The following is a 57,671-nucleotide window of genomic DNA, read 5'->3' on the forward strand; positions in this document are numbered from 1 at the left end:
ATCTTTGATCTGGTTCAGGTAACATATCAGTTACAAAAATATCGGCTTTGCCATCATTATTAATATCCGCCATGTCTGCGCCCATTGCAGATTGACTTATGTGTGAAGTCCAATTTTGAATTTGTTCAGAAAAAGTTCCATTTTTATTGTTGATGTACAGATAATCACGTTCGTAGAAATCATTCGAAATATAAATGTCTGGATATAAATCTCCGTTTACATCACCAACAGTTACACCTAAACCAAAACCAATGAGACTTCCATAAATTCCTGATTTTTCACTTACATCAATGAATTTACCATTGTCATTTCGCAACAACTTATCGCCACCACCTTTTAGAATTGGGTTGACATCCCAATCTTTATCGCGTAACTCTCTTTTGTTCGAGTAGTTTAAACTACTCACTGGAATGAAACTGTTGTTAAGAATATAACAATCTAAATCACCATCTTTATCATAATCAAAAAAAGCGGCGTGTGTTGTAATTCCAGTATCTGCTAAATTATATTCTTCTGCTTTTTCAGAAAATGTTAGATTACCATTATTAATAAACAGTTCACTTTTTCTTCTTTCATCTGTTGAATTTCCAGCATTACAAACGTAAATATCTAATAATCCATCTCCATTTATGTCAACCATTACCACGCCAGTTGACCAAGATTTAGTTCCTTGAACACCAGCTTTAACTGAAATATCTTCAAATTTAAAGTTTCCTTTATTTAAATACAATTTGTTTTTACCTTGATTTGAAGTAAAATATACGTCAGACAAACCATCGTTGTTAATGTCACCGATAGCAACACCACCACCGTTATAAAAATTACGGTATTTGAAGATGTTCATATCTTCTTCGTTTTTCACTTCATTTATAAAATCGATTCCAGTTTCGGATGATTCTAATTTTGCAAATAAGCTATTTTTATTAGAAGTATTTTCATCAGAACAACCTGTAAATAGTAGATAAAGGAATGATAACGTAAGTATTCGATAAAGCATAATTAGTTATAAGAAGTAGATTAATAAAACAGCACAATTTAGAATAAAAATAGTAATTATTCTAGAAATTTGGACAAAAATAAAGAGGGTTTTTACACCCTCTTTTAAAAAAAACTCAAACTAAATTTAAACAAAATATTTTAGTAACCAGGGTTTTGTTTTAGGTTAGCATTGAACAAAGCATCCGCAGGAATTGGATACAAAGCATACTTGCTATTTGAATCATAAGGTTTTAATTCTCTTGAATTTAAGAAAGTTCCAAAACGAATCATGTCGTTTCTTCTCCAACCTTCCCACCATAATTCTCTTCCTCTTTCAGCGTAAACGCCATCTAAAGTATTAGGTGCTGCGGCTACACCAGCTCTTGCTGCAATATCGGCAAGAATTGTTCCAGCACTTCCAGAACCACCTCTTAAGATTGCTTCAACTTTCATCAATAAAGCATCAGAATATCTCATTAATACATAGTCATTTCCTGGCGCATCAATGTTTGCAGCATCTGGAATGTATTTCAATGCACGGATACCTGCAGTTTCTAAAGTTGCACCGCTAGTGATTAAGGTTAATTGTGGTGTAAAAACTAGAGGAGCTCCATTTCTATCTTGCAATGGTGTTGTTCCTCCTGGAGCAAAGACTTGACCTACTTGGAAACCAACTGGGTTACCAATTGTGTTTATGATTCCAGGTGTAGAATATTTAGCTCTTGCGTCATTAGCATTAAAACGGTTGTAGTATTCTGCTACAGTAGCAAATCCATTCCATCCACTTGGCGTTTGGTTGTAATGCGCACCCATTCTCCAACGAGATTGCATGTTACCACCTGTACCAACTACGTTTTTAGATGTAAAAACCATTTCAGTAGTATTATTAGCTGGAGAGAAATTTTCCCAGTAATTAGCTGTTAATGAATTGGTCATGGCATCAACGTGTTGTACCACTTTTGTCATGTCAGCAGCATCAAATGTAAATGGACCAGCAGGATTGTCTGATTTGTATACTGCTTTATTCAAATAAAGTTTAGCTAACAAAAAGTGTGCTGCATCTTGGTTTGCAACTTCTGGTTGCGAAAGTGTTCTAACAGGTAATGAACTTAGAACTGCTTCCAATTCTGAAACTACTAAATCAAACGCTTCACTTCTTGTATACACTAATGGATCATCTGTTAATTTAGAACCAGCTGGTCTGTAAGGAACTTGACCGTAAAGATCCATAACATTAAACTGATAAAAAGCTCTTAAAAAACGTGCTTGTAGAATCTCTGATGCATCAGAACTATTCTCTATTACTAGTTTACATTTGTACGAATTTGATAAAAGAGAATTCCATGAATTTAAAACCTCAATATGATCTGGTGACCAAGTATGTGTGTGTAATTGTCTCCATGAACCATTATCATCCCAGTCACCACCTCTTGTAGGTCCAACTAAGGCATCAGTAGACATTTCACCCATGGCAAACATAGTACCTTGGTTTTGAAAGTCTCTAAGACCTTCGTAAGCAGATTGTAATTGTGCTGCGGTATTTACTTCACCGCCTGAGCCTGTATCTTGATTGTATCCGTCAAGAATTTCTTCATCAAGATTAGTACAGCTAACACTTAAAAGTAATGCGCTAGCAAAGAACATACTTCTAAATAAAATTTTTCTTTTCATTTTCTTTTTTTTTAAAACGTTAAATTAAGTCCAATAGAATACGCTTTAGATCTTGGGTATGATAAATAATCGATACCTGCAGAAGGCACTCCATTTAGAGTTTTATCAGTATTTACTTCAGGATCGAATCCAGAGTATTTAGTGAATAATAATAAGTTTTGACCATTTACATATATTCTTGCTGATTTTATTTTAGCTTTTTCTAAAAATGCAGCTTTAAAGTTATATCCAAATGTGATGTTACCCATTCTTAAGAAATCACCTTTCTCTAAATATTTAGTTGATGGTGAGTTAGGGTCTGCTTGAGATTGTGTAGAAGTTGCTACACTAGCAGGAACGTTTCTACCTCCAGCAAAAGCACCTTTAAAGAAATAAGCATTGGCCGTATTATTATATAAGTAGTGTCCAAAAGCACCATAAAATGATACAGCCGCATCAAAGTTTTTATAAGTTGCTGATGTTGTAAAACCTACGTTTGTTTTTGGTAATGCTTGTTTCCCAACTAATTTTTTTGAAGCTAAACCAAGTCCAGAATCATTACCTGCTGCATCAGCATAGATTGATGCTCCATCTGCGTCATAACCTCTCCACTCATATAAATAATAGCTGTAAATTGGTTGATTATTTGTAACAACTTGGGCATAAGCGTTAGTTAAACCTTGTCCATTCAATGCTCCTGCAGAGATAAATCCACCAAAGTTTGTCATTTTATTTTCAAGGAATGAAGCGTTAGCAGAAATGTCCCACGTAAAGTTTTCTTTGTCAAAAATTTTATAATTTAAAGATAACTCATATCCTTTATTAATTAAATTACCTGGTAAATTAACAAATCTCGGTGCAGGTGGACCTTCTTGTGTTGCTGCAGCAGGAACTGGGAAAATTAAATCTTTAGTATCTCTACGGAAATAGTCTAAACTTCCAGAAAGTCTATTTTTTAACAATGTGAAATCTACACCTAATCCAGTTGATTTTGTAGTTTCCCATCTCAAATCAGCATTTGCATTTGTATTAGTAACACCAGCACCATTTAGAGCATAACTAGCTTTATCTAAAGCTGAGTTAGCAGCAAATTCTTGGTTTCCTGTAATACCATATGAACCACGAACTTTTAATGAATTAACGTAGCCATCCTTATTTTCAACAATTTTATATCCTAATCCTACAGATGGGAAATAATCGTATTTGTTGTTTTTTCCAAGTTTAGTTGAACCGTCAGAACGTAACGTTGCCGTGATTAAGAAATCTTTATAAGCAGTTAAGTTAACTCTACCAAAATAAGATTGTAATTCGTTTCTTTCTCTACCAGAAAATGCTCTGTATTCATTTTGCAAACCTCCTTCAATGTTATCAATCAAGTTCGTTTGATCTGGATTAAATCCTTCTGCAGTAGTAATTGAACTGTCTAAATTATAGTCATAGTAAGAAAAACCTGCAACTGCATCAAAAACGAAATTATCATTAAACGTTTTGTTGTAATTTAAAGTATGCTCGAAAGTTCTACTAAATTTAGTTTGATTGATAATAGCAGCAGTTCCGTATTTTGTCGTATTTGTCGCTGGATCTGTTGCTTGTGCTACGTTTTGAATTCTAATAGAAGGCAACAACTGATTTTTTCTTACCGAATTAGAAGTTTCAACACCAAATAAAAATTGATAGTTTAAGTTATCAGAAATTTTAAGTGTAGTTTTGATACTTGCTAATAATTTGTTTGTATTGGTGTAATCTTTATAAGCATCCAATAGTTGTACTGGATTCAAATAAGTATCACTTCCATAAGCTCCAGCAGGATTGTTATATCCAGGATTAAAATATCCGTCAGGAGAATCATCATATATTGGGTTTGTTGGATTCCAATATAATGCCGCACCAATAAGGTTTCCTATAAATCCAGCATTGTTAGATATTAACGTTGACTTATCTTTAATTCCAGCATAAATTGCTCGAGTTTCAACTTTTAAATGGTTGTTGAAAAAGTCACTAGAATTTGTAAAGTTTAAAGTATATTTATCAATACCCGTATTTTTTACAATACCTTCTGTGTTAGAAGCACCTAGTGAAAGTCTTGTGCTTGAATTTTCAGTAGATTTAGAGTACGATAAATCGTGATTTACTGTAAGTCCATTTTGCAAAACTGCATCTTTCCAGTTGTAAGCTCTAGAACCATTATCAGTTCCGCCATTAGCAACAAATTGATTTGCTGACATTACATCAAAATCAGTAGCTAAACTGCTGAACTGTGCAGATGTTGAGTAGTTTAATTGTGGTTCTTTTGATTTTCCTTTTTTAGTTGTAATGATGATTACACCATTTGCTCCACGAGATCCATAAATTGCAGTTGAAGAAGCATCTTTAAGAATGGTCATGCTTTCAATATCATTCTGATTTACGAAGTTTAAAGGGTTTCTTGCAGAGGATGATCCTAATCCGATATCATTTCCTCCAGCGGATACATCTCCTCCATCTAATGGAACACCATCAATAACAATTAATGGACCATTTCCAGAACGGATAGATGAATTTCCTCTAATACGTATAGATGCTCCAGCTCCTGGTTCACCACTTGCAGATGTAACTTGTACACCGGCAACCTTACCTCTTAATAAATCAGCTGGAGAGGTAGCCGATACATTGTCAAAGTTTTTAGAGTTAATGGCATCAACAGCTCCAGTCGCATCTTTCTTTTTAACCGAACCGTACCCAATAACAATAACTTCTTTAAGTTCTTCTTGGTCTGGTTTCATTGTTACATTAATAGATGTTTTTCCTCCAACACTTACCTCTTCAGTTTTAAAACCGATGTAGCTAAATACAAGGATTGATTTTTGATCGGCAACCTTGATGGTGTAATTTCCATCTAGATCGGTAAGTGTACTTGTTGTCGATCCTTTAACAAGAACGGTTACACCTGGAAGAGTGCCGCCGCTGTCAGATACTCTACCTGAAACTGTTTGCGAGTGAGCGAAACCCGTAAAAATCAGAGTAGCAATTACAAATAAGCCTTTGAGTAGACTGTTTTTCATACGTAATGATTAAGTTAGTTAATAATTGGTTGTATATTATTACCAAATTTAATTTAAAATTTATGATAACTTTAAGAAATCGTTAACGAAAACGTTGTAGCTGAAGCGAAAACGTTTTCGATATGAAATAATTCAATAGTAAATTTGCTTTATTTTTACCAGTATCATAAAAAAATGCATCAAAAAAAAACATATTGCTTTTTTTTAATGCATGTATTTATTAATATGACTTTTTTTTAAGAAATAAGAGCTGATTTGCTACTTTTTTTTAACGAATACTTTATTTTTTTAAATAGATTTCTTTATTTTCTACTCCTAGACCAACTATTTTTAAAGATTTCCAATTTTTTGGTAAAATACCTTTATTGTATTTTAATCCAGAATCTGTTTGTTCAACACCTCCAAATCCGTAGATGATTGCCTGCAACATAGCGCCAGCACCAGTAGCAAAATAAGGATTGTTGCTGTTGGCTGATTCAGAAAAAACTCCAAATGGAGGACGGCTATTTGGTAAATATGATTTTACAAAATGGTCGTATGCTTTTTCTGAATCACCAAGTCTTGCATACAATACCGATAAAATTCCATGCGCCATCGCTGGTCCATCTTTTTTATCAATTTTTTCAGAATAATACGCTAAATCTTTTTCAATTTGATTTCGATCAGTAATGATATGAAGTGGGTAAGCTAATAAATTTACATCGCCTTGTTTGATCATTTGTCCACTATATCCTTTATAGTTTTGGGTAATACCATTTTCTTTATGAATCACAATGTTGTTAGCAACTTCAATCCATTTTGGATTTACAGGTTCGTTTAAAATTATAGCTGCCTTTATTGTGTTTTTCAAGGCTTCAATTGCTGAGGCATTTGTGAATGCATTGTCATCAACATGTTGTGCGTATTCGTCAGCTCCAACGACATTTAGTATCGAATAACTTCCGTCGGTATTTTTATATACGCGACTAACCCAAAAATCGGCAGTTTCTTTCAAGATTTTGTATTCTTTTTTAAGCCATGATTGGTCCTGTGTCATGGCATAATAATTCCAGAAAGCAATAGCCACATCGGATGTAATATGTTGTTCAAATATTCCTGTTAAAGCCCAAGTAGGTGTAGCTTCTTCACCCGTATCGTCAGATTCCCATGGAAACATTGCTCCTTTATATCCATAAATTGTGGCTTTCTGTTTGGCTTTTTCAAGTCGATCTGAACGATAGTCCAAACACGACTTAGCCATTTCGGGTTGTAACGCTAAAAGAGTAGGATACATCCAAAGTTCGCTGTCCCAAAAAATATGTCCGTTATATCCTTGTGAAGATAAACCCATTGGCGCAATACTTTGTCTGGTTTCTGGTCTGATAAAAGAATATAAATTGTACAGTGCAAATCGTACGCGTTGCTGCGCGTCTAAGTCACCTTCAATTTGAATGTCACCAGTCTCCCATAATTCTTGCCAAGCTTGTTGGTGTCGGCTTAAAAGTTTATCAATGCCTTCTTGTAAGGCATAAATTGGTTGTCTTTCCGATTCGTTTAAGGGATCGGTCATGTCTTTTGAGGTACAAATTCCTCCTGCAATTGCAAATCGGTATTTTTTTCCTTTCAACAACTTTTTAGTAAATCCTACTTCGTTACCAGTTTGTTTTAATACTTCAGCAATACCATCAAATAAAAAAGTAGTCGATGCAGCAACGGTAAATTTACCATTCATTGTTGTTGCCGAAGTTCCAAAAACGGGCATTAAATATTGATTATCTTTTAAAACTCGATACTGACTTTTAGCATCTTTTAATTCGTCTGGAACAACCATATAATTGTTGGCAGCTATCTCGATGTCTTTATTTGGAGTTATTTCTACAATTGCCATAGCAGAGTAAGGAATTGCTCTATTAGCCAAAATCGTATAATCAATTGTTGCATACTCCTTGAAAGAAAACGAAACCGTACTTGTACCATTTTTCATGGAAACTACTTGGCTCCAATTGTCAATATTATCTGACTTTACTTGTTCCCCATTAATGATTAAATGTAAATTTAAAAATTCGATACCCCGAACTATTTTACTAATTCCGTTTTCCGAACTTGGTTGATAAACACCATTTAAAATAATTTCTTTCGTTTTTAAAGGTTCATCATTGGTTACAATTCCAATTTGCCCATTTGCCATGGCAACACCAAAATAGTTTTGTCTAGAGTTGGCATACAAGTGCCATTCATCCGATTTGTTTTGACCATGCAAGCTCGTACTTATAATCAAAAAAAGAAGTGAAATTTTGAAAGAGGAAACCATAATTGTTGATTTTATTTCAAACTTAAATTAATTATTTTATCCCTACCCAATAAAATTCATAACTGTTGTAAAATAAAACCCGAAAACGTTTTCGGTAATTCGAAAACGTTTTCGATTTGAGTAGAATACGTTTTAAGAAAAGGAATTCTATTTTTATCGAGAATAGCTAAAATGCTAATTTATCAATTAATGAAGATTAAAATTTATAAAACTGTAATTTTTGGATTATTTGCAAGCGCAATAACTTTGTTTTCGTGTAAAAATGAAAGTAGCGATTTGGTTTTTGCAATAGATTCCTCTCAAGATCTAAAAATTGATTCTTCAAAATCATTCAAAGAACCTTTTAGACCACAATTTCATTTTACTCCAGAAAAAAAATGGATGAATGATCCAAATGGAATGGTTTATTACAAAGGTATTTATCATTTGTTTTATCAATATTATCCTGATGGTATTGTTTGGGGACCAATGCATTGGGGTCATGCAACAAGTACTGATTTAATGCATTGGAAGCATAAAAAAATAGCTCTTTTTCCCGATGAATTAGGATATATTTTTTCAGGAAGCGCCGTTGTAGATACCGACAATACTTCTGGCTTAGGTTCTAAAGAACATCCTGCAATGATTGCCATTTATACCTATCACAATATGGTTATGGAAAAATCTGGTAAAATTAATACGCAATCACAAGGTTTAGCTTACAGCTTAGATGAAGGAGAATCTTGGACTAAATATGAAGGCAATCCTATTATTCCGAATCTAACATTAAAGGATTTTAGAGATCCTAAAGTTTTTTGGAACGAGGACATTAAAATGTGGAATATGGTTTTGGTCGCTGGAGATTGTGCCCAATTTTACACTTCTAAAAACTTAATAAATTGGAATTTTGAAAGTTCATTTGGTAAAACTACAGGTGCTCACGGCGGTGTTTGGGAATGTCCCGATGTATTTAAACTAAAATTTGAAAACGCTAATGAAGAAAAATGGGTTTTACTTATAAGTGTAAATCCTGGTGCGCCACAAGGAGGATCGGGAACTCAATATTTTATTGGAAATTTTGATGGTAAAACCTTTACAACCAGCCAAAAGGACAATAAATGGGTTGATCAAGGAACCGATAATTACGCTGGTGTAACCTATAATAATGCTCCAGAAAATAAGCGAATTTTTGTGGGATGGATGAGCAATTGGCTCTATGCACAGAAGACACCAACAAAAAATTGGAGAAGTGCAATGACGTTACCTAGAGAACTTGCGTTAGAAAAAATTAACGAGAATTATGTTTTAAAGAACAAGCCTGTAAAACAATTTAATGAAATATTAAATCAATCTTTTTCAAAAGATTTAATTACAATACCACAAAATAAAAAGTCAGTAATTGAGTATGCTAGGATGAATCAATCCAATATAAAATTTACTGCGAACGATAAAAATTTAAAACTTGTATTTTCAAATGTTGTTAATGATTCTTTGGTTTTAAAATACGATGCAAAACAAAAAACGTTCACAATCGATAGAACCCACTCTGGTATTGTAAATTTTGATGAAAATTTTGCCGAAAAAATTCATGAAACTAATGTATCTAGTGTTGTTTCAGAAACTATCGATTTTCAAATCATTATGGATTGGTCCTCAATAGAAGTGTTTTTAAACAATGGTGTTTACAGCTTTACAGAACAAATTTTCCCTAAAGAACCGTACACTAAAATGGTAATTCAGTCTGATGAAAATCAAGAAATTAGGAATATAAAAATTGGTGAAATACAAACCATCTGGTAATTATAATTTATAAATATGAATAAAGTACAAAATTGGTCGTTAACTGTTGCTATTGCTGGTTTTCTTTTTGGATTTGATACTGTTGTCATATCAGGTGCAAATTTACCAATCAAAGAATTATGGCATACAACTCCTTTATTTCACGGACTTTTCATCATGTCTATGGCACTTTGGGGTACGGTTTTAGGAGCGTTACTAGGAGGAATTCCATGTGATAAATTGGGAAGAAAGAAAACGCTTTTTTGGATCGGAATTTTATTTTTAGTTTCAGCTATTGGTTCGGCGTTAGCGCCAAATCCGTATGTTTTTTCTTTTTTCAGATTTATTGGAGGTATTGGAGTAGGAGCATCATCTGTTGCGGCGCCAATTTACATTTCCGAAATTTCTAGTGCTAAAAATAGAGGGAAATTGGTAGCACTTTTTCAGTTCAACATTGTTTTCGGAATACTAATCGCTTTCTTTTCAAATTATCTGTTTGAAGGATTCTCAGGTGCTAATGATTGGCGTTGGATGATCGGAATTGTTGCTTTGCCAGCACTAATTTATAGCATAATTGTACTCAAAATTCCAGAAAGTCCGAGATGGCTAATTTTAAACAAAAAAGACGATGAAAATGGTTTACAGGTTTTAGAATTAATTTACGATAAAACAGAGGCATTGGAGAGTTTTAATGAAATAAAAAAAGATGTTGTATCAACGTCAAAAAAGGATAAATTCTTTTCTAAAAAGTACAAATGGCCTGTACTTTTAGCCTTTTTAATCTCATTTTTCAATCAATTATCGGGAATTAATTTCATTTTATATTATGCGCCAGAAATATTAGAAATGGCTGGATTAGGTTCTAAAGAATCATTGCTAAATTCAATTTTAATTGGCGTTGTAAATTTAGTTTTTACAATTGTTGGTATGCGATTGATTGATTTTTTAGGAAGAAAACAATTGATGTTAATAGGATCCATAGGTTATATTTTAAGTTTGACAATGGTCGCTTGGGCGTTTTATGCGTCTGCTGGTTCTGTAGCATTAATGGTGTCGATATTAGTATTTATAGCATCACATGCTGTGGGTCAAGGTGCTGTAATCTGGGTTTTTATATCAGAAATTTTTCCAAACAGTGTTCGCGCATCTGGACAAGCATTTGGTACAGGAATTCATTGGATTTTTGCCGCGATAATAACTTTAACTGGTCCAGTGGTTATTGATTTATTTAAAGAAAACCCATGGCCAATATTTGCTTTTTTTGCTTTTATGATGGTGCTTCAATTGGTTTTTGTGTTATTCATGATGCCAGAAACCAAAGGACTTTCTCTTGAGGAATTAGAAGAAAAAATGATGAAATAATGAGTAATTCTAAACTAAATATTGTTTGTTTTGGAGAAGTATTATTCGATATTTTTCCAAATAAAAGTAGTATCGGAGGCGCACCGTTAAACGTGGCTTTACGGCTTGCTTCATTGGATGTAAATGCTAAAATTATTAGTAGAATTGGAGATGATGTTCTTGGGAATACATTGATAGAATACGTGACAAAAAATCACCTATCTACTACTACCATTCAGGTTGATAGTCAACTAGAAACAGGACAAGTTTTGGTACATCTAGATAGTAAAGGTTCTGCATCTTACACAATTAACTATCCTGCAGCTTGGGACAAAATTGAATCAAATGATTTGAGTTTAATTGCGGTTCAAGAATCCAATGCCTTCGTTTTTGGAAGTTTAGCCTGTCGTGATACGGTATCTTTTTCAAGTTTAAAAAACTTACTCGAAGTTGCTAGTTTTAAGGTTTTTGATGTAAATCTTAGAACTCCTTTTTATACGTTCGATGTTCTAAAGGAATTGATGCATAAAGCTGATTTTATAAAATTTAATGATGACGAACTTTTCGAAATTTGTTCGATGATGCAATCGCCACACGCTTCTTTGGAGCAAAATATTAGTTTCATTGCAGAACATACCAATACTAAACAAATTTGTGTTACTAAAGGCAGTCAAGGAGCAGTTTTGTATCTCGAGGGTTTGTTTTATTATAACAGTGGTTATAAGGTAGAAGTTGCAGATACTGTTGGTTCGGGCGATTCTTTTTTAGCAGGATTGTTGTCTAAGTTATTATCTGAATCCAATCCGCAAAAAGCACTAGATTTTGCATGTGCTTTAGGAGCCATGGTGGCACAACATCAAGGTGCAAATCCAGTAATATCAAGGTCAGAAATAGTAACGTTTTGCAATCCTTCTAATAGTAACATAAACTCAAATTCTTAACGATACTGTATGACCGAAATTGTTAAAAAACCTAGATTAGACGTTGTTGATGCCCTTCGAGGATTTGCTGTATTGTGCATTATTTTATTGCACAATATGGAACACTTTGAGTTTTATTATGTGCCAAAACAGTTTCCCGATTGGTTGATAAATTTAGATGCTCAAGTTTTAAAAACAGCTTATTTTTTATTTGGTGGAAAAGCCTACGCGATTTTTGCAGTGCTTTTTGGATTTAGTTTTTACATCCAACATGAAAATCAGAGGCAAAAAGGAGTCGATTTTAGAATGCGGTTCTTTTGGCGCATGGTACTTTTATTAATTTTTGGTTTCATAAATACGGCTTTTTATCAAGGTGATATTTTAACGTTGTATGCAATTTTGGGTTTAACGTTAATTCCAATTTGTAATTTGAATACCAAAACTATTTTTATACTAGCGCTTGTTTTATTAGTGCAACCTTTAGAATGGGTTCGGTATTTTTATATTCTATTACATCCAGATTATGTTTCAAGTCCCAATTTATCGCTTGCCTATTACAAAGAAATAGCCCAATACATGGCCAACGGTAGTTTTGTAGATTACGTTGTAGGAAATGTGACTTTGGGTAAAACCGCATCACTATTGTGGTCGTGGGAATTTGGACGCTTTTTTCAAGCTCCAGCACTTTTTATGTTAGGGTTTTTAGCTGGAAGAAAGCAAATTTTTGACACTACAGCAACCAATTTATTATTTTGGAAAACTACCTTGATAATTGCTTCAATAGTATTCATACCGCTCTATACTTTTACCACTTTTTTACCCGATTTTTATGTCAATAAAGCGGCATTAGATCGACTGGTTATTATTTTCGGATCGTTATCCAACTTTACATTCATGCTTGTTTTAATGGCAACTTTTGTAGTGTTATTTCAAACTGGTCGTGCTACGCGATGGTTGTCTAAATTAATTCCTTGCGGAAAAATGAGTTTGACTACCTACATCATGCAGTCCATTATTGGTGCACTATTGTATTATCAATACGGATTTGCATTGTATCAAAATACAGGAACAACAATGTGTTTGTTTATAGGAATAATTTCTTTTATTTTACAACTTGTTTTTTGCACCATTTGGCTTAGAAATTTCAAACAAGGTCCATTAGAATATATTTGGTATAAACTCACATGGATTAATTTTACTAATAATAAATCAAATTAAGATGCTAAAAAACAGTATTAAAAATAGTATTCTAACAATAATTCTAGTATCCTTTACAATGGCAAATAGTCAAGTTATCATTTCTAAATCAAGTGAAAAATCTAAAGAAAAATGGTGGAAAGAAGCCGTGATTTATCAAATATATCCCCGAAGTTTTAAAGACAGTAATGGAGACGGAATTGGCGATATCAACGGAATAATTTCCAAACTTGATTATCTAAAAAGTCTTGGTGTAGATGCGATTTGGTTAAGTCCCGTTTATGAATCTCCGAACGACGATAACGGGTATGATATTAGCGACTACCGCGATATTATGAAAGATTTTGGTACGATGGAAGATTTTGATCTTTTATTAAAAGGAATGCACCAACGTGGGATTAAATTAATCATGGATTTGGTTTTCAATCACAGCAGCGACGAACACAAATGGTTTCAGGAAAGTAGAAAATCTAGAGATAATAAATACCGAGATTATTACTATTGGTGGCCAGCCGAAAAAGGAAAACCGCCCTACCGCTGGAGTTGGTTTGATGTAAACAGTGATGCGTGGAAATATGATACAACAACAGATTCCTATTATTTGCATTATTTTTCAAAAAAACAACCCGATTTAAATTGGAACAATCCCGTAGTTCGAAACGAGTTGTACGACATCATGCGCTTTTGGTTGGATAAAGGTGTCGACGGATTTAGAATGGATGCTTTTCAATTCATTTCTAAAGATCCAACTTTTCCCGAATTGCCTAAAGAAATTGTGGGAATTCCAACCGAAATCATAAAGTTTTATGGAAAAGGTCCGAAACTTCACGAGTACATTCAAGAAATGAATCGCGAGGTTCTAAGTAAATATCCTCATGTTATGAGCGTTTCAGAAGGTGCAGGCGACTCACCAGAAGCAGCATTAAAATTTGTTGACGAAGACCGCAAGGAATTCAATATGGCTTACCATTTTGAAAGTGTTGATATTGGCGCGCACCTCAACGATTTTGGATTGGTAAAATACAAAGAAATGTTTGCTCGCTACGATGAAACTTTTAAAAATAAAGGCTGGTTGTCTATATTTTTAGCCAACCACGATCAGCCACGAATGGTGAGTAAGTTCGGAAACGATACCGAAGCGTTTAGAGAAATTTCGTCTAAAATGCTTTCGACATTAGTTTTTACTATGCGAGGTACACCGTATTATTTTCAAGGAGACGAATTGGGAATGACCAATATTCGATTCAATTCTATAGATGATTACAACGATGTGGATACCAAAAACAGATACCAATTTTTAAAAAATAACGGTGGCGATTTACAAGCTTATTTAGAAGATAAAAAGCAGACTTCTCGCGATAATGGACGAACGCCTTTTCAATGGAATAGTTCTGAAAACGCTGGTTTTTCGGATGGAAAGCCGTGGTTGAAAGTGAATCCTAATTATAGCAAAATTAACGCAGCTCAGCAAGAAAATGATTCTAAATCAACATTGAATTATTTTAGAAAATTAGTACAATTGCGAAAAAGTGAGCCTACGCTTACTTATGGTAAATTTACAATTTTGGACAAAGAAAATCCGTCAGTATTTGCTTATACTAGAGAATTAAATGATAAAAAGTTTTTGATTTTGCTAAATTTTTCTGACAAACCAGCTGCATTTAACATAGATGTAAATCTTAAAAATGCAAAGGTTTTATTAGGAAATTATGATAATTTCAATGCTAAAGAGAATTTAAAGCCGTATCAGGCAATAGTTTTACAAGTTAATTAACAATTATTTAAATAAATATTCTATTTTTGAATTGGTGAAAAAAACGGCCTCAATATTATTAGTACTGCTACTTACCACAACATTTTTATATAATGTTGTAGGCCTTCATTTGCTCTTGTCTTTACAAAAAGAGCAAGTTTGGATCAGTCAAATGGAACGAATTCCCGATTCAGAATTCAAAGTAGTTCAAGTCAATGCGTCGTTATATTCTTTTGTTGAAGATACTGAATTAGAATATGTAAATGAAAACATTACCATAAAAGGAAAAACCTTTCACGTTTTTAAAAAACAAATAAAGGACAACATCATTAGCTTGTATTATCTTCCCAACGAACATCAAAATAGCACTGAAATTATTCTGAAAAAAATCATGGATAATGAGGTGTTTCAAGACACTGCTTTAAGTGAAAAATCGCTTGAAAAAGTATTTAAAGCATTCCAAAAAGACTATGTTGATTTGAGTAAGACTAGTCTTAGCTTTTGTTTGAGCGACAAAAGTGTTACAACTGTAACTAATTTTTATCCTGTGCAAACGCTGCATCGTGGATTTTCTTCTTTAGAGTACTCGCCTCCAGAATCTAGTTTTACATCGCAACTACTCTAGCAGTCTAAAAAAATAGAAGGCTTACTTGTGTTGGATATTTGTTTATCTAGCACGTAGTGTATTGCAATTTATGTAAGTAACTATTTCAACCAATTTACTATTCCTAATGAAAAAACTATATCTATGCTGCCTATTTATGGCAGTACAACTTCATTATGCCCAAACCGAATTAGACGGTATCATGATGAAAAAAAACAATTTTTGCACCGGCTTGATTTTCGAATACAGCAGTTGGGACAAATACTGGGAAGGCACTTTTAAAAGAGAAAATTTGAATTTCGGAACCGTATCCAATCAGAAAATAATGATTAACGGAAACTACGGTATAACAAGTAAGCTCAATTTCATTTTTACACTTCCTTATGTTTCAACCAAGGCAACCGCTGGCACTTTTAAAGGTCAAGAGGGCTTGCAAGATTTATCCTTAAATCTAAAATACCTATTTTTTGAAAAAGAGATTTATAAAAACCTACTTTCGTTTTACGCCGTGGCAGGTTATTCGTTTCCAACAACCAATTATCCTGCAGATTATTTGCCTTTGAGTATTGGGTTACAAAGTAAAGTAGCGAGTTTACGACTAATTTCCGATTATCAATTTGGAAATTTGTTTGCCACAGCATCGGCTGCCTACATGCAACGGTCTAATATAAAAATTGATCGAAATGCCTATTACACTACCGAAATGCATTATACCAATGAGGTCGATATGCCTGATATGATCAACTACAACATCCGTTTTGGGTTTCGTAATCAAAGAGCTATTGTTGAAGCAGTGGTAGATAATATGATTACCCAAAAAGGCGGATTTGATATTACGACCAACAACATGCCGTTTCCAAGCAATACTATGAATGCCTTGCGATTAGGCGCAAGCGGAAAATACAACTTGCAATCGGTTCCGGGTTTATCAATCGTTTCTGGTTTCAATCATGTCGCTACCGGACGAAATGTAGGACAATCCAACCTGTTTTATGGAGGATTGTTTTATGTAATTGATTTTAAAAATGGTAAAACTAAAACTACTTCTAATGAAAACTAATATACACGTACTTCTACTTTTTATAACTTCATTGTTTTTTCTTTCTTGTAATGACGAACTTGAAGAACGCAACGACCTTTATCCACAATTGAATCCCATCAATAGCGATGCGAATGCTGGAACTTGGACACCATTATTACTAACAGCTCCAGATGAATTTACAATTGATGCGCCGTTGCCAACGACCGCACCAGCTTACATAAGAGAAATCAATGAAATTAAAAGCTACCAACAAAATTTGACTTCAAATCAAAAGAAAATTATCAAATATTGGAGCGCTGGTGGTGTATTGCGCTGGAACGAAATAATGCAAACTTTAGTAGCAAGACACAACCGTCCGCCTTACCAAAATCCTGATGGAACCTATCCAATACCATCAGCCGCTAATCCATTTGCCAATCCGCAATTTCCTTTTTCCAATCCACCATTTGCTGCTAGAGCTTATGCCTATGTAAGTGCGGCGCAATACGATGCAATGGTAGCAACTTGGCATTACAAACAACTTTATAATAGAGCAGCGCCATTTACGGTTGATGAAGAAATTGACGTGCTAGTTCCAAAAAGTAATTTACCATCATATCCTTCTGAAGACGGTGCATTAGCTGGAGTAACTGTAGAAATTTTGAAATTATTATTTCCAACCGAAATTGCCTACATTCAGCAAAAGGCAGACGAGCAAAAATTATACAGAATTCTTTCGGGCGCTAATGTGAGAAGTGATGTAGAAGCTGGAGTTACATTGGGCAGAAAAATTGCAGCTAAATTTATAACGAAAGCCGCTTCCGATGGCGCAGGTGCCGCAGTGGGTAACCAAGAGCTTTGGACACAATTAGAAGTCAATACAACCGCAACCGGACAAATTGCATGGAAATCACTTGACATTCCAGCACGACCGCCTATGTTGCCGTTATTCGGAAAAGTAAAATCGTTTTTAATGACGCCTGAAGATGTCATTGCAAGTAGACCAGTTCCGCCACCATCTACAAGTTCAGAACAGTTTGCCTCTGAAGTAAGTGAGGTTAAATATTACAGCAAAAACAGTACCCGAGAACGCATGAAAATTGTAACTTTTTGGGCCGATGGAGTAGGTACGGCAACTCCGCCAGGACATTGGAATCAAATTGCCAACGAAGCCTTCGTTAAAGAAAGTTTCAGTGAAGTTAGATGGGCTAGAAATATGGCGTTGTTGAATATTTCACTTATGGATGCCGCAATAAGTTGTTGGGATGCTAAATATTTTTATTTTAATCCGAGACCTTCGCAAATCGATCCTGCAATAAAAACCTTAACAGGTGTTCCTAATTTTCCTGCTTATGTATCCGGACATTCTACGTTTAGTGCTGCAGCCGCAACCTATTTGTCTCACGTAATTCCATCTAAATCTACTTATTTTAATGAGTTAGCCAATCAAGCTTCAGTTTCGAGATTGTACGGTGCTATTCATTATCGAAGCGATTGTGAAAAAGGATTGCTATTAGGGAAGACCGTTGCCAATTTTGCAGTAAATAGAGCTATGCAAGATGGAGCCGAATAAATAAAGTACTTTCAAATAGCAAAGGAACTCTGAGTAGTATACACTATTCAGAGTTTTTTTTATGCTATTTTCTGGTCAACTTTTGATTGATTTTAATCATAATGAAAAAAAAATCAAGTTTTATTAGTAAATAGGTAATTACTATGATAATTTAATAGAACTTCGATATTAATTACCTAAATTATTTAATAATAAATGCACTATTTAACGATTTTAATTTATACTTTCGTTTTTCATAATTTTAAGTTAAAATTATAATGATTTTACTACTTTTTAACGCCTATATTTTCATAGAATGAGAGAAATTACCTTAAAAGAAATTGCTAATGAGCTGGGAATTTCGATAACTACGGTATCTAAAGCTTTGAAAGATTATCCCGATGTAAGTCCCAAAACTAAAGCAGCAGTTTTAGAATTGGCTGGCAAATTGAATTATTCACCCAATAATTTTGCGGTGTATTTGCGCTCTAAAGAGTCTAAAACTGTAGGATTGATTATTCCTGAAGTGGTGCATCATTTTTTTTCCAATATCATTAGAGGAATTATAGAAACGGCAGAAGAGAAAGGGTATTTGGTCATCATTTTACAATCCAACGAGTCGGTTGTAATGGAAAAAAGACAAGTGGAATTGCTTATTAATAAACGTGTGGACGGAATTATGGTTTCCTTATCCAATGAATCTAATGCAGAGTCACATTTGAAAGAGATCATGAACAAAGATATTCCGTTGGTTCAATTCGACAAAATATCCAAAATAATTCCAAGTTCTAAAGTTATTATCGACGATCAAAAAGCAGCCATTAGTGCAGTTGAACATTTGATCAAAAAAGGATGTAAAAGAATTGCGCACATCCGCGGACCAATGAATCCGCAAAACGCTATCGATCGGTTTTTAGGTTATAAAAAAGCTTTAGAAAAAAATAATATTCCTTTTGATCCTTCATTAGTATATACGTGTTCTAAAGTCGATTTTGAAGAAGGCTATGCCTTTGCCCGAAAAATTGTGGAAGAACATCCCGATGTAGACGGTATTTTTGTAATTACCGATTTAGTAGCATTTGGTGTTATTAATTATTTTCAAGATGCGGGTATTGCTGTTCCAGATCGGATTAAGGTAATCGGATTTAGCAATTGGTTCATGTCTCAAATTATCAAGCCTAAATTGAGTACAATTGATCAACCGGGCTACGAAATGGGTATGCAAACCTTTGGTTTACTATTAGACGAAATCGAAACCAAAAAGAAAGGACTAACATACAAACCTAAAATTGTGGTTTTAGATACCGAAGTGATCGAAAGAGAATCTACTTGATTTTGATACGTATGTTAAAAAAGGACATAAAATAAATAGTAATCAATTGTATAGGTTTTATTTTATGTAATTATAAATAGAAAACAACAATTAAAATATAAGTATGACTTCTAATCAAATCGTGAATAAATCAAATTGGTTTTCTAAATTTATACTAAGTTTTTTAGCTATCGTTGGAGGAGTCGATTCAGTATTGCATATTGTTTTACCACTTTTACCTCCTAAACTGAATCACTACATACTGCCAATTGGATTGTCCTCTTTGCTTATTGGAATTGTATTTTCAGTTGTACTATCATTTTACTGGCACTATAAGGAGAGAAATAATGTAATTTATTCTCCAAAATACTACATTTGGCTTACTACTATTTTGAGATATTGGCTAGCTCTTTATATTGCTACATTTGGTTTTGAAAAACTATTTGATGTCAATTTTGCACATTCGTATCATATTGAAGACGCATTAGTTTCTACATTAACAGGTCAAGAACTAACGTGGAACTACTTCGGATATTCCTATTATCTAACGGTTATTATTGGTTTATTACAAATAGTAGGAAGTATTCTTTTATTATTTAGACGCACAACGTTGTTGGGAGTAATTACACTTTTACCAGTTCAATTGAATATTTTATTGATTAATTTGTTTTATGGTATTGGTCCTCTAACAACTTTCATATCAATAATTATGGTCTTTGGACTAACTTATTTATCATTAGAACGAAAAGACGAAATAATTGATTTTTTTAAACGCTATAGAAGTACACTACCTGCAATAGGAACTGAAACTGTACGCTATTCAATGCGCTTTTTGTGTATAGTAATTCCGTTTTTATTTGTATACTATTATAGTTATGATGTCCGAAAATCTCAAAAGTATTTTGGCAAATGGCGCGTTGAAAAAATGGTACGTAATGGTGAAATAGTTTCCGAAAAAGCTTGGGAAAAAGATACATTAGCGTGGAAAATCATTTATTTTGAAGAACGTGGAAAATTATTATTCTGTCCTAATCCAACTTTGTATGTCGACAGTACGTCACTATTTATGAAGTAGGTTTACGACAATAATAGAAACAGTTTAAAGGTACTATCGTACGAAGTAAATCCCAAAAAACCAGATACAATTCCTGTTCAGGTTTCCAAATTCAAAGATTCAGTAATGGAATGGAACATGATTTTCAACAAAGACACTATTCAAATGGAGTTAAAAAAAATAAATCCATAAAATAATCCATAAAATAAAATCATACATTTAAACAGTAAATTGTATGGTTTTTCCTTGTAATTCGGTTTCGGTTGGAGGCAAAATCTCCGTGTTATCCCAAATTCCAGTAAGTAATGTTTTAGCGTATTCGTTGGGCAAATTATGCTTAATCATCAATTGATTAGCTACTACGTTGTCGTATTCCAATTGTTTGTGGTCAAAATGAAACTGCTTGTCGTGTTCGGTTACGATCATGTACCAAACTGTTGTAGATCCATCATTTGCAGGCATTCCGATAACGCCAGGATTCAGCCAAAGGAAACCATCTTGAGCCTCATGAAACGGCAATCCAGAATGGCCAGCAATTACAACATCGCTTTTGGTAGCTTCAAAATTAGCCAGTTTTTTTTCCCAAGCAGTTGATTTAAAAATGAACTCTGATGTATTAAAGTAAGAACCATGAACTACAGTGCAAACTTTTCCAGCATACTGGAATTGAATAAACTCAGGTAGGGTTTTTAGATACTCTAGCGAATCTTGCTGCAACTGACTTTTAGAATAGGGATACCACAGTTGCGAGAAATTATCACATCGCGAACCTTTTGTAAAATCACACCCACAATCGTCAGCATTGTCATTAAGTTGTAGTTCTACATTTCCGGCAATGCTTCTTGCTTTCCAATTTTTAAAAAACTGAATCGTTTCTTCGGGTTGCGCACAATAGCCAATAAGATCGCCAGTAGCAATACAATTTTCTGGTTTTATTTGTTCTTTCGAAGCCACTTCGGCCAGTGCTTGTAGGGCTTGCAGGTTGCTGTAAACACCTCCAAAAAGCAGTAGTTTTCCCGACAAATTTCCTATAAACGCTATCTTTTTATCCATTTTGGTAACCAATATAATATGATGCAAGTAAAAATACCCCAAACATTAACCCAAAGTAAATCGGCAAATTTACCTTTTGTGAATACTAAAGCTGATGGAAAGTAGTTAAAAACTAAGGCAAAGCCAAAAAACATTCCTCCAAGCACGCTAAGGTAAAAACTTATTCTGGGAACTTTGGTATTCCAAAATAAAAAAACAGGAGTAAGGCCGATAACCATGGTACCCGAAATGGTGGTTGCCGATAAAATTTCGGCATTTAAAAATACGGGTATTGTGCCTAAAACTGCTAAAACAAGCATTGCAATTCTGCCAAAGGAAACCGAATTTCCCAACTTTAAATCAATCGAAATTAATTTGGAAAACGATGAAAAGGTCGAATCTATGGTTGAAGCGGCAGAAGTAATCATGATGAAATTAATTACCAATAAGGTGAACACTCCAAAGGCTTTTCCCACTTCAAAGGCTGCGTCACCTTGAATGTTGTTTGCCTTTGCATACACACCAATAATACTGAATAAAACAATGCAGAGTATTCCTAAAACACTTGCAAAAAAGAAACTCTTACGCATGACTTTTGGAGCAGTGATAAAACCTCTATCGGTTAGTACTGGGTCGTGAAAAGGATAACTAAACGATTGTATTAAAGCCGCAAACAACAAATTGAGTCCGAGTTCAAAACTCCAGGTACTCGACGTTGCAATTGTAGTAACGGTAAAATCGTGTATGGAAAAAACTTGAAATAAAATGATGAGTAAAAGTACCGAAAACAAGATCATTTGAATGGCATCGGTAAAAAGCGAACTGCTCATGCCACCTTTTAGCGAGTAGGCTAAAGTTAAAACCGTAAAAACAACTATTGCGGTAAAGTAACTTGTACTTCCTTGGGTTCCAAAATAAGAACCAATTACCATGGTATTACTCCATATTTCATTGAATAACCGAATGACTATCAATATCGAAAACAGTGCCATGGCTTTTTTTCCGAATTTGGTAGTCAAAAATTCATGAATGCTTTTAAAACCACCTTTTACACGAAGTTGGTAGATAAAAAAACCAGCCACAGCAAAAGAAAAATAATAACCAGCATACGCTATGCCGCCAAGAATTCCGAATTCTAATCCTAAATTGGCGGCATTAGTAATGCTTTTAGCAAAAATCCATGAGATGATTAAACTACCAGTAAGCACCAAGGAATTTGGTGCTTTATTTTTATTGATTGCCTTAAAAAACTGGTCGGTAGTTTTGGCTAAAGGTGATATGAAAAAGAAAATCAAACTTGATACAATCAACAGTATCCATTGCCAATGTATTGCTTCCATTTATAAGTTATTGATTCCACCAAACTGGGAAATTGATACTGTTATTATCGGTTGCATCGGCGGCAACAGTATAGTTGTCGCGGTTTAATGCTTCTTCCTCTGGAGGATAAGGCATGCGTACCGGAATCAGATTGTTGTTTAAACTAGCCGAAATGGTTCGCAATTCTGGGAAACCGGTTCTGCGGTATTCAATCCAACCCTCGTATCCATTGATAATATTTGCAATCCATTTTTGGGTAATAATTTGCTTTAATGGAGTTGAATTCGCTGCATTGTAGGCTGCATTACCAGTTAGATATGCTGCTGGCAATGGTGTATTCCAATACTGAAATGCTAGGGTAACACCGTTTTCATACAATGTTTGTCCGTTTGCCGTAATCAATCCTCGTTCAGCTGCTTCTGCTAAAGCAAATTGCACTTCCCAAGCGGTTAGGAAATTAGCATCTAGCGTCGAAGTGTCTTCTCTAAAAACAGTGCCTGCTAAAGAAAAATTGGACAATACAATCGAGGTTGCACCCGAATTGATTCCGTTTAACAATCCGTTAAATTGCCCGTTGGTAGAATTCGAAAAAGGTCTGAAAAACTTTCCAATTCGGGTATCGTTTAGGTTCGTCATGATGTCTTCCATCGTTTCCGATAATACAAAATTATTGAAATCTCCTACGCGCAATTGCGCCAATCTAAAACTGTTTGGAGCTGTATTGGTAAAATTGAAAACCGCATTTTGTGCATTGGTAGTAATGAAATTTCCTTCATCATAAAGTGCTTGCAATTGTGCCGAAACATTCATTTTAGAAGAAATACGAAGCAAATATTTAATCTTCAAAGAATTGGCAAATCGTACCCAAGATTGCAAATTTCCATTGTACAGAATATCGCCTTGTAAGGTAATGGCATCATTATAGTTTAGAATTGCTGCAATACCTTTATCCAAATTATCCAAAATACCGCCTTCATCCAAATAGATGCTTTCTTGGCTGTCGTAAACTGGTGTTGTAATTCCTTCGGTTCCGTTAAAAGCGGTAAAGTAAGGCACATCACCAAACAAATCGGTCAAACCTGCCGCCATGTAGGCTTTCAGAATTAAAGCCGGACCTTCATATACTTTCAGCGTAGCCACTTGACGCGATTTTTTTAAAATAATTTCATTATCACGCAAGTTTTTATAAAATATAGGCCACGGATTTCCACCCAATTGCGGTGATTTTAAAGCATGACGGTCAAACAAGTTGAAGTCGATAGCGGTTCGGTGCTGCGATAATAAATCACCTGCCACAAAACCTTCGTAACTCATGTTTTCTCCAAAATTGTAAAGCACTTGTCGTAACAATAAGCTGGGTTGTACCGAATTGGGTGCGTTGGGATTGGTATTGATTTCTTCAAAATCTTTCGTGCAGCTTGAAGCTACCAAAAGAAGTACTAGAGATAATGTATATAGTATTTTTTTCATCTTTTAATTTTTTTAGAAGTTAAAACCAAGTTTCATACCGATGCTTCTGCTTGTGGCATAACTCATGTCTTCCACACCGCTTACAAATCCGTTTCCTTGTGCAGCAATCTGTTCCGGATCGAAATGCGGATTTTGCGTAATGGCAAATAAATTATTTCCAATAACTGACAAGGTAATGTCGCCACCTTTTTTAAGTCCCGAAAATCCTTCTTTCACTTTAAAAGTGTATCCAATTGAAAATTGACGTAATTTAAGAAAAGAGGCATCATAAACATTATTTTCTTCGTGATTTCTGTCGTAAAACTGACGGTAATAACTTTCTGGTGTTATTGCTGTTGTATTAGGTACATAAATAGGATTGTCCGCCGTACCAGTATTTACTACACCTTGTGCTACAATTCCTTCGGTTGGTCTGAAACCAGTTTCGGCTAGTTGACCTCCAACATTTCCAATAGCACGCGTTCTCGAAACTACTTCGCCACCTTGACGCCAATCCAGTAAAAAACCTAAATTCCAGTTTTTGTATCTAAAATTATTGGACCAACCCAACGTAAAATCGGGTGTATAGTTTCCTATTTTCTGAAGATTGTTGTCTGCAATATAATTTCCGGTACTGGTTAAAATAAAGTCGCCGTTTTCATTTTTCAAATAACCTGTTCCATACATATCGCCAATTCTTCCACCTTCTTCCACTTGAAACCAAACAGTTTGGTTCGCACTATCATAAATTCGGCTGTATGCCAAGGTCAAGCGACCGCTTTCTTGTGGTAAGTCTTTGATGATTGCCCTGCTTTTAGCAAAGTTAAAAGTAGAATTCCATCTAAAATTAGTTGTTTTGATCGGTACAATTCCCAATACAATTTCAACACCTTGCGTATTCACTTTTCCACCGTTGACTACTTTTTGGTTGTACCCCGATGAAATTCCGATAGGCAATGAAATAATTTGATCTTCGGTATTGGAATTGTAATAGGTAGCGTCAATATTCAATCGGTCGTTAAAGAAACGTACATCAGCGCCAATTTCATAGGAAGTTGTTTTTTCGGGTTTCAAATTGGCATTGGGAATAAAATTCTGATCGCTAAAAGTTGGTTGTCCGTTGAACGGTGTTTGCGATATAAAAGCGCCAGAAGTTTGATACGGTCCAGTATCATTACCCACTTGAGCCGCACTTGCTCTAAGTTTGGCAAATGATATTACTTTTGGTAACGCCACAACATTGGATACAATAAAACTCGACGATACGGAAGGATAAAAGAACGACGTGCCACTTACTGAAAAGGGTGTGGCTAAGGCACTCGACCAATCGTTTCTAGCCGTTACATCCAAATACAGGTAGTTTTTAAAACCAAATTTTGCAATTCCATAGAGCGAATTAATGCGTTTATTACTTTCAAATTGAAATACTTCAATAGGTGAAGCGGCATTATTTAAATTAAAAATGCCCGGTTGCGCTAAGTTCACCGTTTGCGATTGTTTGGTGGAAGCAAATCGATCCAGTCGATTACCACCAACCGATACGTCCAAGGAGAATTTACCCAATTGTTTGGTGTAATCCAGTAAAAAATCGGTGTTGACTTCTCTATATTTTACATCGTGCTCGGCATAACCACCGTTCTTAAAACGATTGCTACTGAAATTACGACGCATTTGTCGGGTTTCTGAACTGTAGTCCATTCCGGTACGAATGGTAAACGTAAGGTTTTTGGTCAATTCTTGCTTCAAAAGTAGGTTTCCAAAAACACGGTCTCTTTCGAATGAATTTCTATTTTCTAACAATGTAAAATACGGATTGTCAAAAAAGGTATAATTGAAAGAATATTGCTGAATGCCTTCCAATCCGGGTTGCCAGTATTTTTTTAATTTGTTGATGTCCAACGATCGTGGTCCCCAACCTACAACAGAATAGTTGACGTTTTCACTTCCGTAGCCACTTGATGGTCGGTTATCACTACTGGAGTTTACATAGTTTATTGAGCTGGAGATGGTAGTCTTATCCGACGGCTTGAAATTCAATTTTGCTGCTACGGTTTGTCGGTCTAAATTGACACCTGGAATGATAGATTCACTTCGCAAATCGGTAAAAGACAAACGGTAGTCGCCACCTTCAAATCCGTTGGAAATCGCAACATTGTTTATCGTTGTAGTTCCTGTTTTATAAAAATCTTTGATGTTATCGGGATGCGATTTGAATAGGGTAGGTGTTATGGGTAAACCACTATACAACGAAGTATCGCCTCCACGAACAAAATTTCCATCAGGCAATAGTACCGGACTGTCGAATTGTGGAACGAGAATTCCTTCATCCAATTTTGGTCCCCAAGAGTAACTAATTAAATCATTCGTTCCACCACCTAAACCGTCAACAAAGGCAAACTGTCCTGAATTTCCTTGTCCGTACTCGTTTTGAAATTCAGGTAATTTAAACGCCGATTCAACCGTTAACGAGGTCGTAAAACTCACACTGAATCCTTTTTTCTTGTTGCCGTCTTTGGTTTTGATTACGATAACTCCGTTAGACGCTCTAGTTCCATAAAGTGCTGCAGCACTCGGACCTTTTAAAACGGTTACCGATTCGATATCGTCTGGATTGACTTCCATAGCGCCATTTCCGTAATCAATTTCTTGAAATCCAGCGGCAGCTTCGTTGGTGAAATTGAATACCGTTTCGTTGTTAATTGGAATGCCATCTACTACAAATAATGGATTGTTGTTGGAGAAAGACGATTCGCCACGGATGGTAATTTTAGAAGTCGAACCGACTCCAGTAGCACCTTGTGTAATCGATACACCTGCTATTTTACCTGCTAAATTGTCTAAAAAGTTAACGGTTTTTACTTCAACCAAATCTTTAGACTGTAAGGTTTGCAAGGCATAACCTAGTTCTTTAGATTCTCTATTCAATCCCAACGCTGTTACCACAACTTCTTCTAAATTCTCGGTGTCTTCTTCTAATGCAACCGAGATCACGGTCGCATTTCCTACTACCATCGTTTTGGATTTGAAACCAATATAGGAAAAAGTTAAAGTACTTGTTGGCGCTGCAACGCTGATGGTGAACATTCCGTTGGCATCAGAATTGGTTGTTGCCGTTCCTGAGGAAATATTTACTGATGGTAATGTCGTTCCATCAGATTGATTGGTTATTTTACCAGTAATTGTAATTTGTGAATAGCCTAAACACGACATCGCGAATAGGAAGACTACGTATAATTGCTTCATATTTTCTTTATATAATTAGGGAAAGTCTGAATAATCAGAATTAAAAATGTACTCAATTATATAAGAATAGGTGATCCTTTATTGTACGAATCTGGTAGTAGTAGCTTGGGTACAACTACTAAAAATGACGTATCGTATTTTCTTTTTTGAAAGGTAATTATTAAAAATAATTCGAATAAAAAACGGTATACCTTTTTGAACAGTCGTACTAGTTTCTTAATATCTTGAAAGTCATCAACATCGTGCAGTTTTTTTAAGAAGAAAACAGGCACTGCGTTGGCACTAAATAGGTTGGATAGTGCGGTGCTTAAATTTTGCTTGTGCCATGGAAGTTGCAGCAATGGCGCTACTTGAAAGTGGGCTTTTTGAATTCCTAGAAGGTAAAATCCACCATCGTGGCTTTCGCCTACTACCAGTTTGTTTTCAGCCAACTTTGCCGCAGCAACATGCAATTGCGATGCGGTTAAGTGCGGCGTATCATTACCAACAACGAGCAAAGATTCGTAGCCCAAATCATAAACAGCTTGTAGGGCATGTGTAAAACGTGCGCCAAAAGTAGCGCCTACCTGTTCTTTTTCGGTAATCAAAAAATAGGGTAATTGCGTTTCCTTGACAATTTGTAACACCCGCTGGTTTAGCGATTCAAATACCGCTTTCGAATGTAGAAATGGCTTAACCGTTGCCTCATATTCGGCAGAATAGGCAAAAATTACAACAGCTGTTTTCAAATCTTTCATCCAGTTACCAATTAAACGCTATCTTTAATGTGAAACACTTTTTAACTTAATTTATGTTACGCAGCTCTACCAAGCCATTTTAAACTTGCAATCAGATATACGAGAAAAGTAACGAGATAGTTTGTGGCGTTTATGTAACACTTTACGTTCCGAAACCACTTTTCGTTACCATCGGGGTACGGTTTGGTTTTATTAGGAATTCGTACACTATCTAGTTCCAATCAATACGTTCAAGAACATCAGTAACTTACCACGTTGTAACTACCAAAACAAGAGCTACTGCAAGTAACGATTTTTTGTAAGAATAACGACGTACTATTTATTTTCTTTTTTAAAATAGGCTTGTTGTTGTTTTCATTTTTAAAGAAATCGTAAGCCGCTAGTGACTATTCTATAAATGGAAATACAAGTAGCATTCGTTGCAATGCTCAACTTGTTTTTAATTTGTATTTTAGTACAGCCGAAAATAGTCTTTTTCATAAGTTGTACAAAGCAGCGACTGAAAAGCGTACAAACTGCATATGAAATTGCAGCGATTATTACGAGAATATTTTTGGAATAGCGATAGAATAATTACTATCTTTCCTCTAACCAATACAACTAAATAATGAGTACATCAGATACAATGAACACTGGCGGTACAGTTACATTTATAATTAAAGTCAACGGTACAGCACTACCGGCAGAACTTAGTGTGCATTCGGTACAGATTCAGAAAAGCGCAAACCGAATTCCAAGTGCCAAAATTGTAATTATGGATGGCGATCCTGAAACAGGTCAATTTGAAGCCAGTTCGTCTTCCATTTTTATTCCGGGTGCTACAATCAGTATAGAAGCAGGTTACGATACCCAAAACGAAGTTATTTTTGAAGGCATCATTACCAGTCAATCTCTTCGGATTGACCGTCTTGTAGGATCAGCTTTAGAAATTGAATGTCGTGACCGTGCCATCAGTATGATTGTAGGCCGAAAAAGCCGTACGTATTATAATAAAAAAGACAGTGAAATTATTACTGCTATCATAGAAAATTATTCAGGATTAGCTGCTGCTACCGAAGCCACTGCAACAGTGTGGCCTGAACAAGTACAGTATTATGTAACCGATTGGGATTATGTTATGACACTTGCCGAATCGAATGGACTTATTGTAACGGTAGTTAATGGAAAAATTAGCGTACATGCTCCTGATACTACTACTACATCGGTACTTACTATAACGTACGGAACTAATCTTTTGGAGTTTAATGCCGAATTAAATTCACTTACACAATTAGCTCATGTTACTTCTAAAAGCTGGGATTATCAAAATCAAACGGTTATCGAGAGCGAAGCAGTTCCTACTGTTTTGGGAGCTGGAAATTTATCTTCACAGAAATTATCAGAAGTTGTTGCACTCGATTCCTACCAGCAGCAAACGACCGCACCTTTGGAAGCAGCCGATTTAAACAACTGGTCAAAAGCCCAAATTAGCAAAAGCGCATATTCAAAGATTCAGGGTACTGCCCTAATTCAAGGTGCCAGCGCAATTGATCCCGGAAAATACGTCACGTTTACAGGTCTTAGCGATCGCTTTAATGGCGCGTATCTTATTGGTGGTGTAACGCATATTTTTTCAGAAGGAAATTGGACTACAGAAATGAGTTTGGGGCTTTCGCCGAATTGGTTTGCCGAAGCGACCGATGTTATGGCACCACCAGCATCGGGATTGATTCCAGCGGCAAGAGGACTTTTCAATGGAACTGTGCAGAAAATTCATGAAGATCCCGATGCTCAATACCGCATTTTAGTAGCTGTTCCTTTATTTGATACCAATGGAAGTGGTATCTGGGCGCGACTTTCTAATTTTTATGCTACCCACGGAGCTGGAGCTTTTTTTCTACCCGAGGTAGGAGACGAGGTTATTCTAGGGTTTTTGAATGAAGATCCGCGGTATCCTATAATTTTGGGAAGTTTGTACAGCGGAACTAAAAACACACCTGCTACGGGTTTAGTGCCAAACGAAAATAATTCCATAAAAGCTCTTGTTTCCAAGTCAGGTATTGCCGTAGCATTTGATGATGAAAATAAAATCTGGACGGTCAGCACGCCCAATCAAAATACTATTATGATGAGCGACCTAGACAAGAAAATCACGATTAAAGATGAAAACCAAAATAGTATTGTACTGTCAGCTAGTGGTATAGATATATCAAGCCCTAAAAGCATCACGATTTCGGCTCAGGAAACGGTGACCATCAAAGGAACACAAGGAGTCAACATGGCATCGAGTGGTGGCGATGTTACCACCACCGGATTGAACATCAACGAATCCGCAGCTGTGCAATATAGAGCGCAAGGCGCAATGACTGCTGAGGTATGTGGCGGCGTACAATTAACGCTGAAAGGCGCAATGGTACAAATCAACTAAATAATCTAACTATATGCCAGCAGCAGCACGATTGACCGACTTCCACGAATGTCCTATGGTTACCCCAGAACCTTCTCCTATTCCTCATGTTGGTGGACCCATTATTGGTCCCGGAATGCCAACCGTATTAATTGCAGGATTACCAGCCGCACGAGTGGGTGATGTACTGCAATGCGTAGGACCACCAGATGCTATTGCAACAGGATCGGCAACAGTCTTTATAGGTGGTGTACCCGCAGCACGAGTGGGAGACAAAACCACTCACGGAGGAACAATTCTTGGTGGAGCCTACGATGTTATAATTGGCGGATAACTGCAACTTTATGAAAGTGCATCAGTAGTGCTTGCAGCAGGTAACGACTTATTACAAGAACATTATTTTGATTGGCATGGATCCCATTATCTAATGACTAAGCTAACTAGTTTACTACAAGTAGGGTTTAGGTGTCGTTTTATTCCGTTCGTTGGATGTTATTTCAAATAGTATAATTTTGCACCGCACGAAGCAACTAAAGTGCCTACTATGAACCCAACCTTTTCGAACCACAAACAAATTGGTACCGTAACCACTTTTGAAGAGCTTACAACTACAGCTTTTGTAGGCGAACGAAATGCTTTGTGCTGGCACCGCAATTTAGAAGGTGATTTTCATGAAATTGTAAACCAACTGCACTTGAAAGAAGCCATAACCGAAGTAACACCCAGCGACCTGTGGGCACTCCAACTATCCGAACAAGGGCAGCTTGCAAGAGCTACTATCCTAAACGATTTACAATTGTTAACCGATTGCGGTGCTGCTCCAGTGCTCAATTTACTGAACTATTACGAACGCGATACCGATTTTGATTTCATTACAACCGACGTCTATTCGTTTCATGTAGACCGTTCGCCCATAGCCACCGATACGTTTTTATGCACCTACCATGGCGCAGCAAGTGATCTTATTGCCAACGACCAAGCGGTGGCAAAAGTGCAAATTCCCGATATTAGAGCACAACTAAAAGCGCTCCACGGCGGACCAGAACCAGAATTCGAAGACTTTTTGAAAGAAAACTATTTCGATTTGCATTACCAAGCGGTACCCAACGCAGTACCAACCAATTTAGGCGTAGGACATCTTTGGCGCTTGGCTGTAGACCATCCGACCCAAAAGGCGTTGCCTTGCATTCATAGAGCGCCCCTTGAAACGGATGGTGTGTTGCGGTTGTTGTTGATTTGTTAGGGAATTCTAACCTAAATAATTATAACTAGACCCTATTGATAATGCACTCGAGTTTTTTGAGTTTACTGAAAGTGACCTCCTTATGGATGGGCGATTGCTACTGAATGATCCTATTATTTGTGTTAATCGGGTCAAAATTGTTGCTTATTTGAGTCGAATGCTGCATTACACTATTTGCACTTTAAGGAATGTACTTTACTAACTGGTATCCTTTGGGCGCTAGTTAGTTCGTAGCTTGTAAACTTCTTGTTGTTGTGTCTTGTAGTTGGTTGAAGAAGTTCTTATGTAGTCTTGTTTTTTATTTTATGTTGACCCTGCTGCGGATTGTTTCCTTACTAAATTATCCTCCGTTTATCCTTATTTGAACTGTGGTTTATTTCTATCTGGTACTTTCACCATCCATGCACTATCCATACACTATCCCTACACTATCCGTACATTATCCCTACAGTATCTCTAAAGTATCTCTACAGTATCTCTACAGTATCTCTACAGTATCCGTACATTAAGACCCGTCCAAAAATAACTATACAGATTAATAAATAAATCCTATTATAGTTATACCAATATAATTCTTAATCCTAAAAATACTATACAACTGTTTTTTCAGTGGTGGTGGTTTTGTGTTGCTAACCTCTTTAATTCGTTATTGGCTATTATTTGTGCGTTTTCTAGAAATTCGCCACAGCGTTTTGATAGTAGTTCGGTGTAGGTGAAGCTGTGGTAGTTGGTTTGTGCGTGTCGTAGTGTGTGGAAGTTTGTGGTTAGGAGTTTGTAGAGTAGTTGGTCTTCCTCTGTTTTTGTTGGGAAGTATTCTTCGGTGAGTGTGGTGAATGTGCTGCACAATTTGAAGAGGTAGGCGAGTGCATAGTGGTTGGGGTGGTAGCCTAGAAATACCTCAATTAGACCTAAGCAGATTTGCTCTACGGCTATGTGCTGCATGCTATGTTGTACGCATTCCAATCCTGAGACCTCAATTTGGTTTTCGGATTCTAGGAAGGTTTTGGCGATTCTTACGCGGTTGTTCCAGTATATTTCTGAGAGTTCTGGTTTTCTTGTTGGTTCTTTGTCTAGGTGCAGGTATGGTGGTTGGTTTTTGTTTATCCAAATTGGGGTCGTGTTGGTCATGATGTGGTGGAAGCACCATTTTTGGTTTGAAGTTAGTTGTCGCAATGAACTTGCTTTGTGGAGTAGGAGTGTTGCGTTGCAGTTTGGGACTGTGCCTGCAATGAGATCGGCTAGGTCGGCGGTGGCGTTGTTTTTGGTTTCTTCTGTAATTACTAATAAGAAGAGGTGTGTTTTAGCTGAAGCAACTGTATTTTCTTGATTGAACGCATTACTTATTATCTCATTTTCTGATTTGGTTGCAAAGCAGTAGATGGCGCTTGTTTTTATAAATTGTTTGATTACCTCAGCAGCTTGGTCTAGTACTGTGGCTACCTCTGGCATTGTATGGAAGTTTTTCATAATTTGGATTGTTACTTGTTAAACCTATTTGAAAAATGTATATTTTTGTGTTACTGTACTGCAAGTTACCTAGGGCATTTGCTGTATGAAACCAAAGAGAATTGTATTGTACTAAGAATCTTTGGTATTTTACCGACAACCACTATCCCAACTATTAATTACCTTTACATTATGAGCACAGCCACTAAACCCAGCCACTTAGGAAGAAAAATTAGCCGTATTAGAGAACTGCGCGGTATGAAGCAGGAAGCTCTTGCACAGGCTTTAGGAGTTAGCCAGCAAACTGTTAGTGCTCTTGAAAATAGTGAAACGATTGAGGAGCAAAAATTGGTTGAAGTTGCACAAGCTTTAGGCGTAACTATTGATGGAATTAAAAACTTTAGTGAGGAAGGAATGATTAACTATTTTAATAGTTTTAATGAGGCAGTTTCTAATAGCCATTTTGGAAATAATAATCACTGCACATTCAATCCATTAGATAAGCTTATTGAAGCTTATGAAGAAAATAAAAAGTTGTACGAAAGATTAGTACAAGCTGAAAAGGATAAGGTTGTTTATTTGGAGCAATTGAAGAAATAGTAATTCATAAAAAAGCCTTTCAAATGAAAGGCTTTTTTTAGTATTAAATACATTTTACCTTATTCAAAAAAAATGTTTAACATAGCGTTGTTCTTCTTAGAAGAATTTCATTAGAACATAACACATAGAAAAATATCATATTTTCTGTTGGAAATTCAGTAAAGTAATAGGGATCATAGCCATCGATATTAAATCCATTATTTTTTAACAATTCAACATCTTTTCCAATGCCACATCCAAAATCTAAAACTTTACCTTTTATCTTTTTTCGGTCAAGTAATATTCTAGCTGGATACAAAAGAGAAGTTCTTTCAATGGCAGTTAAGTGACTATTTATATTATCTATTATAATTCCCATTTTTCGTAACCTCTTGTTTCAATAAGATATTTTGAAGTATTTAAAAGTTGATTAAAAGCACTATTCTGCCAATTTCTTAAAGGATTGTTTCCTAAAAGCGTGATTTGAATTTCTTCTAAAAATCTTTGTTCTTCTGATTTTTGGATGATTTCCCAATAATATATTATAAGTTCTTTTTGTTTTTTAATTAATGATCCCGATGGAATTTTATCTCTTTTTTTATTATTGATTAAAGATTGGGCAGGAAGTAAGTTCCATAAGTCGTTATTTTTCCATATTGAAAATGGAATAGCATGGTCAACGTCATAGCTGCTGATTTTTTTTCCTGTCCATACACAGATTATTTCTCCATTTTCTTGTAGGATTGATTTATATAATTTCTTTGAATTTTTCACCTCTCTTTCTGTGATTGGATTTTTAAGTATTTCACTTATGACTTTTTCTGGATTTAATTTTTTTCCACTAGCACTTACTGAGAATTCAGCCCATTTGAACAGGATGTTATCTGTACCACTAATAAAGCTACCTAAAACTTTGAATGCTTCAAAATATTCTAATGGAATAGTAAAAGTACCGCAACTGTTTATTAGCCAGCTAGAATTTTGGATTGCTGTTTTTTTTAATAAGGAGTTGTTTTGATAATTATATATTGAATAACCCTGTTTATTAATTGAATTACCAATATACTGCATTGGATTTTTAACGATGTTGTTTTTTAATTCTTTAATTAGTTCATAGAATTCTCCATTGATTTCATCGCTAATCCCCTTAATTCGTAGATCATTATAAAAAGCTGATATTCCTCCAAATTTGTTGTAATAATTTATGATTTTTAGAAATTTACTTTGAAAAGCTATTTTTAAGTTTTCTCCATAAATTTGAGGAATAATTACATTGCTATCTAAAATAGGGTAATAGTATATCATCCATTTTTCGATAAGTAAGCCCAATGGAATTTCGACCACATTTTTTTTGATTACAATGTACGGTGAATTGTCTTGAATGATATCTATAGTACCTCGTAATAAAGCAAATTTATAGGTTGTTGATTTACTATCTCGTTCAATAATCTTACTGATATTAATAAATGTTTCATTCATAAATTAGTACTATATATAAATTATTAAAAAAATCCTGCATTAGATATTAAAAACGAAAAGTACTGATTAACAAAGTCAAATGGTATTTTTTCTTGTTCAAGTCTCCAATTGTTTGTCTTTAATAGATTGTAAAGTTTTATTTCACTATCGGTAAGATTTAGTACTGTTGTATCAGTGGTAGGTTTTCCTGAATCATTTTCAAAGTACTTTTCAAAGGTTGTCTTGTCCATTAAAACACTTTGAGTATGGTCGAAATACTTTCTAATTCTTGATAACATTTCAAATCCGTGAACATCAATGTCACCCCAATAAAGAACTTTTATGTCGTTTAACCATTTAGCTTTTTGAATATTTGTGACTGCATTGCCTTGTCCGTAAATTGCAATTGTTTTGTCCATTTTAGGCAAGGTCAAAGTTGTGAATAATGTAGTTTTATTTTCAACAATAAGAACTTGTTTTAAAGGAAGTTTAAGATTTTCAAATTGGCTAACAGGAATAGAAATGTCGTCAAGACTAGAGAAGAAAAATTGACTAATTTCTTTGTCTAATATTTTAAATCTAACTAAGGGTTCACGAAATTTTAAATTAAAACGTTTTTCAAATTCCTTTTCATTTGGGTTAATGTGGTTTTGAATAATTATATCCAATAGCTCAGCTATTATACTTTGATTAGATTCAATAAATTTAGTGTGAACATTTGCTGGTAATTCTCTGATGTAAAGATTTGGCTTTGGATAGTTTTTGAAATAGTTGCATACCTTTACAATGCTTTCCCATTTGGCATGATGCTGAATGATTTTAGTTGGATTTTTAATTATCCAATCTTTTAATTCTGGAAAATGAGTGTGAATCAGTTGCCAGTCATTAATGAAACTCTCAACTTCCTTTTCCTTACCCAAAAACTTTAAAAAGTCTTTTTCTGTATCGAAGTAAATAATTGTTGGAAGGCTTTGCATTCCAATTGTTTTTGTCCTTACTGTTTGATAGTCTATTGTAAAGCCAAATCCTTTCTTTTCCTTTGACTGATTTGCTAATGCCAATATATCGTTATGGAAATCGGCAATTGATGCTTTAGTGTAAGTTTTATCGCCTGGAATAACAATTCTTGAAAATGGGATTGCCTGAACAATTGCTTGCAGAAAGGAAAAGTATTTTCTTTCTGCCTTCGCTTTTATGTCATTCGGGCTAATCATTTATTGATGAAATTATTACGTTCCTCTTTGAACTGCTCAATTGGCATATCATAAAGCCAAGAATATTTTTCATCTTTTCTTTCTACAAAATGAACAAATGAAATTGCATCTTCAACAATGTGAATATTATCACTTGGAGTCACAACTAAAAGTTGCAAATGAAGTTGTTTACAAAGAGTAATTAGATAACGAGCTTTGTCCTCATCTTGTGCCTTAAATGCTTCATCAATTGCAATAAATCGGAAGGAATTTGTTTGTAAACCCTCTTTTGTAAGTCCGAATTGATATGCAATCGCAGAACCTAAAATCGTATAAGTCAGTTGTGCTTTTTCACCACCAGAAAGTTGTCCCATATTTTCATAGGTTTTGAATTTCTGATTGGTTTCCTTGTAAAACTCTTCTGCTTTATAACTATACCAAGAGCGAACTTCCATTACCTCATGTCGCCATTTCTCATTATTCAATTTCGTAATAAGCGGTTCAATGTTGGTGTAAAAGTGATCTTTCTTTCCATCAATTGTTGCTTCAATTTCTTTGAAATTTGGAATTGCCTTGTAAAGCAAATCCCTAAAGTTATCAACTAATTGATTTTTCCTTCTCTGTGAAATGAGTTGGATATAAGTAATTGGAGAATTTTTGAAATCAATTCCTTTCAGCGATTCATTTAAAAGGCGAATATTTTCCTTAATAGAATCTGACCAGTTTTCAAAAAACATTCTAAAATCTCCGATTTTTCGTAAAATGGTATCTTGTAAATATTCATTAAATTTCTTTTCAAACCTTGGTAAATCATCCGCTATCAATTTTTGATAGAAACTTTGGTATTCTTCAAGTAAATCAAGATTATTAGAATCAGGCAATCTGCTTACATCTGAACGCCAATCCTTGAATTTATCTGTTATCTCAATTGGTGGATTTTTAAATTCACTAATCAATTTGATTACCTTTCTTTCTTTACTTTCATTTGAATTTTCTAATTCTTTAAGTTTAGAAGCATTGATTTTTTGAAATTCCGTTTGCTCGTCTTTTATGTTTGCAAACTCTACCTTTTGCAGTTCTATATTCAATAATTCAAATTCAGAAGTGTCTTTATTACCAATAGAATCAAGTAGTTTTCGATTAAATTCTAAATCACCTATTATGCCTTTAATTACAACTTCTTCTAACTGAAATATTTCTTTATTTTTATTTTTAATGTCAGTATCGGTGAGTATTTTTAAAGACTCTCGAACTTTTGATAGTTGTTCTTGTAATGCTTTAACTCTGTCGTTTGTAGTCTCCAGTGCCTTCTTTGCATCTTCTTTTTCCTGAATTTGATTAGCATAATTTTGCCAGTCAATATCATCATATTTAGTGTATGTTGAGTATATGCTAAAGCAATCTTCTTTCAAACTCCCAAGTTCCTTAATTAGGATATTGATGGCTATTAATCCTTTCTTATTTGTTACTTGAGAAGTTTGAATTGTAATCAAGTCCTTTTTCAGATTCGCAATTTTCTCCTTATTGTCCCAACCTAAAACATAATTATCTCTCTTTGAAATATGTGGTCTGTCGTCTTTTTCGTGTTTCCCTTTCCCAAATTTGATTAACCCTTCCTTTGTTATTGCTCTCTCGTCATAGCGGTTGAATTCTGTTAATTCGTTTACACAAGCATAATTATATTGATTCGCAATAACATCTTCAAGCCAAGGTGTATATATATTTTTAGGCTTGCATTCGATTTTATTTACTAAGCTATTTTGTGAAATAGTTTTTGTTGTTAAGTTTCCTAATGATGTAAAGCCACGATACCTTTGGTAAATTATTCTACCACCAAGGTTGGTTTTGTTCACATACTCATTCACTTTTGAGTAGTATTTATCTGGAACAAGTAAGCGTAATGCAAAATTGTGTAAAATCTTTTCAATAGATAGTTCCCAGACTTTCTCTTCTTCACGAACTTTTATGAGTTCTCCAATGAATGGTATTTCCTCCCTCGTTGCTCCAACATAAGCAATAATATCTTCACGTATTTCAGCTTCCCTACCTGATATATTATTTTTGTTTTTCTGAAGTGCTTGAATTGTTGCAACTATTTCATCACTTTGAGAGATTAAACTATCTTCTTCGTTTTTGAGCTTCCTTTGGTTCTCTGTTTCAGCCTCAACTTTTAACTGATATTCATTCTTTTTATTCTTTGCGATTTCTCTGTTTTCTTTGAAAATATCAATACTTGGATTTGCAGAAAGTTCTATTCTTTTTGCTATAATATTGTATTCGTCAAGTTTTAACGTTCTTGCATCTTTGAGTTTTTCTAACCGTCCAATTTCTGTTTTAAGTTTTTCAATTTGATTTCCAACTTCATCAGTTTTTATTTGAACAGTTAAATCAGTCTCTTCTCCTTTAAGGTCGGTTTCTTTGGATTTAAGAGTTAATAATTCCTCATTTAGAATACCTAATTGGACATTACTCTTCGATAGTTCGAGTTCAAACAATACAACTGTCTTTCTTGCGAACCAATAAACCGCCATTTCTTTTGAAAGATTAAGCGTTTTAAGTTCACTTTGAATATTGGATAATTCTATTGCAATTTCATTTATTGGAGTTAATTGTTCAATTTGTTCTTTGGCTTTTTCGATATTTGTTTTAGCATCAATTAAGGTTTCAAAACTGGATTTTAGCTTGATGAATTTTTCCTCGGCATTTTCGTTGTCCTCTTTATACTCTTCGAGCATATTAGTTCTAATGAATTCATCTAAATCATCCAAAACCTTTACTCCAACAACCTGATTGAACAAACTCAATCCTTTTATTGACCGCATGCCAAAAACATTAGATATTCTTTCTCCATAAGAAGTTGGACCATCAAAAAATTCAACTTTCTTTTTGTTAGAATTGGAATTGTATGTTCTATCAAGTCGCTTTTTCCAGTTGCCCTTACCATCAAATTGGCTAAAATCTTTTTCAATATCCAAGGGCACGTATGCAATTCCAAAAGCCCTATTCAATTTACCATCGGAGGCAAACCATCTAACTTGAAAAAGCGTGATGGACTTTTGGTCGGTATTTGAAAACGATGCTAACAACACAGAATAGGTGTCCTTGCCTCTTAATGTTTGTGTTGTGATGCTTAATTCTCCTTCTCGTTGTATATTTCCATAATGCCCGCAAACGTAAGTTTCTTCGGTTCTGTCGCCCTTCTTTTCTACTCCTGATGATTGATTGTAAAAGCGGTCTTTCTTAACTGGAACAAGTAAGGTTAGCAATGCATCAATAAAAGTGCTTTTTCCAGAAGCGTTTGCACCTGTTAAAAGTGAATTATTTCCTTGTGGATTTATTCTAAATATTTTGTCGTGAAAAGTGCCCCAATTATAAACTTCCATATATTGAAGTCTAAATCCAGCCTTGTCTGAATTTGTGCTAAATAGACTCAACATTTTCTTGTAATTTTAATTTAAATTCTCGAAGAATGTCTAAAGTGACTTTCTCTTTAATTATTCTTTGGATTTGGTATTTCGTTTCGTTTTCCTTTTTACTCACTTCGGACAAATAACCCAACTTGACAATATTATTTATGTAACCATCTAACTCTTTCAAAAATTTAACTCTGTTAAATTTTTCGGTAAGGAATAATTCCACTTCTTCCTTTATTTCCAAGTCAGTAATGAATTTTTCAAAAACCTGAAATTGAGTAGGGTTACTGTCAAACTCTTCAAGGCTTTGTCTTAAAACAACTAATACAATTGATGTTTCAAAACCAATTTGCCTTCTTGTTACAAGCCCTAATGTATTGCCTTCGCTGACTTCAAACTGTTTTACGAATGCAAATCCTTCCTCTTTCTTAACAATTAGTTCTAAGCCAATTTGACTAATGTAATCTTGAATTTCAGTTTGATAATTTACAACATCATCCCAAACGTTTGAAGTGCGTTGAATTGAACCTTTGAGTAATTTTACAATTGCTTTTGAATATGGTTTTATATTTCTTTCTAAACTGCTCATTTGATCAAGATTATTTCAGGTATTAGAATTGTTTTTTTATTCTTAATATCAAATTCGATTCGTTGTTTTTTATCTGTGCTTATGGAATGTTTAAATTCTTTTACTACTCCAATATATCCAAACAGTTCAGGTAGTCCTTTTTCTATTCCTCCAAAATTCTCAATTACTTCAGCTATTGTCGTCTGAGATTTATCTCTAAGTACTTCTTTTATTTTTTTTCTTAGTATTTCCTTGTCAATTGCAGAAAGGTTAAATAATTTATTAAGATGGTTTGAATGCGAAATGTTTTCGTCTGCTAATTTTGGTTTCGTTTTATAGATAACTTCTTCGCTTTGCTCAAAAGTTAGTTTTCTCTCAAATGGGATATTTATTTCAATATCTATTTCAAGTTCAAAGGAAATGTCGGGTTTTATTTTTGCCTTGCTCAATTCAATTAAAGACTTTTTAATGTCTTGAATAATATTTTTTGTAATCTCTGATTTTGATGCTTCGTTTTCCCGAATTATCCTACTCAATTTTTCCGCCATCTTATCGTTGGCTTTTGATACTTTTTGACCAGACGAATGAAGATGTTTTCTCATTCCTCTTAAAAAGTAGTCCGTAATCTCAATCTCTTTTTCTTCGAGTGTCTTATATAATTCCTTTGTCAAGTTACCCCATTCTTCTTGTAATGCAGGTGTTAAAATGAAAGTGTAAAAGGCATAAAAACTTTTTCCTTGTTGACTGTTTTTTAATTCTTCAATTGCATCAAAAGTAAATTCAAGAATGTGACTTTTTGTTAAACTGCCCTCAGCGTGTTTGAGATAAATATCTTTCGTTATTTCTTTGAAATTGTCTTCAACTTCTTTAAAGTCAGAAAGTAATTCCTTAGCAGATTTAGTAAGCTGATTAAAACGAGGAACTATTTCAAAGTCCTGAAATACTTTTACATCTTCTCCGATTTTAATTCTCTGTATTTGTTGTTCTATTTCTAGTTTTTTTTCTTCAAGTAATTGTATTCGTTTTTCAATATCTTCATTGGTAAACTCAACAAGTTCTTTCAATTGACTAAAGATGTTTTTGAACTTTGATTCTGCTCCTACATATTCCTCTTTTTTGAGACTCGAAAGCCAGTCAAGTGTTTTGCTTGAATGTGACGAGAGTTCGAAAAATATTTCGCCTGATTCATCTTGGTAGTTTGTCAAAAAACCTTTGTTTGTCCATCTTTGAATATATTTTTTTGCTTTTATTTCAAAAGTGTCGGCAAATGTAATTTCTACATCTTCGTCAATTTCTACTTGCATAGATTCTAAATAGTCCGCAAGTTGGTTATGTATTTTTTCTGATGAAATTGTCCCTTGTTGATTTGAAAAAGTATTAACTAAAAATGTTATAATAACCTCTCTGTTCTTTTGTTTCAGAAGGTCAACACTAGGAGAGTTGTTAAGTATGTCTGCTATTTTTGAACTGTCAATCATTTGTTTTAGATATAATGTGACTAAATTAAATGTTTTGGTTAAAAGATAAATAGTCTCTTATTTTTTTAAAAACCATTTTTTATGCTTTAGTGCGCGGTATCGACTAATAAAAATACTTTCATTAAAATAAATTAATTTAGAAACTTATTTTCTAGACACATCATTAGTCTTCTTTGCTTGTTTTCCAAAATCATGATTACTCGAAGCGTTACCATATATTTCAGTAAAATGGGGTAGCATTTCTGCTACTACTTACTCATTTACCTTAGTGGTTGATACATTATCAAGATATAAAGGATTAATTAATTTCATGTCGATATAATCTTTTCCAAACCTACCAAATATAAATAACTTTAACAAGAATCATACAGGTAGTTTTACGTGTTTTTTCAAAGGTAAAAAAGCAATATCATACTATTTTACGGTTTTCCGCATTTTGATATATTTTTAAAAAAAATTAAGTTGTCAACTATATGTTTTACGTAGTTCTCTAAATAATTTAACTTTATGATTTTATATTTTACATTACCTGAAAATGGTTCTACAGTATCAATATGATATACATCATCAAGAAATTTTTCATTGTCGATAACATAAAGCATTTCTATATTGTTAGCTAAACATATTTTCAGTTTTAGATCATCTCTTTCTTTAATATTTTTAAATGAATTATTAGCCCATTTTTCTCCTTTTCCTGCAAAATCGACTGGTTTAAAATGTTGAAGTCCTTGACATTCAATTGCAATACAATGTTCTGGTAAATAAAAATCGAATGATTGCCTTCCTAACCATTTAAATTTTTTTTGCCTTTCATATTTTACATTTTGTTTATCCAAAATTGAAGCAAGCTCTCTTTCTAACTTAGATTCATTGCAAATAGGGCAGCCGCTTTTTTTAGATAAATGATTATTCGGAGTTACCTCAAAAACGCCATGTACTGAACAGATAAGACTTACATTTTTCTGTCCATTACTGTATTCTACTTTAGAATAATCATACTTCTCACCGAACAACTCTTTTGCTTTGTTAATAAAAAGCTCTTTACCCATTGATCTATCTTTCGCCATTTGGTCAAAGTTGCATTTAGAGCAGCCACCACCTTGTAAATGTTGGTTAGCAATTTGCGAAAATGTTCCATGAGTAGAGCAAATAATTGTTACTTTGTCAGTTGCATTAAAACACTGAACTTTAGAGTAATCAAATTTATTACCATGAATTATTTTTGCTTTTTCAATAAAATAGGTTATACTGTATTTCTGGATCTTTGCTTTAGCTATTTCTCTCCCACACTTCCTACAACCGCATTTAAGTCTTATATGATTTTGGGGTATTTGTTTAAACTCACCATGGAGAGGGCAGATAATAGAAATTTTAGTGCTTGTATTTTTCCATTCTACTTTAGAATAATCATATTTATTTTGATGTATTTCCTTAGCTTGTCTAAGAAATGATTCTAAGGTTGTTAATCTGTACTTTCCTCGTTTGTATTTCCTCGCACATTCTGGACATCCATTTCCAGATAGATGATTTGTTGGTGACTGATAAAACTCTCCGTGCTCTTGACAAATGATAGAGACTTTAGAATGGCTACCATTATATTCTACTTTAGAGTAATCAAATTTTTCACCATGTATTTTGATTGATTTTACAATAAATTCAGAAGTTCTATTTTGAATATTTTTACTCATCAGTTCAATTCAATATTATAATTATTTGTAACAGCTAGTTTCTCATTTAAAAAATGAACTGCTTTTTCAAAACAATTTAAAGGGTATATTAGATAAGACTTATAGTTTTTTTGAAAATTAGTCTAAAGACAAAAATATTAATTAGCTAATATATAAAATTATTAGGAAAATGAATTTTGTAAGCTTTACTCATTAGGGAAAAACGGGACAATATTGCAACTCCAAAAGAATCAAAAATCTGAAACACAACGTTTAGGAAACCCAATCACGGATGACTATTAGTCAAAAGATAATGCCAATGTTATTTAATTAAATGAAATTCAAAGATTAATAGATAAAAATTGTAATGAGGCAATTTTATTTTTTAGATAGTCATATTGTACAGGTTACAAAATCGATTTTTTGACAAAAAGAATTCCGAAAATTAGCACTTTTTTAGTTTGTATAAATTACGCTAAATGTACAAACACCCTAAATTTAGAAACACAAAGCCTGAATCACTGACTATTAACTTTTTTTGATTATTAATCTTCAGTAGTAATTATTGAAGTATTAACACAATTATTCTAAATTTATAGAAATAATTGAGACAAACTCTCCAACAATTCTCATTTGTGTTCCATTTTCCTCATTTATAAAAATATCCTTGTAAGAACTATCAAATGAATTTGGTCTTAAAACAATTGAAGTGTGTTTCCAACCTTCTTCGGTTACATTTTTTTCACTTGAGTATGTTTTAATTGTAAAAGCAGAATTGAAATCTTGATCTAGAATGTCAAAATTTTCAACTAAAACTATCTTTCCATTTCTACTTCCACCAGCGTATGTTTTGAATAAACAAATCGAGCCATTTGGAATTGTTTTGTTCATTGATTCTCCAATAATTTTACAAGCAAAATAACTGCTATCTTGTTTGATGTTTTTAGGTGCTTCAATTAAAGTAAAATCTTTTTCTGACTGCATTTCACTAAAGGTACCAGCAGCTGCATAAAAATTATATAATGGTATTGGGTTTAATAATAATGGTTCAGAATTTATTGTGTTTTGAACTTGAACAATGCCGTCTTTCATTTTTGTCTTTTTATCTTTAACAATGACATTTTCGTCCAAATAGTTGTACATTGAAGTAGAAACAGGACTTGTCAAACTGAAACGAATTTTTACAACTGAGACCTGTTTGCCACTATCACTACCCATAGTGGTTTCTTCAATTTGATTCAAATTAGGGTTTACTTCACCCATGTAATAAAAATCCATTCCTTCATCATAATTTTTTTTGATAAAGAGAGGAAGTCTAATTGCTCCATTTTTGCCTAAAATAGATTGAACATCCTTACTATTTATCTTTCTATTTGATTTAGACATCCAATCAAATTCTTTAGTATTTACAAATTTATCTTCATATTTTGTAGATTCTGATATATCTTCTTCTTTATGATAGTTAACAAAAATAGGACAATGACTATTATCTTTACTAACAAGGTAACCACCTACGTTTTGCGCTACAGGATTTTCAGTAACATTCAATATTCTAAATACATCTTTACGTGAGTATTTGCGATAAAGTATAAATCCATCCTGCCAATTTTCAGGCACAAATTGTCTGTTAAATTCATGAATAGAGTAATTAGTTGAATCAGCTAGAAATGTTTTAAAAGTTTCTTGTTTCAAATAGGAAAGAAATATATTTGAAAACACAAAATATTCATTTTCTAATTTTATAATATCTAAATTGTAAATTTCTTTTACTGAAAGTAATTTTTTTTCTTTTTTCTCTCTAATAAACTCAAAATTTAAATTAGAAACACAAGATTTAATTGTTTCATCAGAAATTGAATATTTAAATTTTTTTAAAACTTCTTGTTTTAAATCTTTTATAGATAGTTTACCATATTCAATTAATAGTTTTATAATTAAACTTTCTTCAACCCTTTTAGAATTATTTATTTCCTTTGAAAATAATTCTAATAGTTTAATTTGTTTTGTAGATAAATCAGATTTAAATTGTTTTTCAACTTTAATAATGAAATTATAAAATGAATCTGCATAATTTACATATAAAAATGGATCTCTAGAACCATGTTCAATAAAATCCATCATCAGTGGAATTCTACCAAGCTTGTATTTCAAAAGATTATAATCATTCTTTAAATCAGCAAACAATTGCATGTTAGCAGAATCAATAGATTGGAATATTTTTTCTTTTGTAATCTCATCAAAATTGATTGTCGAAGCGCCAGGAATCATTCTACTACCTTCTGTAATTAACTTTCTTAAAGTATCCTTATTGTAAGAAGTATCACCATATAATGCAACAGGAATTAGATAATTATTTTCATAATTTCCAATAAAGTCGATAACAGTTACATAACTTTTTCCATCAACTTTTCTTAACCCTCTACCTAACTGCTGGATAAAAATAATTGCAGAATCTGTAGGACGGAGCATAATAATCTGATTGATTTTTGGAATATCAATTCCTTCGTTGAAAATGTCAACTGTAAAAATATAATCAAGTTTTTCACTTAGATTATCAGTCTCTAATTTTTCAATAGATTTAGCTCTTTCATCCTCAGTGCTATCTCCAGTTAATGCAACTGTTTTAAACCCTTTCAAATTGAATAATGCAGATAATTCAATTGCTTCTTTTTTTCTTGAACAAAATATTAAGCCTCTAGTTATTCCATTGTCACTTCCATAAAAAGATGCTTGCTCAATTATTCTGTTAACTCTTTCACTTGATATTAATAAATTAAAATCTGATTTATTGTCAATCTCTTTATTATCAATTAATAAATCAGTTACTCCATAGTAATGAAATGTGCTTAACATTTCTTCCTCCATTGCTCTATTTAATCTAATCTCATAGGCAATATTATGATCGAATAATTGAAAAATATCATTTCCATCAGTTCTTTCAGGTGTAGCGGTCATTCCTAAAAGAAATTTAGGTTCAAAATAATCTAATAAACGTAAATAAGAGTCCGCACCAGACCTATGAGTTTCATCAATGATTATATAATCAAAGTGTTCTTTTGAGAAGTTTTCTAAGTGTGTTGATTTTGAAATTGTTTGTATTGTTGAAAAAACAAAATCACAATCTAAATCTCTTTTTTCACCAGAGTAAAGCCCCATAGTTTTATTTTTTCCAAAAACTTTTTGAAATGTTTTTAAAGAGTCTTTTGCAATTCTTAATCTATGTACAACAAATAATAATTTCTTAGGTTTGAAAGCTTTTGCATCAAAAGCCGAAAGATAAGTTTTACCTGTACCTGTAGCAGAAATAATTAAAGCTTTATTCTTTTTATCTTCTCGTAATTTTTTTAAATTTTCCAGTGCTTCTATTTGCATTGAATTTGGAGTAATTATTGTTTGAGAAGCAATAAAACTATTATTAAAGTTTTCCTTATTTAGTAGAAATTGATTCTGATAAATTTCTTTGTAATGCAATAAAAAATCATTCGTTACAGGTGTAGCTTTCTTAAAATCTGATTGAAATTCATTGATTACTTTTTCAACAATGCCACTATCATCTAATGCAGAGACTTTAATATTCCATTCTTTATTTGTTGATAAGGCACTATCCGTTAAGTTACTACTTCCAATAATTAGATTGTAATGTTCTTTGTTTTTAAAGATATATCCTTTAGCATGAGCGTTTCCGATTGTAGTAATTCTTAAGTCTATGTTTTTGAATTGTAATAATCTCTTAAGTGCTTCAGGTTGAGTAAAGTTTAAGTATTGAGAAACTAAAATTTCGCCTTTTATACCGCGATTTTCTAATTCTTTTAATTTGTTGATAATAGTAGCGACACCACTCGTAGTAACAAATGCTACAGATATATAAAAATAATTACAATTTTCAAGCTCGTGTAGTATAGTTGAAAGAATTTTTTTGGGTGGATTCTTTTGATTTATAAGCAATTCAGGTTGAAATGCAACGTCAGATATATTATTTTTATCAATAAAACCAGTCTGTAAGCTAGAATTAAATATTTTAATTAACTTATCCATTCATTATTAATTTTTCCATTATTGGTACATCAGCAGCAGCCCAGTCTAAGTTTATTAATTCTTCTTTTTTCAACCATTGAAAGTTAATATGCTCTGTCAATGTCAGTTCTTTATTTTCACACTCACAAATAAAGCTATGCATCGTTAAATGAAAATCAGGATATTGATAATTTACAGTCATAAACTCATCCTTAACTTTAATCTTCATTTTTAATTCTTCAAATATTTCTCTTTTAATTGTTTGCTCTTTCGTTTCGCCAATTTCCATTTTACCACCAGGAAATTCATATTTTTTAGAAATGTAGTCTAATTTATTAAGTCCTCTTTGGACACATAATATTTTATCCTCATGAAATATAATTGCTGCAACAACCTCAATCTTTTTCATTAATTTTATTTTTGAGAGTTAACTTTTACTTTTTTTATTTAAATCGTTAGAGAATTAATTAAAATCTCCCGCAGTCCCAAACTTATAAATAATACATCAGACAAAAAAATATTATAAAGTTGAAAATTCTTAATAATTCTGTCAAATGGATAGTATGTTTCTACATCTAAAAAGTAACAAATGTAAATTCTTTAAATAAATTTACTTTACGGTTTTCCGCATTTTGGTGTTATTTATTAAAAAAGTTATGATTTCAAGAAAAAATAGGTATAGTAGAGTACAAAATTTTACTCTTTCTAAAGGTGAAGAACGATAGAAATCATTTGAAAAAGGAAAGTGTACCTAAGAATTTTTCATGTAAGAGATAACTTGTTTTTTCAAAACTTTGGTGGATTGCAGCTACTAACAATAGCTTTTAACTTTTTTTGTTTAATAGTTCTCGATTAGCTTCGCTCAGTTCGGCAAGCCTCGGGTCAATTTTTAAAAGTAAAAAGTAGCCTTTTTTCTTTTAAAAATCACTCGAAGTGACGGTAGTAGTGTAAAGAAGGATAGTGCATCAAAGTTCTCGATATAATTTTACATTTTAAAAACTATCGTTTTTAAAGCATAAAATCACTCGAAGTGACGGTAGTAGTAAAAAGAAATTTAGTGCACAAAAGTTCTCGATTAGCTTCGCTCAGTTCGGCAAGCCTCGGGTCAATTTTGCTCTATTTCATTCTACAAAATCACACGAAGTGACGGTAATAGTGAAAAGAAATTAGTGCACAAAAGTTCTCGATTAGCTTCGCTCAGTACGGCAAGCCTCGGGTCAATTTTGCTCCATTTCATTCCACAAAATCACTCGAAGTGACTGTTGAATTGATTTAAAGAGCCAATGTTCTAGCACCAGCTCTTTTGAATACAACTGGGTTTGCTGTTTTTAGCCTATTTTTAGACTTTGAATTTGCTCTTGAACAATGTCAAATTCATAAGTTAGTACTAGTGGGCTACCTGGAAACGAACCCGAAATTTGCGCCTGCAATGTTTGTGTAGCTTCCGAATAGGCAATCGGTTTCATGTTAACTTGGTAGGTTGTGTTGGCTTTTTCAATCCAATTGCCAATAGCGGTTTTTCCGGTATGTGTTTTTCCTTCATCGACTACTACTGCCGATTCGGTAAAGCAGTTGGCATAGGCTTCGCTGTCAAATTGGTCTTGTGCTCGAACTAGGTCGGCAATTACTTTGGGTAGATTTTTCATTTTTTTACGATTATTGGATTGTTGGATTTTTGGATTTTTGGATTGTTAGATTTTTGGATTATTGGATTGTTGGATTCTTGGATTCTTGGATTGTTGGATTCTTGGATTGTTGGATTTTTGGATTTTTGGATTGTTGGATTTTTGGATAGTTGGATTTTTGGATAGTTGGATTTTTGGATTGTTGGATAGTTAGATTTTTGGATTGTTAGATTGTTGGATTAATCGATTATTAGATTGTTGGGATTGTTCCGCCATCAATTACAAACTCGGTTCCCGTTAAATACTGCGCTTTTGGCGACACTAAAAAGCCAACGAGTTCGGCTACTTCTTCTGGTTCTGCAGGACGACCCATAGGAATTCCGCCCAAGGCATTCATGACACTTTTTGTTGCTTCTTCAACTGATGTACTGGAACTTTCCGCAAGGCGTTCCATCATGGCTTTGGAAGCGGTTGTATTAATCCAACCCGGTGAAACGGTTAGTACCCGAACACCTTTTGGCGCTACTTCATTGGACAAACTTTTACTGTAATTTATCAATCCCGCTTTTGCAGCCGCATAGGGTAGTGTAGATTCATACAACGGTAACTTTCCTTGAATGGATGCTAGGTGAATGATGACACCACTTTTTTGCTGGATCATTAGTGGCAAGAAATGACGGTCTAACCGCACCGGTGCTAGTAAATTACTTTGAATGGATTGCAACCAATCGGCATCATTCAAAGCCGCAAATCCGCCACCTTGAGTTTCTGAACCGCCTACGTTATTAATTAAAATATCTAGGATTCCAAATTGCTGTACGACTGTATTGAACACTTTTTCGGTGCCGGATGCGGTTGTTAAATCGGCTGCAATAAAGTGTATGTTGTTGTTGGATTCTTCGGGTTGGTTTCTTGCCGTACTGATTACAGTCGCACCTGCGGCGGCAAGTCGGTTTGCAATAGCTTTTCCTGTTCCTTTGGTACCGCCTGTAACTAGGGCAATTTTTCCCGATAATTCGTTGTTGTATTGGATCGTGTTTTCCATGGTTTATTTTTTTGTACAAATTTGGTTTATATAAGTACATCAGTCAATTACGGAATTACGATTCACGTAGGGATAAATTTTTCACCTGTTGGTGTTTTAGAATATTGCTGTATTTTTGTACTATGTATGAAAGAAAAACAGTACCCAACTTAAATTGTGGTTTGGATTTGGTAGGCGAGGTGTTGTATGGCAAATGGAAAATGCGTTTGCTGTGGTTTATTAATGAAGGACACCAACGTCCGAGTGAATTGCAACGCAAAATTCCTGATGCATCCCGAAGAGTATTGACCATTCAGTTGAAAGAATTGGAAGAACACGAATTGGTTTCAAAAATTATCTATCCCGTAGTTCCACCAAAAGTGGAATATTCTTTAACCGATTTTGGAAAAACCTTACTACCCGTGCTTTCTGCAATAGGGAATTGGGGTGATGCGCATGAGGAACGTTTGCGCTATTTAATATCGAAGCGTTTGGAATCCAATACGCAATAAAAAAGCAGTTCCTTAATGAAAAAGACATTTATCCTTTTTTGTATCAATATTGTACTGATTACTTCCATCGTTGCTCAAACGAACATTACGGATTGCACTACATTTTACAAAAATCGAATTGCAATACAGCTAACGATACCGAAGGAAAAACACTTACAAATAGGTTTATTATTCTTTTATGTGCTGCATTCGAAATGTGCAACTGGAATACTAGCAACGTGAAAGTTGCAATCTAGAAAATTGAAATTTACAATTAAGATAAAAGAATGATGAAAGAAATCGATAAAATTGCATTAATTAAAATTGAAAACGGTCAAATTTTAAGCACAAAGTCTAAAGGAAAAAGTAACTATTATCTTCCGGGAGGAAAAAGAGAAAATGGTGAAACGGACGAACAAACTTTAAGTAGAGAAATCAAAGAAGAATTGAGCGTCGAAATACTAAGTGAAACTATCGAATATGTAGGTACGTTTAAAGCTCAATCCGACGGAGCTGTTGAAGGAGTGCTTGTAAAAATGACGTGTTACAAAGCTAATTTTAATGGCAATCTGAAGGCCAATAATGAAATAGAAGAATTTAAATGGTTAAATTACAAAGATTTAGACCTTATCTCGGAAGTAGACAAATTGATTTTTAAACACCTAAAAGAAAACGGATTATTACTCTAAATGAAACTAGAAATTGAATATAAATGCCGAGCGCACAATAGTGGTTTCAAGCACTTTGATAAGTGTCATTTTATTACGATGCTCTATTTTGATTTTCTAGTATTGGGATGTAGACCTCAAAGGTGGCACCTTTATCAATTGCTCCCTGTGCTAGGACTATTCCGTTGTGGTTTTCAACAATTTTTTTTACAATAGCTAAGCCAATACCTGTACCAGCATAGTTATCGTTGGTTACCAATCTTTGAAACATTACAAAAATTCGTTTATTAAATTGTTCCTCGAAACCGATTCCATTGTCGGTAACGGTCATGTTCCAGTAATCACAATCTTGTGGCAATGCCTTACTTATTCGAGTTGCGGTATCACTGCATTTTACAATTCGCGTTTCTATTCTGATAATTGGTATTCTATCTGGACTTGAGTACTTCAAGGCATTGCTTACCAAATTTTGGATTAGCTGGCGGAATTGGAACACCACGATGTTAACCGGTAGTAAGTCATTTGCTATGATTGTGGCATTTTTCTCGATTATATTATCTTTCAGTTCGGACTTAACTTCTTCAAGGATTGGATGAAGGTCGGTAAATTCATATTTTCGGTCTACTGTTTTTATGTGAGAATAAGCGAGAAGATCGTCTATAAGACGTCGCATTCTTGTTGCTGAAGACTGGATTTTATTGAGATTTTTTATACTTTTTTCTGACAAGTTTTCTTTTTCATCATTCAGTATGACGGAAATGAACGTCTGAATTTTACGCAATGGTTCTTGTAAATCATGACTGGAAATGAAATTGAAGGCCAGTAATTCTTTATTGGCATTCAACAATTCGACCGCTCGCTTTTCTTTTTCGTTGTTTTGAAAAATTAACTCTTTGTTTGCGACAAGCAGCGTTGCGGTTTGTTCTTTTAATCTTTCAAGAATTTCTTTTTTCTCTTGTATTTCTTCTGCTTCCTTAATGGCACGGTTGACTTTTTGAGGAAGCGCTGCCAGATTGTTTTTTGAAGCAAAATCAGTAACACCTTCTTTCAGTAACATTACCGCTTTCTCTTCACCTATAATGCCCGATACGATTATGAATGGAATCGGATTATGAGTTTGTTGCAAAATGCGAAATGCTGCGATGGCATCGAACGAAGGCATAGCATAATCTGATAGTATGATGTCTGGCAGAAATGATTCAAGTACTTCTACATACTTATTTTTAGTCTCTACAACTTCGATTAGGAAATCCATTCCCGCTTTGGTAAGTTGCCTGACTAATAAATCTGCATCCGTTGGATTGTCCTCAAGTAAAAGTATTTTTATTGTTCTCTCCATAAAGAATTGCGAGTTTGCTTGCTGTATAGTGGTCTTGCTTTTTCTGCCGCAGGAATGCCTACGAGGACGGTTGACTTAAAATCATCCAATACATTCCCATCTCTTTTATTGCATTGAAAAATTTGTCACTGTCTACGGGCTTCACAATATAGCTGTTGGCACCCAATTCATAACATTTGGCAATATCAGGATCTTCTTGAGAAGAGGTTAGTATTACTACAGGAATCGCTCTTAAATCAGGATCACTTTTTACTTTTTCCAGCACTTGCATGCCCGACACTTTTGGCATCTTAAGGTCAAGAAGCAATAGTTTTGGGTATGAATTTGGATTTCTTTTAGCATAGATTCCTTTGCAATATATAAATTCTAGTGCCTCAGCACCGTCTTTAACATGCAAAAGTTTATTTGTAAAGCCACTTTTGGTTAGTGCACGAATGGTCAGCATCGCATCATCTGGACTGTCTTCGGCAAACAAAATTTCAATATCGTCGTAATTCATTTTTATTTATTTAGTGCTTAACAGCGGATAAACTGAAGTAAAAGCTTGATCCACTACTTAATTTGGATTCTGCCCATACCTCTCCGTGGTGGCGGTTTATAATTTTTTGTACAATTGCTAGTCCTATTCCAGTTCCGTCAAACTCTTCTTGTGAATGTAGCCTTTGAAATACACCGAAGAGTTTATCGTAATATTCCATATCAAAGCCTGCACCCCAATCTTGAACACAGTAGACAATACTGTCATTTTCTGCTGAGGAACTAATTTTGATTCTGGTTTCGGGTTTGTATTTTGAATATTTTATTGCATTTGATAGTAAGTTTATCCATACTTGCTTAATCAACGATTGGTCTCCGCTTGCTGGTAAAAGATCCGTAATTTCAACTATGGGTTTGTTATGTTCCTGTTCATTAACTACCTCTTCCAAAACACTATAGACTAACTTATTCATATTTATGTCAGTCTCTGTTACCTGCTTTCGTCCCAATTTGCTGAACGCAAGAAGATCATCAATTAGCACTCCCATTTTTTTTGAATTGTTAAGCACTGCCTGAAGTACTTTTTTGCCTTCCTCGTTAATAGCGTCTGCATAGTCCTCAATCAGAATTTGCGTATACCCGTTTATTGCCCGAATGGGCGCACGTAAATCATGCGAGACTGAATAGGAGAAAGCACCTAATTCTTCTTGTGTTTTCTTGAGTTCGATGTTGGCAAGTGTCAATTCGCTACTTCTGTTTTCCTGGTAGGTAAGCTCTTTATTGGTCGCTATCAATTCGGCAGCTCGCTTTTCTTTTTCAACTTGTAACTTTGCTTTCCTAATGTTTTCCCGAGCCAATTTATTATTGGCGATGATTAATTCGGTTGCACGCTTTTCTTTTTCAGCGTTTTGAAATTCTAGTTCTTTATTGGCAATGATTAATTCTGCAGCTCGTTTTTCTTTTTCAGCATTCAGGTATAGTAATTCTTTGTTGGCACTTATTAGAGCAGCTTCCAGTTTTTCTTTTTCCAGATTTTGCTGTGTAAGTTCTTTGTTGACCTTAAGCAATTGCTCAGCACTTTGTTCTTTTTCACTATCGTAGGTAAATGCCGTCGCCTTGGGGATTTCTTTCATGATTTCGCTTCTATCTACAACTACCTCTAGGTTCTTGTTTCCAACTTTTTTACTCATAAAACCGAACTGAATTTGAAAATAATGGCACTAGTTTAGTAAAGAATGCCTGTTTTTATTGTTAAGAAACTTATTTGTTTTTATTTGAGCTATTCGACTCTGTGGGTTGCTCATCCGACACTATTTGTAATGCAGCAACTACTTTGTAGTAGGAGGTGTTTGCGAAGTTAGTGAATAATTGCGGATTCAAAGTGGATTTGTGACTCTATTTGAAATGGCCACTGTTTCTATTGAAGCCCGATTTTAAATTGTTGGTGTGAAAGCGTTTGAAATTTTAATTCCTAAAAAAGGAATAGTAAGTTTTAAGAAATCATCTTGGAGACCTACTACTCTGAGTACCTTAAAATAGGCTCTCATGGCAACACTCGGTTTTCTAGTTTCGATTACATGCACTGTTGATCTAGAACTATTTACTTTCTCTGCAATCCAAATCATCGGTCGTTTTTATCTTTTTTGAACCAACTTGCTATTTTATCCCATTTGTACTAAATGTTTGTTATTCTGAACTAGATTAGCTATTGTGTTTGAAATAACAAACATTTTCTATTGGTTTATTTCAATTTAAATCTTCGTATTGCCTATTGCGGTATGCGATATGTGTACCTTTTTTTGTTTGTGCGCTTTGTTTGGGATGGTCAGGATGGGTTTTTAAACACCAAAGCCACAAAAGGTTTTTTGGTGTTTATTTTTATTTAAAAAGTTGGTTAAAAAGCGGTATTTGCTTGGAATGGTTAGGATGGTTTTTTAACACAAAAGGCACAAAAGGTTTTTTGGTTTCTATTTTAATTTAAAAAGTTGGTTAAAAAGCGTAGTTTGCTTGGGATTAACATCGTTATTCCCAGAAGGGAATCCTCATCAAAGAAAAACTTAAATGATTGCTAACACAATCATTTGTTTTTATGCTTCACATTGGCTGAGGCACTCGGAGCTAGAGTAGGGATTAACTTCGTTTTTCCCAGAAGGGAATCCTGGTCAAAAGAAAACCTAAATGATTATTGGCATAATCATTTGTTTTTATGGTTCACATTGGCTGAGGCACTCGGAGCCAGAGTAGGGATTAACTTCGATGTTCCCAGAAGGGAATCCTGGTCAAAAGAAAACCTAAATGATTATTGGCATAATCATTTGTTTTTATGGTTCACATTGGCTGAGGCATTCGGAGCTAGAGTAGGGATTAACTTCGTTTTTCCCAGAAGGGAATCCTGGTCAAAAGAAAACCTAAATGATTATTGGCATAATCATTTGTTTTTTTATTTCAAAAAAACAACTTACAAAAGCTAGGCTTTTGAGTTATTTTTTTGAAATAAAAAAACCGATTAGCACAGCTAATCGGTTTTCTTTTGCGGAGAAAGAGGGTTTGCAACCCGCTTTCGTATGTCTTGATATTACTGACCTTGCAATTTTACTATTTTAAAGTACCCCGAATTGTGCCCCTTATGGATTAATTCGATTTGTACCTTTTTGACAATTCAAATATAATGAATTATCATTAATCAACAAAATTAGCAATGCTATTTTTTGAACTAGTTTCTTTTATTTTCAATGGTTTAGCAGTCTTTTTGCCGTTCAATTTTCATCCAACTATGCAACGCACTACATGTTCTATTTTAAGTCCTGTATACTCGCAAAATTCCTCAATAGAGATAAGCTGATGCGGTTCTTTATTTAGGTGCTTTTTAATCTTCAATAAATATAATCTTGCTTGAGCATATTCTTTTCCCATAATGCGCTGCACATCTTTTGGATATATACATACCCTGGTGCTGCTTGGTATCACTTTTCTATAATTTAATACTTTATCTATGCCTTTGACTAGGCTTTGAATAAGCTTTACTATCTACTACAAATCTATGTAATTTCTGATTAATAGAACATATTATAATAGTCGATTATGTGTGATTTTGTTTGGTTTAGAAATGAGAGTGTTTGAAATGTGGTTTTAATAATTGAAACTTTGAGTAAATCATTCGGGATTTAGTTGCAACGATTAACGAAATGAAAGTGAGTTGTGAAAATGAGTATTAATCAAAAATTGTAAAGATTATGGCTAGACAGAAAGGCATAATTAAACTAAAAGGTACTATCGGTGATATTACTTTTTACAAAACGCAAGACGGACACTTGGCGAGAGAAAAAGGCGGTATTGACGCTAGTAGAATTGCCAGTGATCCAGCGTTTCAAAGAACTCGTGAGAATGGCTCCGAGTTTGGCAGAGCCGGAAAAGCTGGGAAGCTTTTGCGCACTGCTCTGAGACCATTACTTATCAATTCTGCCGATGGTAGAATGGTAAGTCGTTTAACCCAAGCTATGGTTAAAGTTATTCAAGCCGATTTAGTGAGTGATAGAGGTTTGCGTAACGTAATTGATGGAGAGGCTGAATTGTTATTTGGTTTTGAATTCAATATTCGCGGTAAGCTAGGAACTAGCTTGTATGCGCCATTTGTAGCAACAATTGACCGAGTTGCTGGAGAAATATCAGTTGATATTGCTTCTTTTATTCCTTCGAATATGATTGCTGCACCAAGTGGAACTACTCACTTTAAGATTATCTCTGGCGGAGCCGAGGTAGATTTTGAAGCTGAAACGTATGTAGTTGCTACTTCTGAAACGGCAATTTTGCCATGGGATGCAACCCCAACAGCGGTTATTAACCAAGTGAATGCGGTTACAGCTGCTAGTACAAAACCTTTGTTTTTGGCTTTGGGAGTTGAATTTTATCAACAAATTAATGGAACAATGTACCCGTTGAAAAATGGTGCTTTTAATCCATTATCTGTTGCTAAGGTTGACAGTGGTGTGTAATGGTCTTATTGCTCACTAGAACTTATTTCCCTGATGGAACAAATGGTAAACTCGAATGCGATGGCAAATTAATTTGTAACACAATTGAGTTGCCTTGGAAGATTAACGAAACGAAGGTTTCCTGCATTCCGGAAGGGAAGTATTTTATTAGAAAGCGATACAGTCGGAAGTTTAAATGGCATTTGGAAGTGATTGATGTGAAAGATAGAAATTTTATTCTATTTCATCCTGCCAATAATGCTTTAAAAGAATTAAACGGTTGTATTGCTCCAATTACAAAACTTTCTGGACCAGGTTTAGGTCTGATGTCAAGAAAGGCATTTGTCAAGTTGAAAGACTTGGTGTACCGTGCTTTAGA

Annotated in this window: 44 protein-coding genes (2 of these 44 cut by a window edge); 19 read left to right on the plus strand and 25 right to left on the minus strand. The window is 34.1% G+C overall.

The window, feature by feature from the left end; translation table 11 throughout:
- The 4 genes from ACZ098_RS09760 to ACZ098_RS09775 form a co-directional block, all read right to left on the minus strand.
- A protein-coding gene (locus ACZ098_RS09760) for a VCBS repeat-containing protein (protein WP_487311575.1) crosses the window boundary here: on the minus strand, window positions 1-997 show its beginning. It extends 2,321 nt beyond the left edge of the window; 997 of the gene's 3,318 nt are visible here — the first part of the coding sequence; its start codon is at window positions 995-997; its stop codon lies off the left edge, out of view.
- 140 nt (window positions 998-1,137) lie between these two features.
- Window positions 1,138-2,649, minus strand: coding sequence for a RagB/SusD family nutrient uptake outer membrane protein (locus tag ACZ098_RS09765; protein ID WP_487311576.1), 1,512 nt, complete (start codon window positions 2,647-2,649; stop codon window positions 1,138-1,140).
- A gap of 11 nt (window positions 2,650-2,660) precedes the next feature.
- Window positions 2,661-5,669 carry a SusC/RagA family TonB-linked outer membrane protein gene (locus ACZ098_RS09770; protein ID WP_487311577.1) on the minus strand — a complete coding sequence of 1,003 codons (3,009 nt, stop codon included), beginning with the start codon at window positions 5,667-5,669 and terminating at the stop codon, window positions 2,661-2,663.
- A 280-nt stretch (window positions 5,670-5,949) separates the two neighbouring features.
- Complete coding sequence (locus ACZ098_RS09775; protein ID WP_487311578.1) at window positions 5,950-7,926, minus strand: kojibiose hydrolase; 1,977 nt, start codon at window positions 7,924-7,926, stop codon at window positions 5,950-5,952.
- 222 nt (window positions 7,927-8,148) lie between these two features.
- Between ACZ098_RS09775 and ACZ098_RS09780 the strand changes: the two genes are divergently transcribed.
- The 10 genes from ACZ098_RS09780 to ACZ098_RS09825 all read left to right on the plus strand — a co-directional run bounded on the left by ACZ098_RS09780 (window position 8,149) and on the right by ACZ098_RS09825 (window position 20,492).
- Window positions 8,149-9,738, plus strand: a complete 1,590-nt coding sequence (locus ACZ098_RS09780; protein ID WP_487311579.1) for a glycoside hydrolase family 32 protein — start codon at window positions 8,149-8,151, stop codon at window positions 9,736-9,738.
- Between the two features lie 15 nt (window positions 9,739-9,753).
- Window positions 9,754-11,079, plus strand: a complete 1,326-nt coding sequence (locus ACZ098_RS09785) for a sugar porter family MFS transporter (RefSeq protein WP_487311580.1) — start codon at window positions 9,754-9,756, stop codon at window positions 11,077-11,079.
- Window positions 11,079-11,999, plus strand: a complete 921-nt coding sequence (locus ACZ098_RS09790) for a carbohydrate kinase family protein (RefSeq protein ID WP_487311581.1) — start codon at window positions 11,079-11,081, stop codon at window positions 11,997-11,999. Before ACZ098_RS09785 ends, ACZ098_RS09790 begins: the two co-directional genes overlap by 1 nt.
- A gap of 9 nt (window positions 12,000-12,008) precedes the next feature.
- Entirely contained in the window at window positions 12,009-13,196 is a 1,188-nt protein-coding gene (locus tag ACZ098_RS09795) for a DUF418 domain-containing protein (protein WP_487311582.1), read from the plus strand.
- Between the two features lies 1 nt (window position 13,197).
- Window positions 13,198-14,949: a glycoside hydrolase family 13 protein gene (locus ACZ098_RS09800; RefSeq protein WP_487311583.1), complete on the plus strand. Its 1,752-nt coding sequence runs from the start codon at window positions 13,198-13,200 to the stop codon at window positions 14,947-14,949.
- A gap of 34 nt (window positions 14,950-14,983) precedes the next feature.
- Window positions 14,984-15,553, plus strand: coding sequence for a hypothetical protein (locus ACZ098_RS09805; protein WP_487311584.1), 570 nt, complete (start codon window positions 14,984-14,986; stop codon window positions 15,551-15,553).
- Window positions 15,554-15,659: 106 nt separating this feature from the next.
- Window positions 15,660-16,592 carry a hypothetical protein gene (locus ACZ098_RS09810; protein WP_487311585.1) on the plus strand — a complete coding sequence of 311 codons (933 nt, stop codon included), beginning with the start codon at window positions 15,660-15,662 and terminating at the stop codon, window positions 16,590-16,592.
- Window positions 16,582-18,126, plus strand: coding sequence for a vanadium-dependent haloperoxidase (locus ACZ098_RS09815; RefSeq protein ID WP_487311586.1), 1,545 nt, complete (start codon window positions 16,582-16,584; stop codon window positions 18,124-18,126). Before ACZ098_RS09810 ends, ACZ098_RS09815 begins: the two co-directional genes overlap by 11 nt.
- 295 nt (window positions 18,127-18,421) lie before the next feature.
- Window positions 18,422-19,438 (plus strand): LacI family DNA-binding transcriptional regulator, encoded by a 1,017-nt coding sequence (locus tag ACZ098_RS09820; protein ID WP_487311587.1) that lies wholly within the window; start codon window positions 18,422-18,424, stop codon window positions 19,436-19,438.
- A gap of 103 nt (window positions 19,439-19,541) precedes the next feature.
- Complete coding sequence (locus ACZ098_RS09825; RefSeq protein ID WP_487311588.1) at window positions 19,542-20,492, plus strand: hypothetical protein; 951 nt, start codon at window positions 19,542-19,544, stop codon at window positions 20,490-20,492.
- A gap of 198 nt (window positions 20,493-20,690) precedes the next feature.
- Here ACZ098_RS09825 and ACZ098_RS09830 read toward each other — a convergent pair whose 3' ends face one another.
- From ACZ098_RS09830 to ACZ098_RS09850, 5 genes are read right to left on the minus strand one after another with little or no spacing between them, the layout of a single operon-like run.
- Window positions 20,691-21,524: a metallophosphoesterase family protein gene (locus ACZ098_RS09830; protein WP_487311589.1), complete on the minus strand. Its 834-nt coding sequence runs from the start codon at window positions 21,522-21,524 to the stop codon at window positions 20,691-20,693.
- Complete coding sequence (locus ACZ098_RS09835; RefSeq protein WP_487311590.1) at window positions 21,509-22,843, minus strand: sodium:solute symporter family transporter; 1,335 nt, start codon at window positions 22,841-22,843, stop codon at window positions 21,509-21,511. Before ACZ098_RS09835 ends, ACZ098_RS09830 begins: the two co-directional genes overlap by 16 nt.
- 7 nt (window positions 22,844-22,850) lie before the next feature.
- Window positions 22,851-24,293 carry a SusD/RagB family nutrient-binding outer membrane lipoprotein gene (locus ACZ098_RS09840; RefSeq protein WP_487311591.1) on the minus strand — a complete coding sequence of 481 codons (1,443 nt, stop codon included), beginning with the start codon at window positions 24,291-24,293 and terminating at the stop codon, window positions 22,851-22,853.
- A 12-nt stretch (window positions 24,294-24,305) separates the two neighbouring features.
- Window positions 24,306-27,515, minus strand: coding sequence for a SusC/RagA family TonB-linked outer membrane protein (locus tag ACZ098_RS09845; protein WP_487311592.1), 3,210 nt, complete (start codon window positions 27,513-27,515; stop codon window positions 24,306-24,308).
- Between the two features lie 56 nt (window positions 27,516-27,571).
- A complete protein-coding gene (locus ACZ098_RS09850; RefSeq protein ID WP_487311593.1) occupies window positions 27,572-28,252 on the minus strand; it encodes a TIGR04282 family arsenosugar biosynthesis glycosyltransferase in 681 nt (226 codons plus the stop codon).
- A 607-nt stretch (window positions 28,253-28,859) separates the two neighbouring features.
- Here ACZ098_RS09850 and vgrG point away from each other — a divergent pair.
- The 3 genes from vgrG (at window position 28,860) to ACZ098_RS09865 (ending at window position 31,881) form a co-directional block, all read left to right on the plus strand.
- Window positions 28,860-30,659 (plus strand): type VI secretion system tip protein VgrG, encoded by a 1,800-nt coding sequence (gene vgrG / locus ACZ098_RS09855; protein ID WP_487311594.1) that lies wholly within the window; start codon window positions 28,860-28,862, stop codon window positions 30,657-30,659.
- A gap of 13 nt (window positions 30,660-30,672) precedes the next feature.
- Complete coding sequence (locus ACZ098_RS09860; protein ID WP_487311595.1) at window positions 30,673-30,972, plus strand: PAAR domain-containing protein; 300 nt, start codon at window positions 30,673-30,675, stop codon at window positions 30,970-30,972.
- 210 nt (window positions 30,973-31,182) lie between these two features.
- Window positions 31,183-31,881 (plus strand): DUF1826 domain-containing protein, encoded by a 699-nt coding sequence (locus ACZ098_RS09865; RefSeq protein ID WP_487311596.1) that lies wholly within the window; start codon window positions 31,183-31,185, stop codon window positions 31,879-31,881.
- A 606-nt stretch (window positions 31,882-32,487) separates the two neighbouring features.
- Here ACZ098_RS09865 and ACZ098_RS09870 read toward each other — a convergent pair.
- The gene (locus tag ACZ098_RS09870) at window positions 32,488-33,348 is read right to left on the minus strand and encodes a hypothetical protein (protein WP_487311597.1); all 861 of its coding nucleotides are present in this window, start codon (window positions 33,346-33,348) and stop codon (window positions 32,488-32,490) included.
- 171 nt (window positions 33,349-33,519) lie between these two features.
- Between ACZ098_RS09870 and ACZ098_RS09875 the strand changes: the two genes are divergently transcribed.
- Window positions 33,520-33,927, plus strand: coding sequence for a helix-turn-helix domain-containing protein (locus ACZ098_RS09875; protein ID WP_487311598.1), 408 nt, complete (start codon window positions 33,520-33,522; stop codon window positions 33,925-33,927).
- Between the two features lie 76 nt (window positions 33,928-34,003).
- Here the strand turns inward: ACZ098_RS09875 and ACZ098_RS09880 are convergent, their stop codons facing one another.
- The 10 genes from ACZ098_RS09880 to ACZ098_RS09925 form a co-directional block, all read right to left on the minus strand.
- Window positions 34,004-34,285, minus strand: coding sequence for a methyltransferase domain-containing protein (locus ACZ098_RS09880; RefSeq protein WP_487311599.1), 282 nt, complete (start codon window positions 34,283-34,285; stop codon window positions 34,004-34,006).
- Window positions 34,273-35,385 (minus strand): HNH endonuclease domain-containing protein, encoded by a 1,113-nt coding sequence (locus ACZ098_RS09885; RefSeq protein WP_487311600.1) that lies wholly within the window; start codon window positions 35,383-35,385, stop codon window positions 34,273-34,275. Before ACZ098_RS09885 ends, ACZ098_RS09880 begins: the two co-directional genes overlap by 13 nt.
- Before the next feature lie 23 nt (window positions 35,386-35,408).
- A complete protein-coding gene (locus tag ACZ098_RS09890; RefSeq protein ID WP_487311601.1) occupies window positions 35,409-36,578 on the minus strand; it encodes a Wadjet anti-phage system protein JetD domain-containing protein in 1,170 nt (389 codons plus the stop codon).
- The gene (locus ACZ098_RS09895; RefSeq protein ID WP_487311602.1) at window positions 36,575-39,994 is read right to left on the minus strand and encodes an ATP-binding protein; all 3,420 of its coding nucleotides are present in this window, start codon (window positions 39,992-39,994) and stop codon (window positions 36,575-36,577) included. The genes ACZ098_RS09890 and ACZ098_RS09895 overlap by 4 nt, the downstream gene beginning before the upstream one ends.
- Window positions 39,978-40,559 carry a DUF4194 domain-containing protein gene (locus ACZ098_RS09900; protein ID WP_487311603.1) on the minus strand — a complete coding sequence of 194 codons (582 nt, stop codon included), beginning with the start codon at window positions 40,557-40,559 and terminating at the stop codon, window positions 39,978-39,980. Before ACZ098_RS09900 ends, ACZ098_RS09895 begins: the two co-directional genes overlap by 17 nt.
- Window positions 40,556-42,016 carry a DUF3375 domain-containing protein gene (locus ACZ098_RS09905; RefSeq protein ID WP_487311604.1) on the minus strand — a complete coding sequence of 487 codons (1,461 nt, stop codon included), beginning with the start codon at window positions 42,014-42,016 and terminating at the stop codon, window positions 40,556-40,558. Before ACZ098_RS09905 ends, ACZ098_RS09900 begins: the two co-directional genes overlap by 4 nt.
- Window positions 42,017-42,435: 419 nt before the next feature.
- On the minus strand, window positions 42,436-43,704 hold the full coding sequence (locus tag ACZ098_RS09910) for a DUF723 domain-containing protein (RefSeq protein ID WP_487311605.1): 1,269 nt from the start codon (window positions 43,702-43,704) through the stop codon (window positions 42,436-42,438).
- 561 nt (window positions 43,705-44,265) lie between these two features.
- Window positions 44,266-47,718: a DUF3427 domain-containing protein gene (locus ACZ098_RS09915; protein WP_487311606.1), complete on the minus strand. Its 3,453-nt coding sequence runs from the start codon at window positions 47,716-47,718 to the stop codon at window positions 44,266-44,268.
- Window positions 47,711-48,106 carry a (deoxy)nucleoside triphosphate pyrophosphohydrolase gene (locus ACZ098_RS09920; RefSeq protein WP_487311607.1) on the minus strand — a complete coding sequence of 132 codons (396 nt, stop codon included), beginning with the start codon at window positions 48,104-48,106 and terminating at the stop codon, window positions 47,711-47,713. The genes ACZ098_RS09915 and ACZ098_RS09920 overlap by 8 nt, the downstream gene beginning before the upstream one ends.
- 919 nt (window positions 48,107-49,025) lie before the next feature.
- On the minus strand, window positions 49,026-49,343 hold the full coding sequence (locus ACZ098_RS09925; RefSeq protein ID WP_487311608.1) for a nuclear transport factor 2 family protein: 318 nt from the start codon (window positions 49,341-49,343) through the stop codon (window positions 49,026-49,028).
- 21 nt (window positions 49,344-49,364) lie between these two features.
- On the opposite strand from ACZ098_RS09925, the gene ACZ098_RS09930 reads away from it, so the two are divergent.
- Window positions 49,365-49,508 (plus strand): hypothetical protein, encoded by a 144-nt coding sequence (locus ACZ098_RS09930; RefSeq protein WP_487311609.1) that lies wholly within the window; start codon window positions 49,365-49,367, stop codon window positions 49,506-49,508.
- 64 nt (window positions 49,509-49,572) lie between these two features.
- Here ACZ098_RS09930 and ACZ098_RS09935 read toward each other — a convergent pair whose 3' ends face one another.
- Window positions 49,573-50,367, minus strand: coding sequence for an SDR family oxidoreductase (locus ACZ098_RS09935; RefSeq protein WP_487311610.1), 795 nt, complete (start codon window positions 50,365-50,367; stop codon window positions 49,573-49,575).
- 122 nt (window positions 50,368-50,489) lie between these two features.
- Between ACZ098_RS09935 and ACZ098_RS09940 the strand changes: the two genes are divergently transcribed.
- Together ACZ098_RS09940 and ACZ098_RS09945 are read left to right on the plus strand one after the other, a co-directional pair.
- On the plus strand, window positions 50,490-50,858 hold the full coding sequence (locus ACZ098_RS09940) for a winged helix-turn-helix transcriptional regulator (protein ID WP_487311611.1): 369 nt from the start codon (window positions 50,490-50,492) through the stop codon (window positions 50,856-50,858).
- A gap of 269 nt (window positions 50,859-51,127) precedes the next feature.
- Window positions 51,128-51,526: an NUDIX hydrolase gene (locus tag ACZ098_RS09945; protein WP_487311800.1), complete on the plus strand. Its 399-nt coding sequence runs from the start codon at window positions 51,128-51,130 to the stop codon at window positions 51,524-51,526.
- A 73-nt stretch (window positions 51,527-51,599) separates the two neighbouring features.
- On the opposite strand, the gene ACZ098_RS09950 is transcribed toward ACZ098_RS09945, so the two are convergent.
- From ACZ098_RS09950 to ACZ098_RS09965, 4 genes are all read right to left on the minus strand, one after another.
- Window positions 51,600-52,844: a sensor histidine kinase gene (locus ACZ098_RS09950; protein ID WP_487311612.1), complete on the minus strand. Its 1,245-nt coding sequence runs from the start codon at window positions 52,842-52,844 to the stop codon at window positions 51,600-51,602.
- 58 nt (window positions 52,845-52,902) lie between these two features.
- Window positions 52,903-53,343 (minus strand): response regulator, encoded by a 441-nt coding sequence (locus ACZ098_RS09955; protein ID WP_487311613.1) that lies wholly within the window; start codon window positions 53,341-53,343, stop codon window positions 52,903-52,905.
- Window positions 53,344-53,353: 10 nt separating this feature from the next.
- The gene (locus tag ACZ098_RS09960) at window positions 53,354-54,511 is read right to left on the minus strand and encodes a sensor histidine kinase (RefSeq protein WP_487311614.1); all 1,158 of its coding nucleotides are present in this window, start codon (window positions 54,509-54,511) and stop codon (window positions 53,354-53,356) included.
- 243 nt (window positions 54,512-54,754) lie between these two features.
- Complete coding sequence (locus ACZ098_RS09965; RefSeq protein ID WP_487311615.1) at window positions 54,755-54,946, minus strand: hypothetical protein; 192 nt, start codon at window positions 54,944-54,946, stop codon at window positions 54,755-54,757.
- Window positions 54,947-56,554: 1,608 nt separating this feature from the next.
- On the opposite strand from ACZ098_RS09965, the gene ACZ098_RS09970 reads away from it, so the two are divergent.
- Together ACZ098_RS09970 and ACZ098_RS09975 are read left to right on the plus strand one after the other, a co-directional pair.
- On the plus strand, window positions 56,555-57,313 hold the full coding sequence (locus tag ACZ098_RS09970; RefSeq protein WP_026704782.1) for a hypothetical protein: 759 nt from the start codon (window positions 56,555-56,557) through the stop codon (window positions 57,311-57,313).
- Window positions 57,313-57,671: the 5' portion of a DUF5675 family protein gene (locus ACZ098_RS09975; protein WP_487311616.1), read on the plus strand. It continues 37 nt past the right edge of the window; the window shows 359 of its 396 coding nt (coding positions 1-359); its start codon is at window positions 57,313-57,315; the stop codon falls past the right edge of the window. Before ACZ098_RS09970 ends, ACZ098_RS09975 begins: the two co-directional genes overlap by 1 nt.

The sequence above is a fragment of the Flavobacterium sp. SP2 genome, from assembly GCF_057626655.1.

What these genes read in the sequence shown, in the direction of transcription:
- ACZ098_RS09890 (WP_487311601.1), bottom strand. Translation starts at nt 36,578, where the DNA reads ATGATTAGCCCGAATGACATAAAAGCGAAGGCAGAAAGAAAATACTTT.
- ACZ098_RS09785 (WP_487311580.1), top strand. Translation starts at nt 9,754, where the DNA reads ATGAATAAAGTACAAAATTGGTCGTTAACTGTTGCTATTGCTGGTTTT.
- ACZ098_RS09800 (WP_487311583.1), top strand. Translation starts at nt 13,198, where the DNA reads ATGCTAAAAAACAGTATTAAAAATAGTATTCTAACAATAATTCTAGTA.
- ACZ098_RS09965 (WP_487311615.1), bottom strand. Translation starts at nt 54,946, where the DNA reads ATGATTTGGATTGCAGAGAAAGTAAATAGTTCTAGATCAACAGTGCAT.
- ACZ098_RS09780 (WP_487311579.1), top strand. Translation starts at nt 8,149, where the DNA reads ATGAAGATTAAAATTTATAAAACTGTAATTTTTGGATTATTTGCAAGC.
- vgrG (WP_487311594.1), top strand. Translation starts at nt 28,860, where the DNA reads ATGAGTACATCAGATACAATGAACACTGGCGGTACAGTTACATTTATA.
- ACZ098_RS09950 (WP_487311612.1), bottom strand. Translation starts at nt 52,844, where the DNA reads ATGGAGAGAACAATAAAAATACTTTTACTTGAGGACAATCCAACGGAT.
- ACZ098_RS09880 (WP_487311599.1), bottom strand. Translation starts at nt 34,285, where the DNA reads ATGGGAATTATAATAGATAATATAAATAGTCACTTAACTGCCATTGAA.
- ACZ098_RS09790 (WP_487311581.1), top strand. Translation starts at nt 11,079, where the DNA reads ATGAGTAATTCTAAACTAAATATTGTTTGTTTTGGAGAAGTATTATTC.
- ACZ098_RS09945 (WP_487311800.1), top strand. Translation starts at nt 51,128, where the DNA reads ATGAAAGAAATCGATAAAATTGCATTAATTAAAATTGAAAACGGTCAA.
- ACZ098_RS09795 (WP_487311582.1), top strand. Translation starts at nt 12,009, where the DNA reads ATGACCGAAATTGTTAAAAAACCTAGATTAGACGTTGTTGATGCCCTT.
- ACZ098_RS09770 (WP_487311577.1), bottom strand. Translation starts at nt 5,669, where the DNA reads ATGAAAAACAGTCTACTCAAAGGCTTATTTGTAATTGCTACTCTGATT.
- ACZ098_RS09850 (WP_487311593.1), bottom strand. Translation starts at nt 28,252, where the DNA reads ATGAAAGATTTGAAAACAGCTGTTGTAATTTTTGCCTATTCTGCCGAA.
- ACZ098_RS09905 (WP_487311604.1), bottom strand. Translation starts at nt 42,016, where the DNA reads ATGATTGACAGTTCAAAAATAGCAGACATACTTAACAACTCTCCTAGT.
- ACZ098_RS09885 (WP_487311600.1), bottom strand. Translation starts at nt 35,385, where the DNA reads ATGAATGAAACATTTATTAATATCAGTAAGATTATTGAACGAGATAGT.
- ACZ098_RS09925 (WP_487311608.1), bottom strand. Translation starts at nt 49,343, where the DNA reads ATGAAAAATCTACCCAAAGTAATTGCCGACCTAGTTCGAGCACAAGAC.
- ACZ098_RS09845 (WP_487311592.1), bottom strand. Translation starts at nt 27,515, where the DNA reads ATGAAGCAATTATACGTAGTCTTCCTATTCGCGATGTCGTGTTTAGGC.
- ACZ098_RS09820 (WP_487311587.1), top strand. Translation starts at nt 18,422, where the DNA reads ATGAGAGAAATTACCTTAAAAGAAATTGCTAATGAGCTGGGAATTTCG.
- ACZ098_RS09830 (WP_487311589.1), bottom strand. Translation starts at nt 21,524, where the DNA reads ATGGATAAAAAGATAGCGTTTATAGGAAATTTGTCGGGAAAACTACTG.
- ACZ098_RS09835 (WP_487311590.1), bottom strand. Translation starts at nt 22,843, where the DNA reads ATGGAAGCAATACATTGGCAATGGATACTGTTGATTGTATCAAGTTTG.
- ACZ098_RS09960 (WP_487311614.1), bottom strand. Translation starts at nt 54,511, where the DNA reads ATGAGTAAAAAAGTTGGAAACAAGAACCTAGAGGTAGTTGTAGATAGA.
- ACZ098_RS09920 (WP_487311607.1), bottom strand. Translation starts at nt 48,106, where the DNA reads ATGAAAAAGATTGAGGTTGTTGCAGCAATTATATTTCATGAGGATAAA.
- ACZ098_RS09810 (WP_487311585.1), top strand. Translation starts at nt 15,660, where the DNA reads ATGAAAAAACTATATCTATGCTGCCTATTTATGGCAGTACAACTTCAT.
- ACZ098_RS09940 (WP_487311611.1), top strand. Translation starts at nt 50,490, where the DNA reads ATGTATGAAAGAAAAACAGTACCCAACTTAAATTGTGGTTTGGATTTG.
- ACZ098_RS09860 (WP_487311595.1), top strand. Translation starts at nt 30,673, where the DNA reads ATGCCAGCAGCAGCACGATTGACCGACTTCCACGAATGTCCTATGGTT.
- ACZ098_RS09915 (WP_487311606.1), bottom strand. Translation starts at nt 47,718, where the DNA reads ATGGATAAGTTAATTAAAATATTTAATTCTAGCTTACAGACTGGTTTT.
- ACZ098_RS09875 (WP_487311598.1), top strand. Translation starts at nt 33,520, where the DNA reads ATGAGCACAGCCACTAAACCCAGCCACTTAGGAAGAAAAATTAGCCGT.
- ACZ098_RS09900 (WP_487311603.1), bottom strand. Translation starts at nt 40,559, where the DNA reads ATGAGCAGTTTAGAAAGAAATATAAAACCATATTCAAAAGCAATTGTA.
- ACZ098_RS09910 (WP_487311605.1), bottom strand. Translation starts at nt 43,704, where the DNA reads ATGAGTAAAAATATTCAAAATAGAACTTCTGAATTTATTGTAAAATCA.
- ACZ098_RS09815 (WP_487311586.1), top strand. Translation starts at nt 16,582, where the DNA reads ATGAAAACTAATATACACGTACTTCTACTTTTTATAACTTCATTGTTT.
- ACZ098_RS09865 (WP_487311596.1), top strand. Translation starts at nt 31,183, where the DNA reads ATGAACCCAACCTTTTCGAACCACAAACAAATTGGTACCGTAACCACT.
- ACZ098_RS09765 (WP_487311576.1), bottom strand. Translation starts at nt 2,649, where the DNA reads ATGAAAAGAAAAATTTTATTTAGAAGTATGTTCTTTGCTAGCGCATTA.
- ACZ098_RS09935 (WP_487311610.1), bottom strand. Translation starts at nt 50,367, where the DNA reads ATGGAAAACACGATCCAATACAACAACGAATTATCGGGAAAAATTGCC.
- ACZ098_RS09840 (WP_487311591.1), bottom strand. Translation starts at nt 24,293, where the DNA reads ATGAAAAAAATACTATATACATTATCTCTAGTACTTCTTTTGGTAGCT.
- ACZ098_RS09970 (WP_026704782.1), top strand. Translation starts at nt 56,555, where the DNA reads ATGGCTAGACAGAAAGGCATAATTAAACTAAAAGGTACTATCGGTGAT.
- ACZ098_RS09825 (WP_487311588.1), top strand. Translation starts at nt 19,542, where the DNA reads ATGACTTCTAATCAAATCGTGAATAAATCAAATTGGTTTTCTAAATTT.
- ACZ098_RS09895 (WP_487311602.1), bottom strand. Translation starts at nt 39,994, where the DNA reads ATGTTGAGTCTATTTAGCACAAATTCAGACAAGGCTGGATTTAGACTT.
- ACZ098_RS09955 (WP_487311613.1), bottom strand. Translation starts at nt 53,343, where the DNA reads ATGAATTACGACGATATTGAAATTTTGTTTGCCGAAGACAGTCCAGAT.
- ACZ098_RS09870 (WP_487311597.1), bottom strand. Translation starts at nt 33,348, where the DNA reads ATGAAAAACTTCCATACAATGCCAGAGGTAGCCACAGTACTAGACCAA.